The sequence below is a fragment of the Lentzea sp. HUAS12 genome, from assembly GCF_024125735.1.
Taxonomy (GTDB): Bacteria; Actinomycetota; Actinomycetes; order Mycobacteriales; family Pseudonocardiaceae; genus Lentzea; species Lentzea albida.
In genome coordinates this window covers 971,687-1,029,357 of sequence record NZ_CP099738.1, presented here as the reverse complement: position 1 = coordinate 1,029,357, position 57,671 = coordinate 971,687, and the positions used below count along the sequence as shown (strand labels likewise).

Annotated in this window: 44 protein-coding genes and 1 pseudogene (1 of these 45 cut by a window edge); 7 read left to right on the top strand and 38 right to left on the bottom strand. The window is 71.9% G+C overall.

Going from position 1 to position 57,671, the window contains the following annotated elements:
- Positions 1-164: 164 nt before the first annotated feature.
- The 4 genes and pseudogenes from ND450_RS04790 to ND450_RS04775 form a co-directional block, all read right to left on the bottom strand.
- Positions 165-578: pseudogene (locus tag ND450_RS04790) on the bottom strand (M15 family metallopeptidase); the annotation flags it as partial.
- On the bottom strand, positions 575-1,573 hold the full coding sequence (locus ND450_RS04785) for a D-alanine--D-alanine ligase family protein (protein WP_253324935.1): 999 nt from the start codon (positions 1,571-1,573) through the stop codon (positions 575-577). The gene ND450_RS04785 and the pseudogene ND450_RS04790, both read right to left, overlap by 4 nt.
- Positions 1,570-2,532, bottom strand: coding sequence for a D-isomer specific 2-hydroxyacid dehydrogenase family protein (locus ND450_RS04780; protein WP_253324934.1), 963 nt, complete (start codon positions 2,530-2,532; stop codon positions 1,570-1,572). Before ND450_RS04780 ends, ND450_RS04785 begins: the two co-directional genes overlap by 4 nt.
- A gap of 69 nt (positions 2,533-2,601) precedes the next feature.
- On the bottom strand, positions 2,602-3,240 hold the full coding sequence (locus ND450_RS04775; RefSeq protein WP_253324933.1) for a TetR/AcrR family transcriptional regulator: 639 nt from the start codon (positions 3,238-3,240) through the stop codon (positions 2,602-2,604).
- Positions 3,241-3,374: 134 nt separating this feature from the next.
- Between ND450_RS04775 and ND450_RS04770 the strand changes: the two genes are divergently transcribed.
- The 3 genes from ND450_RS04770 to ND450_RS04760 are packed head-to-tail and all read left to right on the top strand — an operon-like array spanning position 3,375 to position 6,843.
- Entirely contained in the window at positions 3,375-4,178 is an 804-nt protein-coding gene (locus tag ND450_RS04770; RefSeq protein WP_089924655.1) for an SDR family NAD(P)-dependent oxidoreductase, read from the top strand.
- Positions 4,179-4,180: 2 nt separating this feature from the next.
- Positions 4,181-5,308 (top strand): DUF5938 domain-containing protein, encoded by a 1,128-nt coding sequence (locus ND450_RS04765; RefSeq protein ID WP_253324932.1) that lies wholly within the window; start codon positions 4,181-4,183, stop codon positions 5,306-5,308.
- On the top strand, positions 5,308-6,843 hold the full coding sequence (locus tag ND450_RS04760; RefSeq protein WP_253324931.1) for a long-chain fatty acid--CoA ligase: 1,536 nt from the start codon (positions 5,308-5,310) through the stop codon (positions 6,841-6,843). The genes ND450_RS04765 and ND450_RS04760 overlap by 1 nt, the downstream gene beginning before the upstream one ends.
- A 35-nt stretch (positions 6,844-6,878) precedes the next feature.
- On the opposite strand, the gene ND450_RS04755 is transcribed toward ND450_RS04760, so the two are convergent.
- A complete protein-coding gene (locus ND450_RS04755; RefSeq protein WP_253324930.1) occupies positions 6,879-7,652 on the bottom strand; it encodes an SDR family oxidoreductase in 774 nt (257 codons plus the stop codon).
- An 82-nt stretch (positions 7,653-7,734) separates the two neighbouring features.
- Here ND450_RS04755 and ND450_RS04750 point away from each other — a divergent pair, with 82 nt between their 5' ends.
- Positions 7,735-8,343 carry a TetR/AcrR family transcriptional regulator gene (locus tag ND450_RS04750; protein WP_253324929.1) on the top strand — a complete coding sequence of 203 codons (609 nt, stop codon included), beginning with the start codon at positions 7,735-7,737 and terminating at the stop codon, positions 8,341-8,343.
- On the opposite strand, the gene ND450_RS04745 is transcribed toward ND450_RS04750, so the two are convergent.
- The 15 genes from ND450_RS04745 to ND450_RS04675 form a co-directional block, all read right to left on the bottom strand.
- Entirely contained in the window at positions 8,340-11,348 is a 3,009-nt protein-coding gene (locus tag ND450_RS04745) for a discoidin domain-containing protein (protein ID WP_253324928.1), read from the bottom strand. The genes ND450_RS04750 and ND450_RS04745 overlap by 4 nt on opposite strands.
- A gap of 24 nt (positions 11,349-11,372) precedes the next feature.
- On the bottom strand, positions 11,373-12,530 hold the full coding sequence (locus tag ND450_RS04740; RefSeq protein ID WP_253324927.1) for a glycosyltransferase: 1,158 nt from the start codon (positions 12,528-12,530) through the stop codon (positions 11,373-11,375).
- Between the two features lie 391 nt (positions 12,531-12,921).
- A complete protein-coding gene (locus ND450_RS04735; protein ID WP_253324926.1) occupies positions 12,922-13,689 on the bottom strand; it encodes a DinB family protein in 768 nt (255 codons plus the stop codon).
- A 127-nt stretch (positions 13,690-13,816) separates the two neighbouring features.
- Positions 13,817-14,896 carry an MSMEG_0565 family glycosyltransferase gene (locus ND450_RS04730; protein ID WP_253324925.1) on the bottom strand — a complete coding sequence of 360 codons (1,080 nt, stop codon included), beginning with the start codon at positions 14,894-14,896 and terminating at the stop codon, positions 13,817-13,819.
- Positions 14,893-15,726 (bottom strand): carbon-nitrogen hydrolase family protein, encoded by an 834-nt coding sequence (locus ND450_RS04725; protein ID WP_253324924.1) that lies wholly within the window; start codon positions 15,724-15,726, stop codon positions 14,893-14,895. The genes ND450_RS04730 and ND450_RS04725 overlap by 4 nt, the downstream gene beginning before the upstream one ends.
- A 4-nt stretch (positions 15,727-15,730) precedes the next feature.
- Positions 15,731-16,570 (bottom strand): carbon-nitrogen hydrolase family protein, encoded by an 840-nt coding sequence (locus tag ND450_RS04720; protein WP_253324923.1) that lies wholly within the window; start codon positions 16,568-16,570, stop codon positions 15,731-15,733.
- Positions 16,567-17,946, bottom strand: a complete 1,380-nt coding sequence (locus tag ND450_RS04715; RefSeq protein WP_253324922.1) for an MSMEG_0567/sll0787 family protein — start codon at positions 17,944-17,946, stop codon at positions 16,567-16,569. Before ND450_RS04715 ends, ND450_RS04720 begins: the two co-directional genes overlap by 4 nt.
- A gap of 2 nt (positions 17,947-17,948) precedes the next feature.
- Entirely contained in the window at positions 17,949-19,037 is a 1,089-nt protein-coding gene (locus ND450_RS04710; RefSeq protein WP_253324921.1) for an MSMEG_0568 family radical SAM protein, read from the bottom strand.
- Between the two features lie 82 nt (positions 19,038-19,119).
- Positions 19,120-19,632, bottom strand: a complete 513-nt coding sequence (locus tag ND450_RS04705) for an MSMEG_0572/Sll0783 family nitrogen starvation response protein (protein ID WP_253324920.1) — start codon at positions 19,630-19,632, stop codon at positions 19,120-19,122.
- Between the two features lie 43 nt (positions 19,633-19,675).
- Positions 19,676-20,503 carry an amidohydrolase family protein gene (locus ND450_RS04700; RefSeq protein WP_253324919.1) on the bottom strand — a complete coding sequence of 276 codons (828 nt, stop codon included), beginning with the start codon at positions 20,501-20,503 and terminating at the stop codon, positions 19,676-19,678.
- A 21-nt stretch (positions 20,504-20,524) separates the two neighbouring features.
- Positions 20,525-21,856, bottom strand: a complete 1,332-nt coding sequence (locus tag ND450_RS04695; protein ID WP_253324918.1) for an MSMEG_0569 family flavin-dependent oxidoreductase — start codon at positions 21,854-21,856, stop codon at positions 20,525-20,527.
- On the bottom strand, positions 21,853-22,137 hold the full coding sequence (locus tag ND450_RS04690; protein ID WP_253324917.1) for an MSMEG_0570 family nitrogen starvation response protein: 285 nt from the start codon (positions 22,135-22,137) through the stop codon (positions 21,853-21,855). The genes ND450_RS04695 and ND450_RS04690 overlap by 4 nt, the downstream gene beginning before the upstream one ends.
- Positions 22,138-22,157: 20 nt before the next feature.
- The gene (locus ND450_RS04685; RefSeq protein ID WP_253324916.1) at positions 22,158-22,583 is read right to left on the bottom strand and encodes a hypothetical protein; all 426 of its coding nucleotides are present in this window, start codon (positions 22,581-22,583) and stop codon (positions 22,158-22,160) included.
- 302 nt (positions 22,584-22,885) lie between these two features.
- Positions 22,886-24,031, bottom strand: coding sequence for a hypothetical protein (locus tag ND450_RS04680; RefSeq protein ID WP_253327860.1), 1,146 nt, complete (start codon positions 24,029-24,031; stop codon positions 22,886-22,888).
- Positions 24,031-24,711: a response regulator transcription factor gene (locus ND450_RS04675; RefSeq protein WP_253324915.1), complete on the bottom strand. Its 681-nt coding sequence runs from the start codon at positions 24,709-24,711 to the stop codon at positions 24,031-24,033. The genes ND450_RS04680 and ND450_RS04675 overlap by 1 nt, the downstream gene beginning before the upstream one ends.
- Before the next feature lie 223 nt (positions 24,712-24,934).
- Here ND450_RS04675 and ND450_RS04670 point away from each other — a divergent pair, with 223 nt between their 5' ends.
- The 3 genes from ND450_RS04670 (at position 24,935) to ND450_RS04660 (ending at position 37,088) form a co-directional block, all read left to right on the top strand.
- The gene (locus tag ND450_RS04670) at positions 24,935-26,104 is read left to right on the top strand and encodes an MFS transporter (protein ID WP_253324914.1); all 1,170 of its coding nucleotides are present in this window, start codon (positions 24,935-24,937) and stop codon (positions 26,102-26,104) included.
- Between the two features lie 2 nt (positions 26,105-26,106).
- Positions 26,107-36,063: a non-ribosomal peptide synthetase/type I polyketide synthase gene (locus ND450_RS04665; protein WP_253324913.1), complete on the top strand. Its 9,957-nt coding sequence runs from the start codon at positions 26,107-26,109 to the stop codon at positions 36,061-36,063.
- Positions 36,064-36,275: 212 nt separating this feature from the next.
- Positions 36,276-37,088, top strand: a complete 813-nt coding sequence (locus ND450_RS04660; RefSeq protein ID WP_253324912.1) for an AfsR/SARP family transcriptional regulator — start codon at positions 36,276-36,278, stop codon at positions 37,086-37,088.
- A gap of 40 nt (positions 37,089-37,128) precedes the next feature.
- On the opposite strand, the gene ND450_RS04655 is transcribed toward ND450_RS04660, so the two are convergent.
- The 18 genes in view from ND450_RS04655 to ND450_RS04570 are tightly spaced (at most 50 nt apart) and all read right to left on the bottom strand, a layout consistent with a single transcriptional unit that may run on beyond the window.
- On the bottom strand, positions 37,129-38,424 hold the full coding sequence (locus ND450_RS04655; RefSeq protein ID WP_253324911.1) for a UDP-glucose/GDP-mannose dehydrogenase family protein: 1,296 nt from the start codon (positions 38,422-38,424) through the stop codon (positions 37,129-37,131).
- A 50-nt stretch (positions 38,425-38,474) separates the two neighbouring features.
- Entirely contained in the window at positions 38,475-39,719 is a 1,245-nt protein-coding gene (locus ND450_RS04650) for an ATP-grasp domain-containing protein (protein ID WP_253324910.1), read from the bottom strand.
- A gap of 11 nt (positions 39,720-39,730) precedes the next feature.
- A complete protein-coding gene (locus ND450_RS04645; protein WP_253324909.1) occupies positions 39,731-40,966 on the bottom strand; it encodes an MFS transporter in 1,236 nt (411 codons plus the stop codon).
- Positions 40,963-41,559, bottom strand: a complete 597-nt coding sequence (locus ND450_RS04640; protein WP_253324908.1) for a TIGR00730 family Rossman fold protein — start codon at positions 41,557-41,559, stop codon at positions 40,963-40,965. The genes ND450_RS04645 and ND450_RS04640 overlap by 4 nt, the downstream gene beginning before the upstream one ends.
- Positions 41,546-42,280 carry an SDR family NAD(P)-dependent oxidoreductase gene (locus ND450_RS04635; protein WP_253324907.1) on the bottom strand — a complete coding sequence of 245 codons (735 nt, stop codon included), beginning with the start codon at positions 42,278-42,280 and terminating at the stop codon, positions 41,546-41,548. Before ND450_RS04635 ends, ND450_RS04640 begins: the two co-directional genes overlap by 14 nt.
- Positions 42,280-42,903: a class I SAM-dependent methyltransferase gene (locus ND450_RS04630; RefSeq protein WP_253324906.1), complete on the bottom strand. Its 624-nt coding sequence runs from the start codon at positions 42,901-42,903 to the stop codon at positions 42,280-42,282. Before ND450_RS04630 ends, ND450_RS04635 begins: the two co-directional genes overlap by 1 nt.
- Entirely contained in the window at positions 42,900-43,985 is a 1,086-nt protein-coding gene (locus ND450_RS04625) for an HAD family hydrolase (protein ID WP_253324905.1), read from the bottom strand. The genes ND450_RS04630 and ND450_RS04625 overlap by 4 nt, the downstream gene beginning before the upstream one ends.
- Complete coding sequence (locus ND450_RS04620; protein ID WP_253324904.1) at positions 43,985-45,121, bottom strand: acyl-CoA dehydrogenase family protein; 1,137 nt, start codon at positions 45,119-45,121, stop codon at positions 43,985-43,987. Before ND450_RS04620 ends, ND450_RS04625 begins: the two co-directional genes overlap by 1 nt.
- Positions 45,118-45,372 (bottom strand): acyl carrier protein, encoded by a 255-nt coding sequence (locus ND450_RS04615; protein ID WP_253324903.1) that lies wholly within the window; start codon positions 45,370-45,372, stop codon positions 45,118-45,120. The genes ND450_RS04620 and ND450_RS04615 overlap by 4 nt, the downstream gene beginning before the upstream one ends.
- A gap of 4 nt (positions 45,373-45,376) precedes the next feature.
- Positions 45,377-46,219: a 3-hydroxyacyl-CoA dehydrogenase family protein gene (locus tag ND450_RS04610; protein WP_253324902.1), complete on the bottom strand. Its 843-nt coding sequence runs from the start codon at positions 46,217-46,219 to the stop codon at positions 45,377-45,379.
- Complete coding sequence (locus ND450_RS04605) at positions 46,216-49,197, bottom strand: type I polyketide synthase (protein ID WP_253324901.1); 2,982 nt, start codon at positions 49,195-49,197, stop codon at positions 46,216-46,218. Before ND450_RS04605 ends, ND450_RS04610 begins: the two co-directional genes overlap by 4 nt.
- Before the next feature lie 5 nt (positions 49,198-49,202).
- A complete protein-coding gene (locus ND450_RS04600) occupies positions 49,203-51,554 on the bottom strand; it encodes a non-ribosomal peptide synthetase (protein ID WP_253324900.1) in 2,352 nt (783 codons plus the stop codon).
- The gene (locus ND450_RS04595; protein ID WP_253324899.1) at positions 51,551-53,038 is read right to left on the bottom strand and encodes an FAD-binding protein; all 1,488 of its coding nucleotides are present in this window, start codon (positions 53,036-53,038) and stop codon (positions 51,551-51,553) included. Before ND450_RS04595 ends, ND450_RS04600 begins: the two co-directional genes overlap by 4 nt.
- Complete coding sequence (locus tag ND450_RS04590; protein ID WP_253324898.1) at positions 53,031-54,020, bottom strand: phosphotransferase; 990 nt, start codon at positions 54,018-54,020, stop codon at positions 53,031-53,033. The genes ND450_RS04595 and ND450_RS04590 overlap by 8 nt, the downstream gene beginning before the upstream one ends.
- Positions 54,017-55,273: a hypothetical protein gene (locus ND450_RS04585; protein ID WP_253324897.1), complete on the bottom strand. Its 1,257-nt coding sequence runs from the start codon at positions 55,271-55,273 to the stop codon at positions 54,017-54,019. The genes ND450_RS04590 and ND450_RS04585 overlap by 4 nt, the downstream gene beginning before the upstream one ends.
- A 2-nt stretch (positions 55,274-55,275) precedes the next feature.
- A complete protein-coding gene (locus tag ND450_RS04580; RefSeq protein ID WP_253324896.1) occupies positions 55,276-56,250 on the bottom strand; it encodes a transketolase family protein in 975 nt (324 codons plus the stop codon).
- A 10-nt stretch (positions 56,251-56,260) separates the two neighbouring features.
- Positions 56,261-57,040, bottom strand: coding sequence for a transketolase (locus ND450_RS04575; RefSeq protein WP_253324895.1), 780 nt, complete (start codon positions 57,038-57,040; stop codon positions 56,261-56,263).
- 47 nt (positions 57,041-57,087) lie between these two features.
- A protein-coding gene (locus ND450_RS04570; RefSeq protein ID WP_253324894.1) for a hypothetical protein crosses the window boundary here: on the bottom strand, positions 57,088-57,671 show its 3' portion. The gene runs 160 nt beyond the window's last position; the window shows 584 of its 744 coding nt (coding positions 161-744); the start codon falls outside the window, past its right edge; its stop codon occupies positions 57,088-57,090.

The window sequence follows — 57,671 nt, the reverse complement described above, 5'->3', positions numbered from 1 at the left end:
GCGCAGGCGCTCACCCTCGCCACCCGCCGGCAGGGCGAGCACGGCGCGACCGCCCTGTTCTTCAAGGAGATGCCCGACCCGGGCCTGCCCGTCGAGCAGACGCGGCCGACGCCCACGAGGGTCGAGCTGGTCTGGTCGACGGCGGACGGCGCGGTGCTCGCGTGGCCGCCGCCCATCGGCACGAGCTCGTCAGTCGCCGAACAGTAGAGCGTGAGGTCGACGGTGCTGCCGCGGCTGTGCCCGGACCTGGCCGCCACGTACCCCAGGGAGAACATCTCGGCCCTGCTGATGCGCGGGTGGAACCGGGCCTTGGTCCGGGCGTCGTCGGGTTGCGCGGCCCAGCGCACGAAGCGGTCGACGGCGCGTTGCGGGCGGTAGCCGTCCCACAGCAGCAGGCCGAAGCCGAGCGACTCGGCCTTCTCCTGCGCCATTTCGAGGGCGTTCACCAGCGCGCGAGTGCCGGCGACGCGGTTGACCAGGTAGCCGTCGACGGGCTTGCCGGTGAAGTTGTCCCACGTGGCGTACTTGGCGTCCCAGCGGATCCCCGGCACGTCCACGAAAGCGAAGTCGGCGTTCACCTGAGCTTTCCCGTCAGCGCCAACGACACCAGCCGGTCGATCACGTCGGTCAAGGACAGCCCGGCGGCCGCCATCATCCTCGGGTAGCGGCTGTACGAGGTGAGACCCGGCATGGTGTTCACCTCGTTCAGCACCACCTCCCCCCGCGGTGTCAGGAACAGGTCGACCCGCGCCAGGCCCGAGCACCCCAGCGCCCGGTAGACGGTCTTCGCGGTCTCCCGGACGAGGTCGCGCGACTCCGCCGGAATGTCCGCGGGCACGATGAACGCCGAGTTCTCCGAACCGGTTTCGGGCGTCGCCTCCTGGTGGATCCGGAAGAACCCGTGGGTCAGCGCGACCCTGTCCAGTTCGCCGACGACGAGGTCGTCACCGTTGCCGAGCACCGCACAACCGATTTCGCTGCCCACCACGGCTTCCTCTACGAGGACCTTCGAGTCGTACTGGCGGGCCACCTCCAGGGCGACGCCGAGCTCGCCCTCCGCGGACACCTTCGTCACGCCGAACGACGACCCCGACCGGGCCGGTTTCACGAAGACCGGGTAAGCCGGGTCCGCCGGCGCTTCGGTCCAGAAGTTCGGTGTCGCGACCCCGGCACCGCGCGCGACGACGTAGGTGAGTGCCTTGTCCATGCACACCGCCGAACTCTGCACGTCGCAACCGATGTACGGGATGCCGCACAGCTCCAGCAGTCCCTGCACCGCGCCGTCCTCACCGAGCCTGCCGTGCAGCACGGGGAACACGACGTCCAGCTCGACCACCTCGAACCGGCCGCCTTCCAGGACGAGCAGCCCCTCCGGCGACAGCACGACCGGGCGGCCGTCCCCGGCGTCGGGCCCCGTGCACAGCCTCCAGTCGCCGCCGCGGGTGATCTTGATCCAGTACGGGTCGTACCTCGCGGTGTCGAGGTGCCGCGCGACCTCCCGCGCGGACTTCACCGACACGGGGTGTTCCTCGAAAGCCCCGCCGAAGATGATCCCGATCCTCACCTCGGTCATGCCGTCCCCCGGTTCTCGAAGCTCAAGCAGTTGATGAGCGTGTTCTCGACGACGTCGCTCAGCGCGTGGTCGGTGTAGTAGGCGGTGTGCGGGCTGACGACCACGTTCGGCATCTCCTGCAGCCGCCGCACGGGTTCGTCGTCGAATTTCCTTGCGCGGCAATCGGTGTAGAAGATCCCTTCCTCACCTTCGAGCACGTCCAGCGCCGCGCCGCCGAGCCTGCCGCTGTCCAGCGCCTCGACGAGTGCCTTGGTGTCGATGAGCGCACCGCGGCCGGTGTTGACGACGATCGCACCGCTCTTCATCGACCCGATGCGGTCGCGGTCGAGGAGGTGGTGCGTTCCCGCGTTCAACGGCGTGTGCAGCGTGACGACGTCGCTGACCCGCAGCAGTTCGTCCAGCGGCACGTAGTCGGCGGAGTTGCGCGGCCGGTTGTCGAACGCCAGCACGCCGCACCCGAAGCCGCGCAACCGGTCCAGGACCGCGACGCCGATCCGGCCGGTTCCGACCACGCCGATCGTCAGGTCGCGCAACTCCCTGCCGCGCACCGGGTTCAGCCGGTAGTCGTGCCGGTCGGCCCGCCGCAGCAACGACTTCATGCCGCGCACGGCCATGAGGATCAACATGACGGTGTAGTCGGCGACGCCGTCCGGCGAGTAGGCCGTGGTGCCGACGGTGATGCCGAGGCTCTCGGCGCACTCGACGTCGACGTGGTCGAAGCCCGCACTGCGGGTCGAGAGGTACCGCACGCCGACCTGGCTGAGCGCGACGAGCGCCGAGGCGGTCACAGGGGTTCCGTGGGCGACGCTGACGCACCGGTTGCCGGACGCCAGCCGGACGTTCGCCTCGGACACCGCCGCGCCGGTGATCGTCGGCGTCACCCCGCAGCGGGGCGCCCTGTCCCGGAACAGGGCGGCCTCGTCCTGCCCGCACCCGTAGATCGTGATGCCTGTTGCCATGCGCCCAGTCAAGGGAACACGGCGTTGCCGTCCCGTATCCGCTTTCGGATACGGGAACGACAGGGGCTCTTACCCGGCGACGGTGACCATGAGGCTGATCGCCTCGGGCAGCTCGGCTCGCAGCCGCGCCACGGTCTCGGCGTTGCCCGAGAGGTGGTGCAGCAGGGCGCGCTGGAAGATGCCGTCGAGCGTCACGTAGATCATGGACGCCGAGGCCGCGGGCGTGCCGCCGAGCAGTTCGGCGTAGCGGTGGACCACGCGCCACACCATGGCCTCGCGGTGGCCGTCGATCTCCAGCACGGCGGCGCGGAACGACGCGTCGAACAGGCTCTGGTTGCGCAGGTCGTACCAGAGGCGGTGCAGCGTCGCGTCCTGCTCCAGGGTCTCGAAGAACATCGCGACGAACTCGTCGCGCAGCTGCTCGGCGGACTTCGCACGGGCCACGACCTCGTCGTAGCGCGTCACGCAGACCACCTCGTACTGGCGGACCGCCTCGGTGATCAGGTCGCGCTTGTCCTCGAAGTAGTAGTGCAGGACTCCGTGGGAGAACTCGGAGTTCTGCGCGATCTCCCGCAGGCTCGTCCGCGCGTACCCGAGCTCGGCCAGCGTGTGCAGCGTCGCCACGGCGAGCTCGGTCCGCCGGGCGTCGAACTTGTCGACCTGCCGGCGGGCGATGCGGTCCTGCTTGCGCGAAGCGACTTCTGTCACGCCTCGCAGCCTACCGCTCACTGCGACAAAGCTTGACCACCCGTCCAAAAAATCTTGGACAGTCGTCAAGGAAAAACTTGACGACTGTCAAGGAATAGCTAGTGTGTGAGCCATCTCACCGAGGAGGCGACTCAATGACGAGTTATCAGCTGACAGGCCGGAAAGCGCTGGTCACCGGGGGTGCGCGAGGTCTGGGCGCGGGCATGGCCGCGGCTCTCGCGGCCGCCGGGGCGTCGGTTCTGATCGGTGACGTCCTGGAGGACGAGGGCAAGCAGACCGCCCAAGCCCTGCGCGACTCGGGTGCCACAGCGGAGTTCGTGCCGCTGGACGTCACCGACGACGAGAGCTGGGCCTCCGCGGTGAGCACGGCGGTCGACGCGATCGGCGGGCTCGACATCCTCGTGAACAACGCGGGCATCGAGATCACCAGCCTGATCACCGAGCTCGTCCCCGCCGACGTCCGCAAGATGCTCGACGTCAACGTGCTGGGCACCGCGCTCGGCCTGAAGCACGGCCTGCGGGCGATGCGTCCCGGCGGTGCGGCGGGCAACGGCGGCTCGATCATCAGCATCGCGTCGGTCGCGGCGACCATCGCCTTCCCCGGGATCAGCGTCTACTCGGCGACCAAGTCCGCCATCGACCGGCTGACCAGGGTCGCGGCGGCGGAGTCGGGCAAGCTCGGCTACGGCGTGCGCGTCAACTGCATCTACCCCGGCCTCACGCCCACCACGATGGGCAACCAGCTGGCCGTCGACTGCGCCGAGCTGGGCCTGTTCCCCTCGGTCGAGGCCGCCGTCGGCGCGGTCGTGGAGCTCACGCCGCTCGGCCGGCTCGGGCAGGTCGACGACATGGCGGACGCGGTGGTGTTCCTCGCGTCGGACGCCTCGAAGTTCATCTCCGGAGCGGGGCTTCCGGTCGACGGCGGAATGGGGATGTGACAGTGCCTACGGACAAGCCTGTTGTCGTATACGGAGCCTCCGGCTACACCGGCCGCCTGATCTGCGAGTACCTGCGCGAGTACGGGATCCCGTTCCTCGCCGTCGGCCGTGACGGCAAGAGGGTCAAGGAAGCCGTCGACGCGGTGCCCGGCATCGAGACGGTCTCCTACGACGTCGTGGAGGTCGAGCACTCGGAGGAGGCGCTCACCGAGGCGTTCACCGGCGCCAGGGTCGTGCTCAACACCGTGGGCCCGTTCTCCCGCTACGGCCACGAGGCGGTGAAGGCGAGCCTGAACGTCGGCGCGCACTACACCGACACCAACGGCGAGCAGGACTGGATGATCGACGCCGACGCGCGGTACGGCGCCGCGTTCGCGAAGGAAGGCCTGCTGCTCTCCCCCGGCATCGCGCAGATGTACACGGTCGGCGAGATCGCCGCGCAGATCTGCCTGGAGCAGCCCGGACTGGACACACTGGACATCGGGGTGTTCTGGAAGGGCTATCCGACGGTCGCCTCCACGAACACGATCCTCACGAACGCGGCGTTCGCGAAGGCCTACTACCTGGAGCAGAACGAGTACGTGGAATGGCCGCCGGACGCGGGCCTCTACGAGCTCGTCGTGCCCGGCCAGCACGAGCTGGGCCTCGCGCTGCCGTGGGGCGGGACGGCGCACCCCGTGTGGTTCAAGAAGGATCCGCGCGTCGCGTCGGTGCGGGCGCTCGGCGGCGTGTTCAACCGGCCGTTGATGCTCGGCGTGCCACAGATCGTCACGGCCGCGCTCGCCGAGATGGAGGGCAAGACGGACGAGGAGAAGTACCAGATCGTCGACGCGTTCTCGGCCCAGGTGCGCAGCGAGATGCCGCCGCGCGAGAACCCGCGGATCAACATCTCCCTCGACTCCGTGCACGCGTCGGGCCCGCTGGGCCGTGCGTCCTGCGTGATCCACGGCAACTGCAACTACAAGCAGACGGCGTTGCTGAACGTGCACGCCGCCGTGCACCTGTTGCAGGACGCGCCCCGCCGCGTCGGGTTCGCCTCGGGCTGCCAGGCGTTCGGGCACCGGGAGCTGCTGGGCGCGCTGCGCTCGTTCGGTCTGGTCCTCGACCCGATCGTAGAAGTGCACCGCTGATGCGTCTCAGCGACTACCTCGACAAGGGCGCGTCGCTCGGCGGCGACGCGCCCTGTCTCACCTTCGACGGCGTCTCCCACAGCTACGCCGAGGTCCAGCGGCGCTCCTCGCTCGTCGCGGGGGCGTTGCAGGACAGCGGGATCGCCGTGGGAGACCGGGTCGCGGTGCTGTCCGCGAACGACCCGCTGGCGCTCACCTGCGTGTTCGCCATCTCCCGCGCCGGGGCGGTGTGGTGCCCGGTCAACCCCCGCAACGAGGCGGCGGAGAACCGGGAGCTGCTCGACCTGTTCGGGTGCCGGTGCCTGTTCTTCCAGGCGAAGTTCGCGCCGCTGGTCGAGCGCATCCGCGGCGACCTGCCCGCGCTCACCACGCTGGTGTGCCTGGACGGCGAGGTGGAGGGCGCCGTCACCTTCACCGACTGGCTGTCGCGGCACGGACGCGAGCCGGAGCCGGTCGAGGTGTCCGACGACGACCTCTGCGTGCTGGCGGGCACGGGCGGCACGACCGGGCGCCCCAAGGGCGTGCGACTGACCGGGCACAACCTGGAGACCGCGACCGCCCTGACCCTGATGGGGTACCCGATCGGCCACCGGCCCCGCTACCTGGCGCTGGCGCCGCTCACGCACACGGCGGGCGTGCTCACGTTCCCGATCATGTCGCGGGGCGGCGAGACGGTGATCATGCCGGCACCGGACCTCGGCGAGTTCCTGCGGCTGATCGAGCACCACCGGATCACGCACGCGTTCCTGCCGCCGACCGTGATCTACGGCCTGCTCGACCACCCCGCACTCGACTCGACGGACCTGAGTTCGCTGCAATGCCTCTGGTACGGCGCGGCGCCGATGTCCCCGGTGCGGCTGACGGAGGCGTTGCAGCGGATCGGGCCGGTGATGGGCCAGCTGTTCGGGCAGACCGAGGCCCCGAACATGATCGCCACCCTGTCCCCCGCCGACCACTTCCGGCCCGACGGCTCGATCGCGACCGAACGCCTGTCCTCGGCGGGGCGGCCGACGCCGTTCACGCAGGTCGCGATCATGGGTCCGGACGGGGAGCTGATGCCGGTGGGCGAACGCGGCGAGATCGTCGTGCGCGGGCCACTGGTGATGGCCGGCTACCACGAGAACCCGGCGGCCACGGCCGAGGTGAGCGCGCACGGCTGGCACCACACCGGCGACATCGGGTACCTCGACGCGGACAACTTCCTGTTCATCGTCGACCGCGCCAAGGACATGATCATCACGGGCGGCTTCAACGTGTACTCGGCCGAGGTCGAGCAGGCGTTGCAGGCGCACCCGGCGGTGCAGGACAGCGCGGTGGTCGGCCGGCCCGACCCGAAGTGGGGAGAGCGGGTGACCGCCGTGGTGCAGCTGCGGGCCGCCGGGCACACCGACCCGGCCGCGCTGATCGCGTTCGTCAAGGAGAGGCTGGGTGGGGTGAAGGCGCCGAAGCAGGTGGAGATCTGGCCGGACCTGCCCCGGTCCAAGGTGGGCAAGGTGTTGAAGGCGGAGATCCGGGAGCGGCTCAACGCCGGCTGAGGCGGGAGTGCCGGGGCTGAGCTCGTGACAACGGCTCAGCCCTGACGCTCGCTCACCCCCCCGGAACCGACGCGGGCCTCCAGGTCGGCGAGGTGCTCCTCGAACGTGCGAGGCGCCTCGGTGAACGGCCCCTCCGGCAGCAGAGCCCCGCCGGTCATCGCCCTGCCGACCCGCCCGGGCAGCTTCACCGGGATCAGCACCTTCCGGTCTCCCCGAGCCCGCGCGACGAGCTTCGCCATCTCCTCCATCCGCCACTCCGCGGGTCCGGCGATCGGCCGCACCAGCCCGCCGGGCCGCCGCGCCAGTTCGACGAGCCTCGCCGCCACGTCGACGGTCGCGACCGGGCGGCACAGCATCTTCGGCACCACGACGAACGGCCCGCGCCCGTCGAGCAACGGCTCGGCGAACTCGTGGAACTGGGTGGCGCGCAGGATCGTCCACGGCAGCGGACCGCCGCCGACCAGCTCCTCCTGCTTCCGCTTGCCCTTGTAGTAGCCCGTGTCGACCTTGTCTAGGCCCACGATCGACAAGGCGACGAGGTGGCCGACGCCGGCCCGCACGCCCGCGTCCAGCAGGTTCCGCGTGACCGTGCCGAAGAACTCGACCGCGGCCTTCTCCCGCAACGCCACGCGGTTGCTGACGTCGATGATCGCGTCGCACCCCTTCAGCCGCTCCACGAGACCGGCCCCGGTGGTGAGGTCCACCCCGGCCGACCGGGACAGGACCACGGCGTCCTGACCGGTCCGTTCCAGCTCCGCCACCACGTGCCTGCCGACGGCACCCGTTCCTCCGGCCACTGCCACGCGCATCGCCGCTCTCCTCTCCTGACGTCGTCATCAGGTGGACGAGGGAGCGCTGCGCTTTGTGACAGGCCCGGTAGCGTTCGGAGTCGTGGAACCTGTCGCGCTGCCGCTGGGCCGTCCTCGCGAGGAGCGGGCCGACGCCGCGCGCAACCGCGCCCACCTGATCGAGGTCGCGCGGGAGATGGTCGCGGAGCTCGGCGCCGACAAGGTCACGATGGACGGCCTCGCCGAACGCGCCGGGCTCGGCAAGGGCACCGTGTTCCGGCGGTTCCGCACCCGTGCGGGCATCTTCCTCGCGTTGCTCGACGAGGAGGAGACGCGTTTCCAGGAGCTGTTGCTGAGCGGGCCGCCGCCACTCGGGCCGGGGGCGCCCGCGGCCGAGCGGCTGGTCGCGTTCGGACGGGCGCGGATCGAGTTCCTCGTCCGGCACACCGTGCTGGCCCGTGCGTCCTTCGACCCCGGCCAGCCGGTTCCCGCCGGGGACAGCCCTTCGCGGTTCCACGTGCAGATGCTGCTGAGCGAGGCCTGCCCCGCCGACGCGGCGAGCGGCGCGCTGGCGGTGCAGCTGGTGGCGGCGCTGGAGGGTCCGATCCTGTTCTACCTGCGCGGCCAGGACGAGAACGCGCTCGACCAGAGGTCCGTGGTGACAGATCTGATCACCGGCTGGACCGTGCTGGTCGAGCGCGTCTGCGGTTAGTTCCTGGCGCGCACCGTGAAGCGGTCGATCGTCAGCGCGCCCGCGTCCAGGCGCAGGCCGAGACCCGGTTCCCAGCCCGCGACCACCGCCGGGTCCACGACGGCACCGATCGGCGCGGAGCGCAGCAACGTCCACCTGGTGCCGTGCTGCTGCCAGCTGGTCAGCTGACCGCCCTCGAGCACGACGGCGAGCCGGTCGCCCGCCGCCCAGTTCAGGGTCGCGCAGCAGCCGCCGGTGGCCTCGTCGCCGCGCCGGACGCCGCCCACCGTCACGTCGACCCCCGAGGCCTTGCCCGCGTTGTTGAACCAGGCCAGGGCGAAGTCCCGGTTGCCGGCGGTCTGCCCGAGAAACAGGCTGTCCTCGGGCGCCGACCCCGCGAACGACCGGGGTTCGACGACCACGGCGGTCCCGCGCGCGTCCCCGGCCACCGGCGCGGCCAGCACCGCGCCGGCGCGCGACCCGGCGCTCGCCGTCAGCACCCCGTTCGCCACCCTCAACGCCGGTGCCGGCTCACCGAACGGGCCGTCCACCCGGTAGCCGCGGTCGGTGTCGAACGTGTCGTCCCACAGCACCCTGCCGTAGTCGGCGGGATCGAACACGGTCTGCGCCGACCCGACCGCGGAGCTCGTACCGCTTTCACCGGAAGCCGTTGCCAGCACCCGGATCGGCGCCCGCTCACCCAGCCGCAGTCCGGGTGCCGTGACGCGCCACCGGGTCACCAGGCTCTGGCCCGAGGCGAGCTGTGCCGTGTACGCCGGCGTGAGCGGCGTGGCCGTCCAGCCCGGCGGCACGGCGAGCGCGGCCTGGACCCCGCGCAGGAGTCGTTGTGCCGTCAGGGTCGTGGTCGTCTCGACCGCGCCGCCGCGGATCGCGAGGTCGTCCGGCACGACGGCGGTCAATCCAGCGACCGGTGACCGCCACGACGAGATCGCGGTGATGCCCACGGCCCCGCCGTCCGCCCGGCGCGGCAGGATCCGCACGCGGGACGTGGTCAGCGCCGGCTGCACCAGGACGCGGTTCACCTGGCGGGCCACCGGTTGCGCGGGACTTCGTTGCTGACCGGGCATGTCACGCCATTGGCCGTCCCAGTACTGGAGGTCGAACGCCGTCGGCACGCGCACACCTCCGCCGTCGTCGTAGAACGCCACCCGCAGATCGGAGATCGTCGTCGGCGCGCCGAGGTCGACCTCCAGCCAGTCGGCCGCGTTCGGGCTGCCGTACGACGTCCAGCGCGTGCCGGGCACGTCGAGGTGGAAGTCCTGGCCGTCGATCGCCTTGGTGGGCGGGTCGGCGCTGTAGCTGTACGAGGCGCGGGCCGTGGGGAAACCGGCGCGGCTGACGTTCGCGAAGTCGTCGACCTGCTCCTGCAGGTCCGCACCGGTCCGCGCGGGGATCGCCAGGTTCACGGCCGTGAGCCCGGTCTGGGTGTGCTTGAGCGTGCCGTCGACCCAGACGCGCAGGCCGGCGCCCTTGCCGTACTTGCTGCCGTCCCTGTCCCACAGCACCGTGAGGTTGTGGCCGTGGTACGGCACGTTCTCGGCGGCGAAGTGGCTCCAGGAGCTCGGGGCCAGCGGCGCGATCCGCACGGTGTCGCCGAGCTGTGGCCGGATGCCGAGCAGTCCGGACAGGACGTTGTCGTTGAACGTCGAGTGGTTGTAGTCCTCGCTGTGGCCCTTGCCGTCGTAGATCCAGCGGTTCTCGTCGGGGTGGTGGGCCTCCGCGACGTACGGCTGGCCGTTCTTGCGCTGGGTCAGCGCGTAGCCGCGCAGCACGGACAGGTAGTCGTCGCGGTCGACGTAGGGCTGGGCCGGGTAGTCGATCAGCAGGTTCGCGAGCGCCGTCAGCGTCTGGCTGGTGGCGTACGGCCAGCTGGGACCGTTCCAGCGGCAGCACCCGTTGAGCGCGTCCTTCATGAACCACGGGCTGCGGCGTTCCGCGGTGGTCGGGCCGTACGCGGCCGCGAACCCCTGCGGGTCGGTGAGCTGCGCCCACGCCGCGCTGTTCGCCGCCGGGGGCATGTGGAAGTACCACGGCACGAAGCCGATCGACTCGCGGTCGGCGAGCTTCGCGCGGTTCGGGTTGTCGTCGCGCATGACGTGCTTGTAGAACTTGCCGGCGTCGTCCCAGAGCCACTTCTCCTGGTTGGCCTTGAGCGCGTCGGCGGCCTGGTCGTACTGACGTGCCGTGGTGGCGTCACCACGTGCCCGGTAGAGCTCGGCGATGGCCCGTGCGTCGCCGTACTGGTAGGCGTTCAGGGTCGGCCGGAAGCCGTCGCCGCCGTGGTAGGGGTCCGGGCTCTGGTAGGAGCTGGCCGTGTACTCCATCGCGTCCCACACCGGCGTCTGCCAGTACAGGCCGAGGTCCTGGTCGAACTGCGGCGACCAGCGCTGCCACTGCCGCACGAGCTCGGGCAGCCGATCGGTGGCGAAACCCTGGCGACCGTCGACCGCGGCGCGCGCGGCCACGGCGTCGGCGGCCCAGAACGAGTACTGGTGCGCCCAGTCCGTGGTGTTCTCGTTGAGGAAGTCGGTCGCGGGCTTCGGACCGGCGCCCGAGCCGCGCAGCCAGTAGTCGACGTAGTCGTCGAGGTAGCGGTGGTCGCGCAGCCAGCGGCCCTCGTAGACGTGGTGGCCCGCCGCGGCGACGATGCCACCGTTCGGTGCCGAGTAGCCGACCGGGCCGAGGAACTCGGACACGATCCAGCCGTCCTTCGGGCCGGTGTACTTGAGCGCCTCGCGGTAGGTGCGCCAGCGGTAGTAGTAGGTGTCGCGGATCTCGCGGTCGGGGAGGTCCACGAACGGGACGTTGGCCTCGTACCAGGCCGGCTCCGGGACGTTTCCCAGCAGCTCGGCGTGGTTGAGGAAGTTCGTGCCCGCGCCGACGGACGGGTAGAGGTCCGCCGCGAGCGCCTCCCGCTCCGTGACCGGGTCGAGGCCCGCCATCGCAGGCAGGGTCGTTGAGATCGTCAACGCCGCCACCACGAGCATCGTCATTGACACGCGCATGTGCTCATTGAACTGAGAGCGCTCTCAACGCGCAATACCCAACAAAGTCCGACACACCTCGACAGGACATCGAACATCCGCGATCGTCGCCGCCGCCCGAGCCGCCGAACGGGCGAACCCCGGCTCGTCGAGCACCCGCGTCACGGCGTCCCGCAGACCCTCCACAGTGGACGGACGGACCACGAGGCCGCTCCCCTGCCGCGCGACCCGGCAGGCCATCTCCCACTGGTCCCCACCGCCGGGCACCACCACGACGGGAACGGCGGCGCGCAACGCCTTGACGAGCATCCCGTGCCCGCCGCCGCACACCAGCACGGACGCCTGGCCGAGCAGCTCGTCCTGCTTGCCCGGCCCCGACCGCGCCCACCCGGGCAGCCCGGCCGGCGCGGGCGCGAAGGTCGACACCACGGCACGCAAATCCCGACCCTGCAACGCTTCCAGCGTCATCTCGGCCATCCCCCGCGCGCCGGTCCACGCCGTCGACGGAGCGATCACCACCAGCGGGGCGTCACCGGGCGGCGGCTCCAGCGTCTCCCGGCTCGCCTCCCACAGCAGCGGCCCGACGACGTGCGCGGCGCGCGGCCAGTCCGGACGCGGCACCTCCAGCGCGGGCAACGTGGCGATCAGCCGCGCCGCCGGGCCGGGCTCCTCGCCGGGAAGCCCGATCCGCCGCCGCACAACGTCGCGCTGCCGTGCGCCCTGCCGCAACGACCGCGCCGTCAACGCCCGCAGCACCGCGTCCCGCAGCCTGCCGCGCACGCCGGTTCCGGGCTCCAGCCCGCTGCCCATCGGCGGCAGCCACCTCGACGGCTCGTAGAGCGGGTGCGGCGACAGCTGAACCCAAGGCACCCCAACGAGTTCGGCGGCCATGCCCGCCCCCAGCGCGAGGACGTCGCACACCACCAGGTCGGGTTCCAGCGCGGTGAGGTGCGGGACGAGCGCCAACGCCAGCTCACCGGCCTGCTCGTGCAACGCGAGCCCGAGATCCGGCGCGTCCTTCAGGTCCCCCAGCGACAGACCGGTGACGCGCGAGGCCGCGATCCCCTCGGACCGGGCCGCCCCGACCCAGCGGTCGCCGGTCAGCAGGACCGGCGTGTCCCCGGCCTCCGCGAACCGCAGGCACAACGCGATGGCCGGCACCACATGGCCGGGATCTCCCCCGGAGACAACGACGACTCGCACGCACCAGATCCTCGCGCACGGCCTGATGATCCGCGTGCTGCAACTGGGCGTGGCCCGCGACTTCCGCCGCCTGCCAGCCGATCAGCCAGGGCTGATCAAGGACGGACGCGGTCCGTCGCGCAGCCGACGATGAGCATCGCCAGGACGGCTGCGAGCGCGTGGTCACCGCTCAGCGCACACGCGCCGGCGATTGTGATCCAGAGCACAAGCCTCATGGGTCGAGGTTAGGGACCGTACGACGATCGCCGCATCTCATTTGGGGAAGGCTTGATGGTCGCTTAAGCGAAACTGGAAGGACCGGCACCGGCCTGCCGCCCGTACGGTTCGACAGGCCGGTGCCGAGCCATCCGCATCTGCCGATGAGCGTGCGGTCATTCGCGGCTGCACCGAACTACTGCCGTGCAGGCACACCTGCCTCGAGCACCGCGAGGTCGCGCACCGCGTACCGGTGGTGCTCGGCTTCTTCCTTCAGCACAACCTTGAGGCAGCGGCGCACGACGTACTCCTGCTCGGGATACATGTCCGCTGGTTTGCGGCCGCACACCCGGTCGAGTTCGTCCGCGGTGAGCCCGTCGACGACACGCCGCATCGTGGCCATGCGGGCGAGCCGCGGCGCCAGCACCTCCTCCAGCGTCGGGGTGGCTTCGAGGGTGAGGCCCAGCTTCGCCGCCTCCTCCGGCGGTGTCCCCCCGGCGGGGAGGCCCAACGGGTGGTAGGGCGCTTCCTCCTCGAGCACGGCGTTGCCGAACCAGGCATCGCTGGCGAACAGCAGATGCCGTTGCGTCTCGACGAACGACCACTCGCCGTCGACTTGCTCGTGCAGCGCGGCCTCGGGCAACTGCCTCGCCCGGTCGAGCGTCGCGTCCCACAGGGTCTCGATGGCGTCCCACGCAGCCCGGTAGTCCTCGGGGGAAGCCGCCTCCCGCGCCAGCACCCGGGCGGGGTGCCGGCGGTCGAGCTCGGCCTCGACGTAGGCGGTCACGTCGACGTCGTTGACGACGAGGCGCTCGAAGAAGCCACCGAGGTAGACGTCGCTGCCGTAGCAGTCGACGATCTTCAGACCAGTCACCTCGCAATCGCGGATCTCGAGACCGTCGAGGTTGCTCAGGTGGATGCGAGCGCCGCGGAACTGGTCGCTCTGGACGTATTCGGAAACCATCGAGGCAGTCTCGCTCAGTCATCACGCCCGCACCAGGTTCGGCAGTGATCTGTTGCGGGCCCGCCGCGGAAGGTGCGGTGGCGCTGAGCGGTCGACCACGTGGCCGCGTCAGGCCACGCGAGCGGCTCTACCCGAGCAGGCCGCGGTAGAGGCGCACGTGGCTGGCGGCCGCCCTTTCCCAGCTGTAGCCGGCGGCGAGGGCACGTCCTGCTGCGGCGAGAGAACCGGGTTCGTCGAGCGCGGCGCGCAGCTGGGCGGCGAACCCGGCTGGGTCCGCGGCGAACCGGGCGGCATCGCCGAAGACCTCGCGCAGCACGGGCAGGTCGCGGGTGACCACGGGCACCCCGGCGGCGAGGGCTTCCATCGCGGCCAGGCCGAAGCCCTCCTTGGTGGACGGGAAGGCGAACACGCTTGCGGCGGCGACGAGGGACGGCAGTTCGTCGTGCTGGATCGGGCCGAGCACGACGGGTTCGACCTCGAGTTCGGCGGCGCGTGCGTCGAAGCGGGCCCGGTAGTCGCGGTAGTCGAACAAGGTCTCGCCGCCGGCCAGCACGAGACGGAGGTCCGGGTCGGATTCCCGCAGCAGCGCGTAGGCCTCCAGGAGGTCCAGCGTGCCCTTGCGCGGCTCGATGCCGCCGACGGCGAGCACGTAGCGGCCCAGGCGCGCACGCCATCGGCGCTGTCCGGAGGCGTCGTCGGCCGCGAGCGCGAACCGTTGCGAGTCCACGCCGTTGGGGATGACGTCGGCCTGGATTCCCCAGCCCTGCCTGAGTTCCTCTGCCACCGCCGCGGAGACGCAGACGTGGGCGAACGGTTCCCTGATCGCACGTTCGTGGCAGGCGATGAGCTCGGGAGTGGTGAAGTGGTCGATGTGGTGGACCGTGCGGACGCACCGCGACGTGGCGTTGGCGCTGATGCAGTCCTGGGCGTGGACGATGTCGTAGCCGGAGAGATCGAAGGCGGCGCGCAGGGTCTCGATGGAACGCAGGATGCGCGGACCGACGCCTTCTCCCTCAACATCGGGGAACGGCACGATCTCCTGCCGCACAGCGGGGTCGACAGGGCGGAAGAAGCCGCTGTCGCCGCCGCGGCCGAGCGTCCACACCGTCACGTCCTCGCCCGCCGCCGCCAGCGCTTCGGCGAGGGCGAGGGTGTGCACGACGCCGCCGCGGGGTTTGGTCGAGTAGCTCAGCAGCGCGATCTTCACGGGGTTCTCCGGTAGGCGGCCGGGTTGAGCTCGCCCAGGTGGTGCAGGACCCGGCGGGCGGTGGCGATCTCCGCGGCCACGTCGAGCTCCGCGACGGCGATGCCGGCCTTGCTCCAGGTGCGGGCGAGGACGTCGCCGCCGGGTCCGACGACCTTGGCCTGCCCCAGGAAGCGCATTCCGCCCATGGCGCCGGTCTGGTTCGACGAGACGAGCACGACCTGGTTCTCTGCGGCACGGGCCTGGTCGTAGAGGTCGAACAGGCGGGACTGGCGGTCCTGGGCCATGCGCGGCGCGCGGTTGGTGATGCTCGTCGGCCACGCGGACAGGCACGCCACGATCTCGGCGCCGTCGAGCGCCAGCGACCGCGCCGACTCCGGGAACGTCTTGTCGTAGTCGATCAACATGCCGAGCCGGCCGACCGGCGTGTCGAAGGCGGCGAACGTGTCCCCCGGCGAGTAGGCGATGGTCTCCCCCGGCGGCTGGTGCACCTTGCGGTGGTGCCCGAGCACCCCGTCCCCGGTCACGCACACCGCGGCGTTGTACCTGTCGCCGTCGGCCGCCTCGCAGTACCCGACGCAGACGACCATCTCGGCCGCCAGCGTCGCGATCTGCTTCACCAGCGGGCTGTCGCGTTCGAGAGCGGGCGGCAGCGCGTGCGGGTCCGGGTGGCGCAGGTCCGCGAGGTAGCCGCCGAGCGCCGCGTCCGGCAGCACCAGAAGGGAGACTCCCGAAGCGCGCGCGTGGTCGATGAGCGTGGTGATGCGCTGCAGGGCGAAGTCGAGGTCCCGCCCGAAATGCGCGGCAACGGCACCAATGCGGATCGCTCCCATCGGGTCAGTATCTCGCTGCCACGAGATCCTCGTACGCCTCGGGTCGCCGGTCTCGCAGATGGCCCATGGACCGCCGGGCCGTGTCCAGGGCCTGCCGGACGTCGAGCTCGGCGACCGCGACGCCCTCAGCCACACCCGTGTCGGCCACGATCTCGCCACCGGGGTCGACGACCTTGGCACTGGCCACGAACCGCAGGTCGCCGAACGTGCCGGACTGGTTGGCCGACAGCCACACGATCTGGTTCTCCAGCGCCCGCGCCCGGTCGAACAGGTCGAACCGGCGTTTCCACCGGTCCTGCGCGAGATCCGCGGCGGGGCTCGTCCGGCTGCCGGGCCAGGCCGACACGCACACCACGATCTCGGCACCGTCCAGCGCGAGCGACCGCGCCGACTCGGGGAAGGCCTTGTCGTAGCAGATCATCATGCCCAGCCGGCCGACCGGCGTGTCGAACGCGGCGAAGCCGTCGCCCGCCCGGTAGGTGGCGTCCTCGGACAACGGCTGGTGCACCTTGCGGTGGTTGCCGAGCACGCCGTCACCGTGGACGCACACCGCGCTGTTGTACCGGAACCCGTCCGCTTCCTCGCAGTACCCGGCGGTGACCACCATGTCGCCGGCGAGCGCGGCGAGCCTGCGGATCTCGGGCCCGTCGAGCGCGAGCGCCGGTGGTCCGTCCGCGTCCCCGTCGAGGTTGGCCAGGTATCCGCCCAGGCAGGCCTCGGGCAGCGCGAGCAGCCCGACCCCGTCGGCACGGGCGCGGTCGATCAGCCGCGAGATCCGCGCGAAGGCGGCTTCCAGGTCGCGGTCGAACGGCGCGGCCACCGCGGCCATGCGCAGCTTGCTCATGACGTCCCCAATCCCGTGACCCCGGCCGCGATGGCCGAGGTCTGTTCACCGTCGGGCCAGCGCAGCGTCACGCCGCCGCCTGCCACCAGCTCCCCGCACTCGGCACTCACCGCCGGGCTCTCCAGCGGGGCGCCACCGGGTTCGTCCGCCGTGAGCATCGCGAAGCCCGGGAAGCAGGTGAGCCAGTCCCCCACCGTCGCGCCGGACGGCCGGGGCACGTCGGCGACGGTGAGCACCGCCCCGCAGCCGCTCGACTCGGCGAGCATGCCGAGCGTTCCCACGACGCCCGCCATGGACACGTCCTTCGCGGCCGCGGGACGGGCCGTCGCGACCGATCCCAGCATCGTCCGCAGCTCGGGTGTGCGCCGCGAGGTCGTGGAGTCCCATTGCCTGCCCGCGTATCCCGGCCGCCAGCCGCCCGCGAGGTCCGCCGTGAGCCGCACCCGGTGGCCTGGCCGTCCGCCACCGCCGGGCACCGGCCGCGCCGTGCGGCCGAGCGCGGTGACCGACAGGGCGGCGGGCACGCCGAGCTGGGTGTGCCCGCCGAGCACCGGCACGTCGTAGGCCTGACTCGCCCGCCGCAACCCCGCCAGCACACGTGCCGCGAACGAGCGGTCGCGCGCTCCCAGTGCGTCCAGCAGGCCCACCGGTTCCGCGCCCATCGCGGCGAGGTCGTTGACGTTGACCAGCACCGAGCACCAGCCCGCCCAGTCGGGGTCGCGTTCGACCATCGACGGCAGGATCGCGTCGCACGCCGCGACCAGGTCGCTGCCCGGCACCGGCACGCCGTCGTCGCCGACGAAGCCGGGCACACCGGTGAGTCCGCCCAGCAGCGGCCCAAGATCGCTCTTGGTGGCCTGGGCCAGTGCGGCGATCCGGCCGATCGGCCACCGCATCAGCACGTGCGGGGTGCCGGCCACGGACACCGGCCGCACGGTCGTCCAGCCCAGGCGGGTGAACAGGGGCTCGTTGCGGGTCTGGACGGTGGCCTCGAAGCGGAGCACCCCGGCGTTCTCCGCGTACGCGCACGCCGCCCTGATCAGCGCCGCTCCGACCAGCCCGCGGCTCGCCGGAGCGACCACGAGCCTGCCGCCGAGCCACCAGCCGAGGTCGGTTCCCCCGGTCGCCGGGCAGAGCCGCACCCCGCCCAGGACCTCTCCCGCACCGTCACGGGCGACCAGCACGACGGTCCGCGGGTCGTCGTCACGATCGTCGCGGTCGTGTCCGGTGAACAGGCCTTGCTCGCGCACGAACACTTCGGTCCGCAACGCGTGGTAGGCCGCCGTGGTCACCGCGTCGCCGGCCCGCTCGATGCGGAACGCGGGCTGACGCGCGATGGTGGCCTGGTCGCCCAGGACCGCGAGGACGTCGATCATCGTCAGCCTCCCGCCGCGCTCAGTGCACCGCACGCCCCGCAGGCCGCGCATCCGGCGCCCTGGTCGGCGCCCTTCATCCCGGCGGCGCGCAGCACCGCGGCCACCCGTTCGGTGACGTCGCGGACCAGGGCGGGCGCGGGTGCCACGGCGCCGTCACGGCGGGCGAGCGTGCCCAGCATCGGCCGCATCGGCACCACGAACGGGTACACGCCGCGCTCGACGAGCCGCGCCGCGCCCGCCACCAGGTCGTCGGGGTCCTCGCCGAGGCCGATGAGCAGGTACGTCGAGACGCGGTTGCGGCCGAACACCCGCACCGCCTCGTCCCACGCGGCCTCGTACTCGCGCAGCGGCACGGTGGCCTTGCCCGGCATCCACCGCCGCCGCACCTCGTCGTCGAGCGACTCGACGTGGATGCCGATCGAGGTCGCGCCCGCCTCCCGCAGTTCGGTCAGCACGGCGAGGTCGGCCGGCGGTTCGATCTGCACCTGGATCGGCAGGCCGGGCACCGCTTCCAGCACCTCGCGCACGCACCGCACCAGGTGCCGGGCACCGCGGTCGGGGCCGTTCGTGGTGCCGGTGGTCATCACCATCTGCCGGATGCCGTCGAGCCGCACCGCGGCTTCGGCCACCTCGGCGAGTTGCGTCGGGGTCTTCGCCGCGACCGTCGCCCCGGACCGCAGGGACTCCTCGATCGCGCAGAACCGGCAGCGTTGCTCCTCGGCGTACCGGATGCAGGTCTGCACGACGGTCGTGGCGAGCACGTCACGTCCGTGCAGCAGCGCGATCTTCCGATATGGCACGCCTTCTGCCGTGGTCAGGTCGTAGAAGTGTGGCCGCGCAACGGGTTCGACGGACAGGCCGAGGTCTATCGTCCCTTCGAACACCCGCCCGTCCCGGACGGTGTAGGGACTTTCGGGGTTCAACGGCAGTGCCGCGTTGGCGCCGTCGACGACCAGGTGGCCGTCGTCGCTCGGGCCCGCGCCCTTGCTGCGCCGCACCGGCGCGTCCACCCGCACGCCCCGCACGGCCAGGTCGATCCTCGTGGCGAGCTTCCGCTCCGCCTGCTCATCTGTGTCAACGCGCACGGTCACACCCCTGACTCTGCAAGGACTTCGGACGGTGGCCGCCGGACGGCAGCCACCGTTCGGGAGGAACGCGGATGGGCCGGTGTGGCTACCACATGTACGTGGAGTTGATGATCGCGCCCTTGCGGGCGTAGTGGATCAACGCGTCCTGCACGTCGAGCGGGTGCGTCGGGATGACGCCCTCGATCAGGTCCTCCTCGCGCAGGCCGTGCAGCGACAGGCCGAAGCGGCAGCAGTAGACCTTGCCGCCCTCCTTGATGAACGTCTTCAGCTGGTCGTTGATGTTGTGCTCGCCGGGGAACGCGGAGTTGCCGGTGGTCGGGAACCCGCGGGTGGCCATCGCGTTCATCGAGCCCGGTCCGTAGAAGTAGATCGCGGCCTCGAAACCCTTCCGCAGCGCGCGGGTGGCCTGCAGGATCGCCACGAAGCTCACCGACGACTCGTGCGCGATGCCGTGGACCAGGGTGAAGTAGGACTGACCGGGCTCGGCCTGGTAGTCGGGGAAGACCTTCGTCCCGCCGTAGATGTTGGAGCCCTCCGGCAACGAGGGGTGCGGGATCTCCGCGAGGCTCTGCTTCTCGGTCTCGGTCAGCTCGGACACGCGATCTCCTTGGTTGTTCGGTGGGACGTTCACCACGGGGCTGCTACCCGTAGAGCTTTTCGAAGGTGCCGCGGAAGACCAGGCCGGCCAGCTCGCCGTCACCCGTGGCGGCGCGCAGGCGGGCGTACTCGCCCTCGTGGTCTCCCCAGGGCTGGTCGCTGGCGAAGAGGATCCGGTCGTGCCCGATCCCGCGCCGGTCGATCTCGTGGGCGAGCCAGCGCGGCGCGAAGCCGATCGCCCACGAAAGGTCGGTGTAGACCTGTTTGCCCGCCTCGATCCAGTCGAAGAACCGGTGCGAGACCAGCTTGATGTGACCGCTCATGCCACCGCCGAAGTGCACGAGGTGCACGGCCACGTCGTCGCCGTACCACTCGACGAGGTTTCCGACCTGGTCGATGTCGGACGCCGCACCGGGCGAGGTGTGCACGTGGACGACGAGCCCGTGCGCACGGGCGACGGCGAAGATCCGGTCGAGACCGGGGCGGCACGCCGGGTCGTCCGGCCTGCCGCCGAGCAGGAAGCTGAGCTTCAGCGCCCGCACACCGCGTTCGCCTGCCAGCGCGAGCGCGGCCTCGGTTCGTTGCGCGTCCCGCTCCAGCGGGGACACCCACAGGCAGGCCCGGATCCGGTCGTCGCGGATCGCCGCCTCCACGCACAACTCGTTGAAGGAGAAGGCGATGTCCGGATCGGGCACGCCGTAGTTGGGCAGCACCAGAGCTCGTTCGGTGCCCTCGGCGTCGAGGTCGGCGATCAGCTCGTCGATCGTGGCCCTGGCGGTGACGTCGGGCCGCACCGCCGGGCCGCCGTAGAACGGATAGGCGGGCATGACACCGATGTGCCGGTGCGCGTCGTGGACAGTTCGCTCAGGCATGGCACCCACTTCGTCGGTCGCCTAGGCCACGGTGCGGGTGGCCGTCCAGTACTCGTCGCTGGGGAAGGTGTTCTCGGGTGTCCCCGCGATCCACGGCACCCCGTTCGCGATGCCGCCGCGGCGTTCCGACGCGATGCGGGACACCAGGTACCGGGCGTCGTCCGCGACGCCGCAGAACCGGCCCGAGCCCCAGGTGTGCTGCCAGGGCAGTCCGATGAAGTAGAGCCCGGGGCAACTGGTGACACCACGCTCGTGCGTGGGGTACCCGCGCCCGTCGAACACGGGGACGTCGATCCAGCGGTGGTCACGGCCGAAACCCGTTCTCCACACCATCGAGGTGATCCCGGACAGGTCCAGTTCGGACGGTTGTGCGTCCGGCGTCCACACCGGCACGTACCTGTCCTCGGCGGGCGCATCGATACCGCGAGCGAGGACGTGGGCGTCGATCGAGTCCTTGATCCCCTCCGACACCGCGTCGGCGTGGTCGAGGTTCTTCGTCAGGTCCGGAGCGAACCGCGCGAGGCCGTCACGGATGTCCGTGAGCCTTCCGTAGAGCCGCATCCCGTCCCGGGCGAACGCCCGCAGATCGATGTCGCGGCCACCGTCGCGACCGGTGACGTAGTGGTTCGCCCGCAACCGCATCGCGTCGGCGTCCTCGAACTCCTCGATGCCACGCCGGTAGTACCCCATGTCCTCCAGCCACGCCACCACGTCGCGCCCCCGGTAGGACCGCGCGACGCGCGGTGCGCTGCCCACCGCCAGATGCACCTGCCGACCGGCCAGGTGCAGGTCCTCGGCGATCTGGCAGCCGGACTGCCCCGTACCGACGACGAGCACCTCACCCGGTGGCAACCCGTCGGCGTTGCGGTACTCGGAGGAGTGCAGCTGCACCACGTCCGCGGGCACGCGCTCGGCGATCCGCGGCTTGAGCGGCACCTGGTACGGCCCGGTGGCCAGCACGACGTGATCAGCGGTGAGTTCACCGTGGGTCGTGGACACCCGGAAGCCACCACCCGCACGGTGCCGCAACCGGACCGCCGTCACGCCTTCGACGAGCGGGCAGTCGAAGGACTTCACGTAGTCCTCGAGGTAGCGCACGATCTCGTCGCGGACCATGAACCCGTCGGGATCGGCCCCCTGGTAGGGGAAACCGGGCAACTGGCACTGCCAGTTGGGGGTCACCAGGCAGAAGGAGTCCCACCGCCGGTCGCGCCACTCGCCACCGGGACGATCGCGCTCCAGCACGACGTGGTCGAGGCCCGCTCGGTCCAGGCAGTAGCTGGTGGACAGCCCGGCCTGCCCTCCGCCCACGACGACCACCGTGCGGTGGACCCCGTCCAGGTCGGTGCTCATCGCTCGAACCCCTCGACCACGATCCTGGCCTGCTGGTCGGCGAACTCGGCCGCCTTCAGCTCGATGTCGCAGAGCTGCGCCTCCGCCTGAGCACACCCGAATCCGTAGATCTCGCGCACCCGTCGCGATGCCTCCGTCAGCGCCTTCCTGCTCAACGCGACGAATTCCGTCAATGAGTAGGAGCCGCCCGCGCGGAAGTAATCCTCGACAACGGTCGAAGGCGAATAGCATCGATTAGTCGAATCGTCGGGCCAGCGCACGCGGAACAACACTTCAGGCACGGTTGCCTCCCGCAGTCCGTTCATGACACGAACAAGTTCAACCGTGAATCATTTCCTTTTCGTTTCATCCGGAACAGCGAAAGGTTACGCGTCCTGGGCTTTGTTACAGATTGCCCCGATCCCGCTACGGCATGTGGGTGATCCAGAGCAGGTCCGGTACAGGTTCTCGCGACCCTGCCCCGACAAGCCTCGATCGCCAGCGGCATCTTGATCTCGCGGCCGCACCGGTTCACGCAGTCGAAGTGGTCGATGTCCAGCGGGGTACCGTTCTTCGTCTGGCCCTGCAGGTTCAGCGCGGGCGTCTTCTGGTCTCGCCCGACCTCCATCATCGCCTCGAACTTCCCGCCCTCGCTGCCGCGCGGTGAATGTCCTTTCACCGAGGTGAGGAACGGCGCGGTCAACGGGTCCGGGTTGCGCACGCCGGAGTAGCCGAGCGCCTTGTTCATGCCTCGGTGGGGTTCAGCGCCGCTTCCTCGATGAGTGTGCGGATGTCCGCCGGGTAGCTCTTGCGGTTCTTCTGGAAGTAGGACACGAAGCTGTCCAGCGTCGCGGCCGACGGATTCTTGCCGATGCCTTCTGGCGGAATCGGCGGCTCTTGGGGTCGCGGCGGCCTTCGTGGGTCGTGGGGCCCGAGGTCGGGAGCGGTCTCTTCGAAGGAAGGTGATCGGCCGGGACAGCACGCCACCGCGTGGCGGCGGCTCACCTCGCACGTCCGGGCTGGGAGAGTGCCCCACGTCATCCCCTTCGTTCACCAGGCACCTTCGACCACCACCCGCGCCTTTTCGTGCACGGAGCAGGCTCGCGCGCGTGCCTCGGCGACCGTCGCTCCCTCAACGAGGAAGAAGCCCGTGTCCTCGGAGGTCAAGACATCTCCCGGCACGAACGGGAGCCGCACCTGGCGAACTCCGGGGAGGGCGCTCAGCTCGGCCTGTCCGGCGATGGACACCAGGTGGCCCGGGCCCGGCCGCAGGTACCGCACGGCGGCGCAGCGGCTGGCCGACGGGCTCGAGATCCGCCCGTCGGTGAGCCACCTGACCAGTTCTGCCTCCACGTCGAGCCCGGTGCACAACTCGAGCAACGACAGCAGCGCCTCGTGGCCGAACCAGGTGTGCACGCTGTCGATTCGCGGGCCTCGCACCGTGAGGACGACCGTCGTGTGGGCCGGGCCGCGTTCGTACCCCGCCAGGTCCAGCAGGGACGTGACCACCGCGCGGATCGCCGCCTCGTCCTGGTCGGGGAGCTCTGCCGGGTGGGTCAGGCACTCAGGTGTCCTGGCCGTCACTCCCACGACGTGGTGCATGCCCTCGAAGGTCAGGGTGGTGACCACGAACTGGGGGCCGGTGAGGGGTTCTCCGATCAGGTACGGGCCGTCGGGGTGGTGCCGTGCCCACTTCTCGACGTCGTCCGGCCCTGTCAGCGTCAGCACCGCACTCCTGCCGCGGACCACCGCCGGGTAGCCGAGGTCGGCGAGCACGGCGCGGATCTCCGCGATCGAGTCCGCGACACCGGGTCTGCCCGGTGCGCCTGCCCTGCCGAGTGTCCGGCGCATGTCGAACGGGTCGTTGAGGAGCCGGACGGCACTGTGCGGGCCAGGCAGCACCATCGTCTTGCGGCGCAGGCCGTGGTCTCTCCCGCAGGGGCACACCACGTGCTCGATCTGGTTGCGCCGCACGGTTCTCACCACGAGCACGTCCAGGGCGGCCTCGTCGTCGGCGGGCACCGCCAGCAGGTGCGTGGCGTCGGACCCGAGTTGGCGGAGGTGGTCCGGCTCGTACAGCTCCGGGTCGACGACCGCCCACACGTCGAACCCCTGCCGCACCGCCGCGGCGACGAGCCGCGGGCGCGGGCGGACCATGAGCATGCGGATCGGGCGCATCGCGTCCGCGCCGAACATCACGACGCCACCGGGGAACGTCCCGGCGCGACGGACGTGCCCGGCCTGTCGACGTAGCCGGACTCCATCGCGTTGATCACCATCTCGACCTTGTTGGCGGCGTTGAGCTTCTCCCTGATCCGGCGGGCATAGGTGCCGACCGTGGCCTCGGACAGCCCCATCCGCCGGGCGACCTGGCGGTAGGTGAGGCCGTCGCCGATGTGCCTCATCGTCTCGATCTCGCGGCGGCTGAGCGGCGAGCGCCCTCCGGACGGCGCCGGCTCGCGTGCGGCCCTGACCTGTCCTGCCAGCCGGTGCATCGCCGCGACGAGGTCCATGACCTCGGTGTCGTGCTCGACGACGGCGTGAACGCCCGTGTCGGCCGCGAACGCCCGTGTCGCGGGGTCGTCCGAGGACGCCAGCAACACCACCTTGCTCACCCCGGTGAGAGCGGTGATCCTCGCGGCGCAGGGAGGCCTGCCCAGCGAGTCGGTCTCGACGACGGTCAGATCAGCGGGCGTCGCGACCGCCAGGGCCTCCACCGACTCGACGGACTCGACCACGCGGAACGACTGCTCCGCGGTCGCCGCCCACACCGCGCCGGCCCGCACCAGGGGATGTCCCAACGCGAAGGCGACGGTGCACCATCGGCCGTCCGGGTCCCGCGGTCCCGGCACGACCGGACCGGTCGGTTGAGTCATCTGGTCGTCCTCCTCTGCGGCGCCGGAGGTGCGCTCGGCCAGCACTCTGCACCGGCGCGTTCCCCGTCCGATCCCCATCCGTGCCCGTTCGCGCGGGATAGCCCCGTTCGCGCCGTTGCGGCGAATTGTCAAGTCATGGTTCGTGCGACTTCCTTCCGGCGCGAAGGGCGGGGTCCACTGGTCCGCGTGGCGCGGTGGCGTCCACCGGCCGAGGAGAAAACCCTTGTTGCACACAGATCAGCGCAGGATCAGGTTGTTCGCGGTGCTCGTCGCCGGCTGCTCGGTGTCCGCCTTCGGCACGTACCTCAACCTGGTGGCGTTGAGCCTCTTCACCTGGCACCTCACCGGCGACGCGTCGACCACGGGCGCCGTCATGGCGCTTCGGCTCGCCAGCGGATTCCTGAGTGGACAGATCGTCGGGCGGATCCCGCCGGCACGCCGGACGATCATGATCGGCTCGGACGTCGCCCAGGCCTGCGCCATGGTGGTGCTCGCGCTCCGGCCGGGTCTCGCCGTGCTGTGCGCGGTGGCGGTGGTCATGGGAGCGGGCAACACCTTCTTCACCGTCGCCCTGCGCACGGCCATCCCCGACATGGTCGGGCCGCACCAGCGCACCAGGGCCAACGGGCACCTCGTCACGGGACGATCCGCCGGCACCGTCCTCGGGTTCGCCTCCGCCGGTGTCCTCGTCCCCGCGGCGGGCTACGACGTGGCCTTCCTCGTCAACGCCGCGTCCTTCCTGGTGTGCGCCGGCACGCTGGCGATGCTCCCGCTGGACACCGGCGGACCGGTGCGGCCCCCGACGCGTGCGGCACCAGGCGGCAGGACGTCGCTGGTGCGACTGCTTCCCAGCGCGGTGGTGGGCATGCTCGTCGTGCGTGGGGCCGACGCGCTGGGATCGGCCTCCCACAACGTCGCGCTGCCGATCCACGCCCCCACCCCCGCGTTCGTGAGCACCTTCTGGACGGCGTGGGCGGTGGGCACGTTCTCCGCGCACCACGTCGCGTCGCGCTGGGCGAAGCGGGGCGGTGGCTCGACCGGTGAACGCGCGTTCGCGGCGGGCACCTGCGTGATGGCCCTGGCGTTCGTCACCGCGTTCACCGGCCTGCCGACCCCGGGACTGGTCCTCGTGACGTTCGTGGCGGGCCTCGCCGACGGGCTCACGGAGATCGGGTACGTGTCCCGGTTGCAAGCGCTGCCGGACCACCTCCGCGCCCGCGCCTTCGGCCTGTCCGCGAGCGTCGAGGCGGGTGGCTTCGCCGTCGGGATGCTCGTGGCCGCGGTCGCGCTAGAGGTCTTCGCTCCCCTGACCGTCGTCGGTCTGTTCCACGGCACCGCGCTCGTCACCGCCGGAGCCTTCCTGCTGATGTCCCAGACGCTGAGGAGAACCTGACCATGGAACCAACGTCTTCGGTGAGCCACGGCGGTGACCTCCACCTGGGCGAGGACGACCCGCGCGACGCGGTGAGCGCCGTGCTGCGCGCCGCCGGGGAGTTCCCGCTCTCGGGTGTGGGCACGCCCTGCGGTCTGCAGACCTACCCGGACCTCGTCGCGCAGGCCCGCCGGATCCTCACCGGCCTGCGCCGGTCGGGCGTGCGCGCGGGAGATCACGCCGTCGTGGCCGGCCTGCCCCTGCCGCGGTTCTTCCCCGTGTTCTGGGCGTGTCTGCTCGGTGGGGTCAAGCCGGTGGTCATCGCCGACCCACCGGTTCCCGGTCCCGCACGCGACCGGCTGATGCACGTCTGGGACCTCCTCGACCGGCCGGCCGTGATCACGGACACCGCCGGTCTCGGCATCGCGACCATCGACCCCGGTCAGTGCGAAGACGACGAGGAGGCCGAGGACGTCCACCGCCCGGCGGAGGACGACGTCGCACTGCTGATGTTGTCCTCCGGCAGCACCGGCGCCGCGAAGGCCGCTCAGCTGACGCACCGGGCGCTCGCCGAACTGGCCGCCGGCAGCGGAGGGGTGCTCGGCATCGCTCCCGAGTCGGTCTCGCTGAACTGGCTGCCGGTCGACCACAGCGGCGCGCTGTTGCTCTTCCACGTGACCGAGGTGTTCCGCGGCTGCACGAACCACCACCTGCCGACCGAGGACGTGCTGGCAGACCCGCTCACCTGGCTCGACGCGATGGCCGCGCACCGGGTGACCCACGCCTGGGCGCCCACGTTCGGCTTCCAGCTCGCCGCTCACGCCGTCGAGAGCGCGCCCGGCCGGAGCTGGGACCTGAACTCCGTCCGTTCGCTGACGTGCGGCGGTGAACAGATCCACCTCGCCGTCGTGGAGCGGTTCTTCACCGCGACGGCGCCCTTCGGCCTGGAGCGCGACATGTTCGTGCCCACGTGGGGCATGGCCGAGACGACGACAGGGATCACGCACGGGCCGTTGCAGGTGCGGCACGCGCTCAAGTCGAGCCTGGGCGGGGCACTGCGGTGGACGGACGGCCCCGGCCAGGAGACGTCGACCTTCGTGATGGCCGGATCGCCCGCTCCGGGCGCGGCCATCCGGATCGTCGACGGCGACGGCGCCGTTCTCCCCGAGGGCAGGATCGGCCGCCTGCAGGTGTCCGGCGGCCGGATGACCACCGGGTACGTCAACAACGCCGAGGCCACCCGGGCGGTCCTGCCGGGGGACGGCACCTGGCTGAACACCGGCGACCTCGCGTTCGTGGCCGGCGGCGCCCTCGCGATCACCGGACGCGAGAAGGACGTGATCATCCTCAACGGGCACAACGTGATGTGCCACGAGGTCGAGGAGGTCGCCGGTTCCGTCGACGGCGTCCCCGCCGGCGGTGTCGGCGCGTGCGGCGTGCCCAACCCCGCGACGGGCACCGACGACCTGGTGGTCTTCTTCGACGACGACGGGACCGACACGGCCAGGATCCAGCGAGAGGTCAAGGCCGCCGTCTTCACGCGGCTGCGGTTGACCGCCGCGCGGGTGGTCCCGGTGCCGTCCGCCGACTTCCCCCGCACGGGCAGCGGCAAGGTGCGGCGCAGCGCGTTGCGCGACCGGGACCGTGACCGGCCGGACGTGCGCGCGGTGGCGGCCGAACTGCTGGGCCGCGAGGTCGACGAGCACACGCCGTTCTACGACCTCGGGCTGAACTCCGTCGCACTCGTGCGGCTCAAGGCGGGTCTCGAGGAGCGGCTCGGCGTGAGCATCGAGACCACCGCCCTGTTCGAGCATCCGACGCTGGCGGCGCTGACCACCCACCTGGCGGACGGGCCGCGCACCCCGGCCGCCACGACCGGGGACAGCCGGGCGGACACCAGGATCGCGATCATCGGGATGGCGGCCAGGTTCCCCGGCGCGCCGACGATCGAGCAGTTCTGGCGGAACCTCCGCGACGGCGTCGACAGCGTCGGCGTGTTCGCGGACGCCGGTCCCGGCGTCGTGCCCGCCGGAGGAGTCCTGTCCGATGTGGACGCCTTCGACGCCGGGTTCTTCGGCGTCTCCCCCGCCGAGGCGCGGCTCACCGAACCGGCCCACCGGCTCTTCCTGGAATGTGCCTACCAGGCGCTGGAACACGGCGGACACGCCTCCCCCGGCGCCGGTGTGCGGGTCGGTGTCTACGCCGGTTCGGGCATGAACCTGTACGGCCACCAGGACCGGCTCGAACCCGCGCACGCCGTGGCGTCCGACGTCCCCTCCGCGATGCAGGCCACGATCGGCGCGGAGCCCGACTTCCTGGCGTCCCGCGTGGCGTACCGGCTCGGGCTGACCGGCCCCGCGATCGGCGTGCAGACCGCGTGCTCGACGTCGCTGGTCGCCGTGCACCTCGCCGTGCAGGGTCTGCTGAGCGGAGACGCGGACATGGCCCTCGCCGGAGCCGCCGCGGTCCGCATCCCGCAGGAGTCCGGATACGTGCACTTCCCGGGCTCCGTCCTCTCCCCCAGCGGGCGGTGCCGGGCGTTCAGCGCGGAGTCGGACGGGACGGTGGGCGGCAACGGGGTCGCCGCGGTGCTGCTCAAGCGGCTCGACCGGGCCATCGCCGACGGTGACACGGTGCACGCGGTGATCCTCGGATCGGCGGTGAACAACGACGGCACGAGCAAGGTCGGCTTCGCCGCGCCGAGCGTGCGGGGTCAGGTGGACGTGGTCCGCGAGGCGCTGCGCCGCGCCGGGGTGCCGGGCGGGACGATCTCGTACGTCGAGGCGCACGGAACGGGTACCGCCCTGGGCGACCCGATCGAGTTCGAGGCGCTGTCCCGGGCGCTGCGCGAGGACACCGACCGGACCGGCTTCTGCACGCTCGGCTCGGTGAAGCCCAGCATCGGTCACCTGGACACGTGCGCCGGCCTGGCAGGTCTGATCAAGACCGTGCTGATGCTGCGGAACCGGGAACTGGTGCCGATGATCGGCGTGGGCAGGCCGAACCCCGAACTGCGCCTCGACGACAGCCCGTTCGTCCTCGGCACGCGGCACCAGCCGTGGACCACGTCCGGAGGACCGCGCCGCGCCGGGGTCAGCGCGCTCGGGGTCGGCGGCACCAACGCCCACGTGGTGCTGGAGGAGGCCCCGGAGGCGGTGCCCGCCCAGGAGACCGGACCCGTGGTGCTGCCGCTGTCCGCGCACACACCGGAGGCGCTCTCCCAGCTGACGCGGGACCTGCGCGAGCACCTGGTGGACCACCCCGGCCTGGCACCGGCCGACGTCGCGAGCACTCTCGCCCTCGGCCGGCGGCACCTCCCCCACCGGACGGCGGTCGTCGGCAGGACGACCGCGGACCTGGCCGCGGCACTGGCCTCACCGCCCGAGCCCGCCGAGCCGGGACCGGTCGTGTTCGCGTTCTCGGGCCAGGACGTCGTTCCCGAGCTCGACGCGGCGGACTTCGCGGGCTTTCCCCGTTCCCAGGCCCTGATCGCCGCCTGCGACAGCCCGCTGGCGCAGCCGCGGCTCTTCGCCTTCCAGGCCGCTCTGGTGGAGCAGTGGCGGGCGCTCGGCGTGGAGCCGGACGTCGTGGTGGGACACAGCCTGGGCGAGTTCGCGGCGCTGTACGCCGCCGGAGCGCTGACCTTCGAGGACGGACTGCGGCTCACCACGGCCCGCGGTGAGCTGATGTCCGCGACGGAACCCGGTGGCATGGTCGCGGTCGTCGGTGACCTGGCCGTCGCGCGGCGGGTGGCCACGAGCAGCGGGACCGAGATCGCCGCGGTGAACGGGCCACAGGCCTGCGTGCTCTCCGGCTCCGCGGCCGCGATCGAGGCCGCGACCCGTGTGCTCGAAGACCAGGACCTGGTCTGCAGGCGGCTCGGCACCGACCGCGCGTTCCACTCCGCGCTGATCGAGCCCGTCCTGCCCGAGCTGCACGCGAGTGCGTCGGCCGTCGACTGGAAACCCTTGCGCACGAGGATGATCAGCGGACTCGACGGCACCGATCTGTCCGCTGTGGACGCGGACTGGGTTCGCCGCCACGCGAGGCTGCCGGTGCGGTTCGACCGCGTCCTGTCCTCGGTGGGCGACGCCGGGGTGTTCGTCGAGATCGGGCCGGGCCGAGTGCTCTCGGGCATCGGCCGCAGGGCCCTGCCCGGCAGCCGCTGGGTGCCGAGCCGCGGCGACGACCTCGCGCTGCCCACCGCTCTCGCCGAGCTCCACCGGTCCGGTGCGACCATCGCCTGGAGCGCGGTCGTCAGCGGCCGCCGCGTCCCGGTGCCCGGGGTTTCGTTGCGGCGCACGCCGATCGCCGGTCCCGTGCGCCGGGAGACCGCCGGTGCGGACGGGCTCGACCTGGTGAGCCGGTTGCTCTCGGGTCAGCTGGACCTCGCCGAGGTGGATCCGGACAGGACGTTCGTCGAACTGGGCGCCGACTCGCTGGCGCTGATGAGCGTCGTCCGCGAGCTGCAGCGGAAAGCGGGCGTGCGGGTGCCGATGCGGGATCTCTTCGCCGAGACCGACACGCCCCGCAAGCTCGCCGCGCGAGTCGGTCCGATGGCGCTCGAGGCCGTGCCCGAACCCGGTCCGCGCCCGGCCGAGCCCCGCGAACCCGTGCGGGTCCCGGACGAACCGGTGAGCGGTGGCACGAACGCGCTCATCAAGGAACAGCTGCGCATCACCGAGCAGGTCGCCCAGCTCATGGCACGCCAGCTGGACCTGCTGGGAGAGAACGACAAGACGCCCGCACCCGCGAAGCAGGTCCTCGAACCCGTCACCCCCGACGCCGTGCTGCCCGCCCCCGCGACGCCGTGGACCTCGCGGGCCGGATGCGACTTCAGCCTGTACTTCTTCGGCGACTACCCCGACGACGCCGAGCAGGACAGGTACCGGCTGGTCACGGAGGCCGCGAAGTTCGCCGACGAGCACGACTTCCACGCGGTGTGGCTGCCCGAGCGGCACTTCCACTCGTTCGGCGCGTTGTTCCCCAACCCGTCGGTGCTCGCCGCCGCGCTGGCGGGCCAGACCAGCCGCGTCCGGCTGCACGCGGGCTCGGTCGTGCTCCCGCTGCACCACCCGCTGCGGGTCGCCGAGGAGTGGTCGGTCGTGGACAACCTGTCCGGTGGCCGGGCCGGTCTGTGCGTCGCGAGCGGCTGGCACGCCCAGGACTTCGTGCTCGCGCCGGAGAACTACGGCACGCACCGGGAGGAGCTGTACTCGCGGCTGGACACCGTGCGGCGGCTGTGGGCCGGCGAGGCGGTCCGGGCCACAGCGGGCAACGGCGACGTGGTCGAGGTGCGGTCGCACCCGCGCCCGGTGCAGGAACAACCGCCGCTGTACGTGGCCGTGGTCGGCAACCCGGACAGCTACCGGAAGGCCGCCGAGGAGAACCTCGGTGTCGTCACGAACCTGATGTCCCAGACGGTCGACGAGCTCGCCGCGAACATCGCGCTGTACCGGCGGACCCGTGCCGAGCACGGCCTGGACCCGGCGGCCGGGCGGGTGGTGGTCCTCGTCCACACCTACCTGGACGACGAGCACGACGCGGCGCGCGCTGAGGCGTTCGAGCCGTTCTGCGCCTACCTGCGGTCGTCGCTGTCGTTGTTCGACCAGGTCACGAACAGCCTCGGCGTGGACATCGACCTGGACGAGACCGACGAGGACGACGTCACGTTCCTGCTCGAACAGGCCTATCAGCGCTACTGCGACTCCCGTGCGCTGATCGGCAGTCCCGCCGGCTGCGGCAAGGTGGTGGACGGCCTGCTCGCCGCGGGCGCCGACGAGATCGCCTGCTTCGTCGACTTCGGCGTCACGACCGGCAAAGTGCTCGCCGGCCTGCCCGCGCTGGACCGGCTCCGGCGGACCTGCTCGCGGCAGAGCCGGCCCGCGACGCCCGCGGAGCGCCGGATCTGGTTCCTCGAGCAGCTGCACCCCGGGCAGCGCGGCTACCACGAGCCGAAGGCGATCCGGTTCGACGGACCGCTCGACGAGGCCGCCCTGCGCGGCTCGCTGAGCAGGGTGATCGCCCGGCATCCCGCACTGCGCAGCGTCTTCCACGAGATCGACGGGGTCCCGCACCGCGTCGTCCAGTCCGATGTGGACGTCGACTGCGGGGTCGTCGACTGCACGGGACGCTCCGAGGAGGAGGCCCTGCGGGAGGTGCTGCGCACCGCCGGGCAGGAGCTGTTCGACCTGACCACCGGACCGCTGCTGTCCGCGCGACTGCTGCGGTTCTCCCCCGAGCGCCACGTCCTGTTCCTGCTGGCGCACCACATCGTGTTCGACTCGGCCTCCACGGCCGTGTTCCTGCGCGACCTCGCGGCGTTCTACCGGTCCTGGCCCGCGCCCGCTGTCCTGCCCGCGCTCGGGGAGACGGCAGACGAGGAGCGCGACTCCGGCGAGGACGTCGCGTTCTGGCGGGACAGGCTCGCGGCCGCACCGGAACTGTGCCTGCCGACGGACCGCCCGAGGCCCGCCGTGCGCACCGGAGAGGGCGCGTACCTCACCCACGAGCTGGGCGGTGAGCTGGCCGCGTGGATCCGCCGGTTCTCCGTGCGGGAGCGGGTGACGCCGTTCAGCACGCTGCTGACCGCGTTCGCCACGGTGCTGTCCCGGTTCAGCGGACAGGACGACCTCGTCATCGGCACCGCGGTGTCGGGGCGGTCCGACGAGGACGCGATCGGCATGTTCGTCGACACCCTCCCGCTGAGGATGGATCTCACCGGAGACCTGCCCTTCCCCGCGCTCGCCAGGCGGCTCAACGGATCCTTGATGGACAGTTACGAGCACCGCAGCGTGTCGTTCGACCGCCTGGTGGAGGAGCTGAACCCGGAACGCGATCCGGGGCGCAACCCGTTGTTCCAGATCCTCGTCGAGTACGAGAACGCCAGTGCGGTGGACTTCGACCCGCCGGGGCTGACCGCCGTGGCGGTGGACGTGCCCAGCGACCGGGCACCGATGGACCTGATGCTCTACCTCACCAGCACGGCCGACGACGTGCGGTGCGTGGTCGAGTACGACTCCGCCCTGTTCTACGAGAGCACCGTGCGCAGGATGTTCACCTGCTTCGAACACGTGCTGCGAGCCGCGATGCACGGTCTCCCGCCCGGTCTCACCGACGAGGACGCGGACCTGCTCGGCCGGTGGGAGGGAGAGCGGACCGAGCTCTCCAGCGCCTGTCTGCACGACCTCGTCGACCGTGCGAACCCCGACGCGCCCGCCGTCCTCGGTCCCCTGGGCTCCCTGACCTACCGGGAACTCGACGAACGCTCCAACCAGGTCGCCCACAGCCTGATCGGCCTCGGCGCGGCGCCGGGAACGCTGGTCGGCGTCCACCTGCGCCGCAGTCCCGAGCAGGTCGTCGCCCTGCTCGGGATCCTCAAGAGCGGTGCCGCGTTCCTGCCGCTCGACCCGTCGTTGCCGGCGGAACGCCTGCGGTTCCTGGCGGAGGACTCCAGCGCCTCGATCCTGCTCACGAGCCGGGATCTCCCGCCGATCACCGACGTACCCGTGTTGTTCGTCGAGGACCTGGGATCGACCGCCGACGGGCCGCCGCGCACCGCCGGGCCGGACGACCTGGCCTACTGCATCTACACCTCCGGTTCCACGGGACGACCGAAGGGCGTGCTCGTGCCGCACCGAGGTCCGGTGAACCTGGTGCGCGGTCACGGCCGGAACCACCCGCCGACCCGCACCCTGCAGTGGGTCTCGCTCTCGTTCGACGTGAGCGTGTACGACATCTTCACCACACTGGCCTCCGGAGCGGCGCTCGTGCTCGTGGACGAGGAGACCCGCTTCGACCCGGCCGCCGTCGCGGAGCTGATGCGCGCCCACTCGGTCGAGCGCGTGTGCCTGCCGTTCACCCCGTTGCTGCACCTGCTCGAGTCGAACCCCTCACTCCCGTCGTTGCGCGAGATCGTGTCCGTCGGCGAACCGACCCTTCCGACGCCGGCGGTGCACGACTTCCTCGCCTCGCACCCGGATTGCGTGCTGTACAACGCGTACGGCCCGACGGAGGCGTCCGTGCTCGCCACGATTCACCCAGTGGCGCGCGGCGAGGACCGGCCGCCCATCGGCAGGCCACTCGACGGCGTCCGCGTCAAGTTGCTCGACGACGCGGGCGAACGCGTCCCGGTCGGGGCGATCGGGGAGATCTGCCTCGAAGGCGTGTGCGTCGCCGACGGCTACCTGAACCGGCCGGACGAGACCGCGGCCGCCTTCGTCGCGCCTGAGCTGTACCGCACGGGTGACCGCGGGCGCTGGCGGGCGGACGGCCTACTGGAGTTCCACGGCAGGACCGACGACCAGGTCAAGATCCGCGGCAGCCGGGTCGAGCCGGGCGAGACGCGGCACGCCCTGCTGCGGCTGGCCGGCGTCCGCGACGCCGCGGTCGTGGTCAGGGACGGGGAGCTCGTGGCCTACGTGGTCACCGACGAGGACCACGGCGGTCTCGAGTCGTCGTTGTCGGGACTGCTGCCGCCGGCCCAGGTTCCGCGCCGGTGGGTGCGGGTGGAGCGGCTTCCGCTGTCCCCCAACGGCAAGCTGGCGACGTCCGCGCTTCCTGAACCGGCACTCGCGCGGGCCACGCCGCCCGCGTCGGAGCTGGAGCGAACCCTGCTCTCCGTGTGGCGGGCCGTGCTCGACCGCGACGACATCGGCGTCGACCAGTCGTTCTTCTCGGTCGGCGGGCACTCCCTGACGATGATCAGGCTGCTCAGCGAGATCCGTGCGCGGACCGGCGCCGAGGTGTCGATGGCCGAGTTCCTGCTGAGCCCGACGATCCGCGGCCTGGCCGGCAAGATCGTCGACCGGGCACCGTTGACGTACGGCCAGCAACGGCTCTGGCAGCGCCATCACGCGCGTGGGAACCCGTCCGTCTACAACATCCCGTTCCGCGTGGACGTCGACGGACCGCTCGACCTCGAGGCGGTGCGCCGGGCGCTCCGCGAACTGACGCGGCGGCACGCGGCGCTGCGCACCCGGTTCTCGGCCTCGCACCAGGAGGTCCTGCCGCACCTGGCGCTCGCGGTCGAGGTGGACGCCCTGCCCGGCGACGAGGCCGGGATCGACCGCTGGTTCCTGCGTCAGGCCGCTGAGGAGTTCGACCTGACCACCGCTCCCCTGTTCCGCGTCCGGGTGGGGAGGATCGCGGACGACCGCTGGGTGCTGGCGCTGGTCTTCCACCACATGATCTTCGACGGCTGGTCCGCGGGAGTCTTCTGGCAGGAGCTCCAGGCCCTGTACGAGGGCACACCGCTGCCGCCGCCCTCCGCACAGCACCCCGACCACGCCAGGCGCGAACGAGCCGCGGCGGACGACGGCGAGCTGACAGCGTTCTGGCGCGGAGAACTCGCGGGAGCCACGCTGCACCCGGACCTGCCGTGCGACGAGCCGCGGCCGGAGCGGCTGTCCGGTGCCGGTGCCCTCGTGCGGCGCACCTTCGGGGCGGCAGCGGTCCACGCGGCGGCCTCGGCGTCGGGGACCACCCCGAACGTGGTGATCACCGAGGTGTTCGCGCGGTGGCTCGCGGAGGTGACCGGCCGGCGGGACGTGGTGCTCGCGGTGTCCAGCTCGCGCCGGACGCTGCCGGAGCACTCCACCATGATCGGCTACGTCGGTGAGGCCGTGCTCGTCAGGATCGGCCCGGGAGAGGACGTCGCCACCCGCCTGTACTCGGCGCTCGACCACCAGGCGTTGCCCTTGAGCGAGGTCGTGCGCACCGCGATCCCGCACGAGGCCGGCACGCCGTACCCGGCGGTGCTGTTCACGGTCGTCACCACCCCGCCGCCCGCGATGACCTTGGGCACCGCGCGCACCACTATCCGCGGGACCGGAGTGCCGGGACAGGCCCGTACCGAGCTCTACGTGGTGTTCACCCTGGCGGAGGAGGAGATCACCGTGGAGGTCGAGTACTCCACCGACCTCTTCCACGCGTCGACGGTGGGCGACTGGGTCGACCTGATCGTGTCGCGGTTGTCCTGACCCGCGCCGGCCCGGGTGGCGCCCGTCCACCCGGGCCGGCGAGTCCCGTTCCCCTCACGGGTGCAGGGACCGAGACGGTGCCGCCGCAGGAACGCGGGTCAGCAGACTCGGTCCGGGTGTGGTCAGAGCACCCGTCAGGACCTGCAGACCCGAGGAGACCTCATGCCGGAACGCACCACCCGGTCCTGCACCGATCCCGGAGAAGCGTGACCATGAACCCAGAACTGCGCTTCGAGATCCTCGGTCCGCCGCGCCTGGTCGCCGGTGGCCGTCCCCGTGCGATCCGGTCCCGCAACCTGTCGGTGATCCTGACCGCCCTGCTGGTGCGGGGTGGCCGCGTGGTCAGCGTCGAGGAGCTGATCGACGAGGTGTGGCACCAGCCGCCACGGCGGGCCAGGGACGCGATCTACGTGTACATCTCCAAGCTGCGCGACCAGATCGGCGACGGGTTCGTCGACAGCCAGTTCCCCGGCTACGCCCTGCACCTGCGCGGCCGGCAACTGGACGTGCAGCAGTTCGGCAGGTACCGCGCCGACGGCCACCTCAGCATGGCGGGCGGCGACCACGAAGGGGCGGCGCGGGCGTGGCGCAACGCGCTGGCCCTGCACCGGGGCGGCGTCGTGAGCGGCGCGCACTCGGGGCCGATCCTCAGCTCGTTCGACTCGTGGCTGCGGCAGTCCCGCGTGGAGTGCGTCGAGCTCGCCGCGTGGGCACAGCTCAGCGCCGGCCTGCACCACGAGGCCATCGGCTTCCTCACGCACCAGCTGCCGCAGAACCCGCTCAACGAGATCCTGCACCAGCAGCTGATGCTGGCGTTCCTGCTGGCCCGGCACCGGGCCCAGGCGTTGCGGGTGTTCGGCAACGCCTGCCGGACGTTCTCGGACCGGCTCGGTCTGGAGCCCGGCGGTGACCTGGTCGAGGTCCACGAGATCGTGCTCGCCGACGACGTCGGCCGCGCCAAGCGGGTGATCTCCGCCGCCGTCGCGTCGCGGATCAGCTCGCACCGGTCATCACTGGCGTCCTGACGGGAACGGGTGGGGAGCGCGCCGCGCTCCCCACCCGTCCTCAGCACTGCCGGGCGGTGGCCCTGCCAACGCTCATGTACGTGAACCCGTGCCCTGCCTGGTCGGCCGGGTCGAGCAGGTTGCGGCCGTCGAACAGCAGCGGGGTGCTCATCACCTCGGCGGCCTTGCCCCAGTCCACGTCGTGCAGCTCCGGCCACTCCGTGACGATCACCGCGGCGTCGCAGTCCGCGACCGCCGCGAGCACGTCGTCCTTGCGTTCCACCTGGTTCCACGGCGTGTCGGTCAGCTCGGGCGCCATCGGGTCCCAGGCGGTGACGACCGCTCCCTCGGACAGCAGCCGCGCCGCGATCACCGCGCTGGGCGCCTGCCGCATGTCGTCGGTGCCGGGTTTGAAGGTCAGCCCGAGCAGGGCGACCTGACGGCCGCGCAGACCCCCGAGCTCGGACCTCACCCTGGCGACCGCACGCCGGGCCTGGAGGTCGTTCACCTCGATGACGGCGCCGAGCAGCGGCAGCGGCAGCCCGCAGTTGGAGGCGATCGCCCGCAGCGCCCTCGAGTCCTTGGGGAAGCAGGACCCGCCGTAGCCGAGTCCTGCCTTCAGGAAGTGCGGGCCCAGCCGGTGGTCCCGGCCGACGACCGCCGCCACCTCCTCCACGTCCGCCCCCGTCGCCTCGCACACGGCGGCGATCTCGTTGATGAACGTGATCTTCGTGGCGAGCAGGGCGTTCGCCGCCATCTTGGCCATCTCCGCGGACGCCACGGACACCTCCTGCACCGGCGCGTCGATGCCCCTGTGCAGACGGGCGACCAGAGCGGCCACCTCCTGGTCGGCCGCGCCGACGACGATGCGGTCCGGGTTCAGGAAGTCCCGGACCGCGGTGCCCTCCGCGGTGAACTCGGGGTTGGAGGCGTACCCGACGTGACCCATGCCGGCGGCGTCCAGGGCGACGCGCACCCGGTCGCCGGTCCCGACCGGAACGGTCGACTTCATGACCACGGTCGTCAGCCGCGGCGCACCCCTCAGGTCCTCGACGACGGACCAGACCCGGGACAGGTCGGCGTCGCCGGACGCGCTGGGCGGCGTGTCCACGCAGACGAACGCCACCTCGGCGGTCCTCAACGCCTCCTCGGCGTCGAGGGTGAACCGGAGCCGTTCCGCGTTCCCGGCGATCAGGTCGCCCAGGCCCGGCTCGTGAATCGGCACCTCGCCGCGGCGCAGGGCGTCGACGCGGTCCGGCCGGATGTCGCGCACGGTGACCCGGTGGCCCAGCTGCGCCAGGCAGGCACCGGTGACCAGGCCGATGTAACCGGCCCCGAACACCGCGATGTCGTGCATGCGTCCCACCTCATTCCTCCTGCACCTCACCAGGCGAGGGCGGTCACCGCTCAGACGTAGGGGCCCTCGACGGCGAGCCGGCGGCCCGCCTCCGCCAGCCGCTCGCGGACCTCGTCGGCGTGCGTGCCGGTGACGATCACCCAGCCCGCCCGGCCCCAGAAGTCGATCGGCGGGGGCTCGATCACCGTGCCGCGCGGCCGCAGTTCCCCGACCTGGTGCACCCACGGCTGGGCGCGGAGGTCGGGTGCCTCGGCCAGCCCCTCGAACAGCTGGGGGCGCTGCGGGTAGAGGAACTTCAGCCCGGCGGCCAGATCAGGCACGATCTCCGCCTCCAGTTCCTCGCCGAGGGCGGCGGACACCAGCAGCGAGCCGATGCTCAGGCCGAAGGCCATGTGGACCATCTTCGACAGCATGTCCCCGCCCGGACGGCCGTTGAGCTCGATGATGCGAGGTCCCTTGGAGGTCATCTTCACCTCGACGTGGGACAGCGTCCGGTCGATGCCGACGGCCAGCACGGCGGCACACGCCAGGGCGAAGCCCTCCGCGAGCGGCTCGATGTCGAGCGCGCCCTCGCCGCACACGTAGCCGATCTCGATCGGGTGCGGGTCGAAGTCGAACGACTTGGGGCACCAGTAGAGGACCTCGGCCTTGCCGCCGCTGCTCCACACGTCGACGTCGAACTCGACTCCGTCGAGGAACTCCTCGATGAGGATGCCGTCGCTGACCATGCCCTTCTTGTCGATGTCGGCCGCGAGCCGGAAGTACCGGACGAAGTCCTCGGGGTCGTCGATGCGGCAGACCCCGGCGCTGCCGGACAGCGCGCGCGGTTTGACGATGAGCGGGTAGCCGATCTGCTCGGCCACCTCCAGCCCCTCCTCGACGTCGTGCACCAGCACGGAGACAGTCGGCGACAGCTCCGCGAGGACCTCGCGCTGGCGCAGCTTGTCGCGGCAGATCTCCGCCGCCCTCACCGGCAGACCGGGAATCCCCAGGGCCTCGGCGAGCTGGGCGGCCAGCAGGACGTCCGGTTCGTTGTAGGTGATGACGGCCTTCACGTCGTGGCGCTCCACGAGCTTGCGCGCCTGCTCCAGCGGGAACGGGTGCGCGTCGGGGTCGTAGGTCTCGAAGTCCGTGACCCACGGCTTCTGCCAGGTCGGTTCCACGACGTCCAGCAGGACCACGTCGGCCGCGGTGCCCAGGTGCGACAGCAGGTGTTCGTGGCCGATCTGGTAACCGGAACCGACCAGCAGCAAGGTCTTCGGTGAGGCCGGACGCGCCGGCAGCGGAAGTTCCACGTGAGGGCTCCTCAGTGCGAAGTGGGTTCCAGACGCCGTGTCGTGCGGCGCCGGAACGAGAACAGGGCGTACAGGGCCAGACCGAACCCGCCGAACTGGAGCACGAAGTAGGCGCCGACTCCGGCGACCTCGATGGCCGGCAGGAGGATCAGCGGAGCGATGAACGTGCCCAGACCGTGCGCCAGGGACGTGGCCGCGGCGTAGGACTCCAGCGAGTGCGGCGGTGCCGTCCTGGTGACCAGGGGCTGGACGCTCGGCGCGATCAGGCACTCGCCCACGGCGAACAGGACGCCGAAGGCCGCACCCAGCGCCAGCTTGGACAGCGTGCCGGACGCCAGCAGCGCGCACCCGAGCACGGCGGCCGCGACCGTCCACGACACGATCGCGGCGGCGAGTGCCGCGACGTAGCCGATGCGCTCGACGACGCGCAGGGCGAGGCCCTGCAGGACGATGACGCCGCCGGTGTTGCAGGCGATGACGATGCTGATCGCCGTCACCGACAGCTGGGCGTTGCCGAGGATCGCCGGGACGACCGAGTCGAACTGGCCGAGTCCGAAGATGACCGCGCAGAACTGGAACACGAGCAGACACAGGAAGACCGGGTCGCGCAGAGCCGCTCCGCGCACCCGCCGTGAGGCGTCCTGCGGCAGGTGCACGGGGACCTCTCCGCGCTTGCGCACCAGGCTGACCAGCACCGCGCCGTGGACCAGGTAGCTCACGGCGTTGACGACGAGACAGGCGGTGTAGCCGCCGGTGCCGAAGTGCAGGACGGCTTGACCGGCCAGCAGGGTTCCCGCGGTCATCGTCACCGCGGTGACGCGGTTCTGTCCCGCGAGGACCCTGCTGAGCGCGTCGTCGCCGAAGACGCGGTTCAGGACCGGCGTCTGCACGGCGTAGTACATGCCGGTTCCCGCGCCGGACAGCGCGGCGGCCACCACGACCAGCGGAACGGAGTCCGCCACGGCGAACAGGCCCCAGCCGACGGCCTGCAGGAGCGCGGCCGCCGCCACCGACGTGCCGGGTCCGTGCACCCGGCCGATCCGGATGGCCAGCGGGTTCACCACCAGGCCGCCCAGCGAGAACACGGCGAAGTAGAGCGAGACGCCCGACAACGGCAGGTGCAGCACCTCCCGCAGGTAGATCACCGTGATCGGGAGCATCAGGCCGCTGCCGAACGTGGTGACACCCCAGCCGGCCAGGAACGCGCCGTAACCGGGCAGGGGTGCTCGGGAGGTCCTCGCACTCACGACATCACCCGCCCTCCGGGCGCGGCTCCGGCGAGAGCACCGGCGGGGGCGACCATGTCGAGGGCCTGCTCCGGGGTCGCGGCGAGGCGCAGGATGCTCGCGTCGCGCACGAAACCCCGGCGCCCCAACTCTTCCACGTACTCGATCAGCGACCGCCAGTCGTCGTCCACGTCGAGCAGGACGATGGGACCGACGTCCTGGCCGAGCGCGGCCATGGACACCACCTCGAGCACCTCGTCGAGCGTGCCGTAGCCGCCTGGCAGCGCGATGAAGGCGTCCGAGCGGTCGATCATCACGCGCTTGCGTTCCAGGAGGTCGTCCGTGAGCACGATCTCCTGGGGTGGCAGGTCGTCGCCCATCTCCTTGGCGCGCAGGAACTCCGGGATGACGCCGAGGATCGGCGCGCCCCCCGCGGACGCCCCGCGCGCCACCGCGCCCATCAGGCCGACACCGCCGGCGCCGTAGACGAGCCGGTGACCGCGAGCGGCCAGGCCGGCGCCGAGCGCGGTGGCGGCCTCCGCGTACCGGGCCGACGGCCCGGACGCGAAGCCGCAGAAGACGCCGAGCGACAGCGGGCGTTCAGAGATATCCATAGCTGAGCCAGCCTCCGTCGACGACCAGGGTCTGGCCGTTGATGTAGTCGGCCTCCGGTGAGGCCAGGAACAGGACGGGTCCGACGATGTCCGCCGGCCGGCCGCGCCGGCCGGACGGGATGCGACCGACGATGGCGTCCTCGTCGAGCGCCGCCGGGTGCGGGGTCTCGATGCGGATCATGCCGGGGGCGACCGCGTTGACGTTGACGTTGTGCGGTGCCCACTCCACGCCCAGGCTGCGGGTCAGCTGGAGCACGCCGCCCTTGCTCGCCGCGTACAACGCCCGTTCGGGAAACGCGGTGTAGGACAACAGGGACGCGAAGTTGACGACCTTGCCGTGGCCCTGCTCGACGAGGTGGGCGCCGAACGTCTTGCAGGCCAGGAAGGTGCCGAGGACGTTGGTGTCCATCAGGGTCCTGGCGGAGTCGAGCGGGAACCCGGTCGTGGGGCCGAGGTCGAAGACGCCGGCGGCGTTGACGAGGACGTCCAGGCCGCCGAACCGGCCGACCACCTGGTCGGCCGCCTCGCCCATCGCCTGCTCGTCCGCGACGTCGACCGCCACGGCCACGGCCTCGGCGCCGAGTTCCTCGATCTCGGCGGCCACGGACTTCACCTGGGACTCGGTGCGGGCCAGCACCGCGACCTGGTCACCGCGGGCGGCGAAGCCGAGGGCGACGGCACGCCCGATCCCCCGGCCTCCCCCGGTGACGACGACCCGCATCAGAGGGCCCGGAACTCGCCGAACCAGTGCAGCTGGTCGGGCTTCGCCTGCGTGGGAACGTTGCGGTAGATGTAGAGGCCCACGCACTCGAAGCGGTCGGCGGTGAACGTCGACAGGATGTCCTCGCTGGTGATGCGGCGCGGCCCGGTGCCCGGGACCATCTTGTCGGAGAACGAGTTCAGCAGGAACAGGCCGCCGGGCTTGAGCAGGCGGTGCACCTCGTCGGCGTAGCGGGAGCGGACGTCGTCGCGCATGTTGTGGAACACGAACGAGTCGGTGACGACGTCGGCCGACGAATCCGGCAGCGGCACGTCGAGAACGTCGCCCTGGATGAACTCCGCACCGGCGCCGGCGAGCGCGGCCCAGCGGCTCGCCCTCGCGACGGCGTCCGGGGAGAGGTCGACGCCGGTGACGTCCAGTCCCTGCACCGAGAGGAACACGGCGTCGACACCGGGGCCGCTGCCGAGGTCGATCAGGCGCTGCCCCGGCTTGAGCGTGCCGTCGATGACGCGCTTGATCAGTTCCAGGCCGGGGGAAGCGTTGAACCAGGAGAGCTTGGCCAGCGGCTCCTCGCCGTAGACGGTGGAAAAGGTGTCGGTCCAGCTCTGCCTGAAGGCGGTCATCGGGTGATCTCCTCGGTCGTACCGCTGTCCTCAGCGGTGGTGGTGTCATCGGTCAGAAGGCGGACGTATCCGGGGACGGCCGGGATCCGGTCGTCCGGGAGTGCGAGGACCACGTTGTCCCCCGAGCGGGATTCGACGACGAACCCCGCGAAGCGGTAGGTGACGAGCATCTGGCGGTTGCGGTCCGTCTGCCGGAAGTGGGCGACGGTGCGGGCATCGTGCGCGGCGGCCGTGCGCGCGATCGCCGCGATGAGAGCGCTGCCGACGTTGCGGCCCATGACCCTGCAGGACATGAGAAGCAGCCGGATCGTCCATTCAGGACCGGTGGACAGCACGGCGAGGCCGATGGTGCCGTAGGTGCCGAAGCAGTCGTCGAGCTCGGCGACGAGCACCCGGTGGCCGGGGTCCCGCACGAGAGCGGCGAGCTCCTCCTGGTCGAAGGTGATGCCGGTGGTGTTGAGCTGGTGGGTGCGCTGGGTCAGCTCCGCCGCGCGGTCCAGATCGGCCTCGGTGGCCTCGCGCACCCGCAGCGTCATCTCCAGCGAGGCCAGGAACTCCTCGTTCGGGCCCTGGAAGGTCTCCTCGTGTGAACGACGGCGGTCCTCCGCCCGGTACATCTCCCGGCGGCGGGCGGCGTCGGCGGTCACCTGCCTCGGCAGGACGTGGCCGGCTTCGACGAGGTCGTGCAGCTCCTGCCGGGTCATGCAACGGACCTCGGGCAGCTCCCGCGCCACCTCGGCCCGTTCGAACTCCGAGTCGTCGACGAACAGCACGCTGTCGGCGGCGATGTTCAGAGCCCGCACCAGGTTCCGCAGCGAGGAGGACTTGGCCGACCAGCCGACCTGCGGGTGCAGGAAGTACTCGTCGAGCCCGAACTCGCGCAGCCGGTCCTCGACGGGTCCGGGTTCGTTGCGGCTGGCGACGGACTGGAGGATGCCGTGCTCGTCGAGGACGCGCACGAGCTCGCGGTTGGCGTCGGGGACGAGGAGGTCGTCGCCCTCCAGGAGGGTTCCGTCCCAGAGGGTGTCGTCCAGGTCCCAGACCACGCACTTGACGGTCTTCACCGTCGTGGCCGGTGTCATCACTGCCGTCCTTTCCACGCGGCGCCGGGATCGCGCAGCAGCGCGGTGGCCACGACGTCCTGGAGCACCTCGGTCGGTCCCTCGATCACCTCGTGCACCCGCGCCGCGGCGACGAGCCGGGCCAGGGGGTGGTCCTCGGTCTGGCCTTCCGCGCCCAGCAGGCGCGAGGCGGTGGCGGTCACGGTGCTCGCCGCACGGGAGGCCAGGAGCTTGGCGCGGGCCGCGGTCACCGCCGCCGTCGGCGCACGGTCCTCGACCTCCCGTGCGGCCACGCGCACGTAGTGGGCCGCCGAATCGGCTGCCAGCGCGGCGTCGGCGAGCAGACCGCGCACGAGCTGCTGGTCGCCGAGCACCCGGTCGCCCTTCGCACGGCTGGCGGCGTGGGCGACGACCAGGTCCAGCGCCGCCTGGGCGACGCCCACCGCGCCGGCGGCGACGTGGAGCCGCCCCAGGGTGAGACAGGACGTCGCGACGAAGGGGATGCCCGTGCCCGGCCGCCCCACGGCGTGGCCGGCGGGCGCGGTCGCACCGTCGAACGTGACCCTGGCGAGCCGCGCGGCCCGCAGCCCCGCCGTGCGGGGTTCCGGCTCGGCCCGCACACCGCTTCCCGCCTCCACGAACGCGCAGCTGTCCAGCTCGTTCGTGAGCCCGAAGACGAGGTGGGCGTCGGCGATCTGCCCGAACGACAGCCAGCGCTTCACGCCGGTGACGCGCAGGACGTCGCCGTCGCGGTCGATCCTGGTGGCGAGCGCCCCGGCGTCGGCGCCTCCGCCGGTCTCGGTGAGGGCGAAGGACGCGATGATCCGGCCGGTGGCCAGTTCGGGCAGGTAGCGGTCGCGCACCTCCGCGGAGGCGAAGCGGCGCAGGGCGTGGCACACCATGGCGTGGACCACGAGCAGGCTGTGCAGGCTGGGCGAGGCGGCGGCCACCCGCCGGTGCACCTCGACCACGTCCTCCAGCGGGAGGTCGCTGCCGTGGTACGCGGTGCCGACGGTGATGCCGAGCAGTCCCTGCCGGGCCAGCTCGTCGACGTCCTCGCGGGGGACGGCACCCGCGCGTTCCCACGCCGTGGCGTTGTCGGCGAACCGCTTGTCGCACAGCACGTCCAGCACGACCGGCGGTGCCGCGGTGCTCACGCCGCCACCCTGCGCGCGACCAGGTCGGCCAAGCCCCGCACGGAGTCGAAGTTGACCAGCTCGAGGTCCTCGTCGCTCACCTCGACGCCGAAGGTGCGCTCGACGAAGTCGACCATCTGGACCGCGGCGATCGAGTCCAGCACGCCACCGGAGATCAGCGGCCGGTCGTCCTCGATGCCGGAGGTGCCGCTGAGCCGGATGATGAACTCCCGCACCACGGCGGTGATGTCGGTCGTGCTCTGAGCAGTCATCGTTTCAGTTCCCGTCGTAGGAGTAGAAGCCCTGGCCGCTCTTGGCGCCGGTCCGGCCCTCGTCGACCATCCGGCGCAGGTGCGCGTGGGTGGCGAACTCGTCGGTCCCGTAGTGCTCGTGCAGGACCTCGAGGGTGCGCACCACCGTGTCGACACCGATCAGGTCGGCCGTGCGCAACGGGCCGGAGGTGTGGCCGAGGCAGCCCTTGAACAGGTCGTCGACCTGGCTCGGCGTGGCGACACCGTCCGCGACGACGGCGGCGGCGAGGTTGACCACCGGCATCAGGATCCGGTTGATGACGAAGCCGGGGGCGTCGTTGACGACGACGGACCTCTTGCCCATGCGCCCCAGCAGGCCGTCCACATCGGCCAGCGCCTTGTCCGAAGTGGACGGTGCGCAGACGACCTCCACCATGTCGATGCGGTCGACCGGGTTCATGAAGTGCGCGCCGACGACGCGGCCGGGGTCGGTCAGGCACTGCGCCAGGCTCGCGATGGGCACGGCCGAGGTGTTGGCGGCGATGGTGACGTCCGGCGCCAGAACTTTGTCCAGCAACGGGTACAACTCGCGCTTGCCCTGCTCGGACTCGGTCGTGTTCTCCACGACGAAGCCGGCGTCGGCCACGTCGGACAGGTCGGTGGTGGGACGGACGTCCAGCTGCCGCCGTCCCGTCCCGCCGAGCAGGGCGGCCAGCCTCTCGTGCCGCCGGATCGCCGCGCGGGCCGCGTCCAGGGCGGCCGGGTCGGTGTCGACGAGGACGACGGCGTAGCCCGCCGCGGCGGCGGCGTGCGCGACGCTGGAGCCGATGACGCCGGCCCCGATCACTCCGAGGGTGGGTGCGGTCATGACGCGGGACTCCCGTGGTCGAGGGGTTCGGGGGCGGCGAGCCAGGCCTCCACCTCGCGCGTCATGCCGCCGAGGGTCGCGGAGGCGAAGACGACGGAGGACGGGACGGCCCGTCCGGTGAGCTCCTGGAGGCCGGCGATCAGGTGCACGCCCATCAGGGAGTCGCCGCCGAGGTGGAAGAAGTGGTCGTCGGGGTGCACCTCGCGCAGACCGAGCAGGATCCGGAAGCGGTGGGCCAGGAACTGCCCGACCGGCGTGCCGGGTGCCTCGTCCTGCTGCTGTGGCACCGGTGTGTCCTGTACAGACTCGTTGTGCCGCAACGGGGTCACGGTCGACCACGGATCGGCGGGTGGCTCGGTGTCCGGCAGGTACCTGCGGCGCACCAGGGCCCGCGGGGGCAGGGTGGTGCGGCGCCGCGGCCCGGTGTGCAGGCGTGGCCAGTCGGACTCGACGCCGTGGGTCCACAGTTCGCCCAGCGCCTCCAGCAGGATCTGCCGGTCGCCCGCGTTCTCGTAGGACTGCCGGACCGTGCGGACGCACACGGCGTCCGGGTCGGTCTGGGCGATCCACGGCCGGGCGGTGCCGGGCCCGACCTCGACGAGGACGCGGTGCCGGGCGAGGACCAGTTCGCTCGCCTCGCGGAACCGCACCCGGCTGACCATGTGGTCGTGCCAGTAGCCGGACTCGGGAGTCTCCCCGTCCAGCCAGGCGCCGAGCACGCTCGACGCGATGGGGATGCGGGCGGGCTTGAGGTCCACCGCGCGCAGGTCCTCACCGAGCAGCGCGGCGGCGCCGGCCAGCTGCGGCGTGTGGAACGGGTGCGCGGCGTCCACGGGCAGTGCGGTGAACCCCTCCGCGCGCAGGCGCTCGGCCAGTGCCTCCACGGCGTCCGGACGGCCGGAGAACACGCAGTGCCCCGGCCCGTTCTCGGCCGCGATCCAGGTGTCCTCGACCGCGTGCTTCTCGACCTCCTCGGCGGCGGCGAGCACGCTGAGCATCGCGCCGGGCCCGGCGGTCTTGACCAGGTCGGCGCGGCGGGCGACGGCGGCCATCGCGTCCTCGACGCCGATGACCCCGGCCAGCACGGCCGCCACCCACTCCCCCAGGCTGTGGCCCAGCAGCGCGGCCGGGCGGATGCCGAGGTCCATGAGCGTGCGGGCCATCGCGTGTTCCATGCAGAACAGCGAGAGGTGCACCTCGCGGAGCTCGCGAGGAGCGGGAGTGCCACCGCCGCGGCGCAGCAGGGCGCGCAGGTCCACGCGGTCGCCCTGGCGGTCAGGACGTGCGGGTTCGGTCGCGAACGAGCGGCCCACGGCACCACGGGTCAGCGCGTCGGCGACTTCGGCGACCTCGTGGAGGTGACGGGCGAAGAGAGGGTCCGTGCGGGCCAGCTCGGCGCCCATTCCCGGGTAGTGGCTGCCGATCCCCGGCAGCACGAACACCACCTCGGGGGCGTCGCCGGTGGTGTGGCCGCGCTGGATCCGCAGCCGGTCGCCGGCGAACGCACCGGCGACCTCCGTCCCGGAGCGCACGACCGCGTAGGCGCGGTGCGGGTAGCGGTGCCGTGAGGTCTGGGTCGTCCAGGCGACGTCCGCGACCCGCGCGGGGTTCTCGCCCAGGTCGTCGCGCAGGCGGTCCAGGTCGGCGTCCAGGGCCTCCGGGTGGTGGCTGGAGACCAGCACCAGGTCGCTGCCGCCGGACTCCGGCGTCACCGGGACCTCCGGCGCCTCCTCCAGCACGACGTGGCAGTTCGTGCCGCCCAGCCCGAAGGCGCTCACCCCGGCCCGCCGGGGCCTGCCCGGCGTGGCGGGCCAGTCCAGGGCCTCGGCCAGGGGGCGCAGCACGCCGGACCGGGCGGCGAGGTCGGCGGGCAGCCGTTCGAAGTGCGGGGTGGCGACGAGCCGCCGGTTCCGCAGGGACAGCACGGCCTTCGCGAAACCCGCGAGCCCGGCCGCCTCCCGCAGGTGTCCGAGACCGCCCTTCACCGCCCCGACGTGGACGGGATGACCGGCGTCGGCGAACACCTCGGCCAGCGCCGACCACTCGGTGGAGTCACCGATGCGGGTTCCGCTGCCGTGCGCCTCCACGTAGTCGACGTCCCCGGGAGCGAGGCCCGCCACGTCCAGCGCGGCCCGGACCACCTCGACCTGGGCTGCGGCGTCGACACCCGCGAACCCCGACTTGCCGGAGCCGTCGTTGTTCATGGCGGTGCCGCGCACGACGGCCCAGACCTCGTCGCCGTCGCGCACCGCGTCGGCCAGCCGCTTGAAGACCACCGCTCCGGCACCGTCACCGGGGACGGAGCCGCCCGCGACCGCGTCGAACGGACGGCACACACCGTCCGCGGAGCCGATGCCGCCGAGCGGAGCGTCGTAGCCGCCGGGAGCGGGAACCCGGACCGACGACACCGCGGCCACGGCCAGGTCGCTGCCGTGGTTCAGCAGGTCCTGCACCGCCAGGTGCACGGCGGTCAGCGCGGTGGAGCAGGCCGACTGCACGGTGACGGCGGCGCCCTGCAGGCCGAGCCGGTAGGCGATGCGGGTGGCGGCGTAGTCGCCGCGGTTGGTCACCTCGAGCGACTGGGCGTCGACTCCCGGACGGCCTGCCAGCGCGCTGCCGACCCACCGCTCGTAGTCGCTGTGCCCGACCCCGGCGTAGACGCTGACGGCCGGCGTGGCGGCACGGTCCACGTTCGCGGTGGTGAGGGCCTCGTCGGCGGCCTCCAGCAGCAGTCGTTGCTGGGGATCGGTCAGCAGGGCCTCGGACGGGGCGATCCCGAACCGGGCCGGGTCGAAGTGGCCGGGGCTCGGCACGGATCCGTACGCGGGCACGAACGTGCCGCCGGGCGTGTCCCGTCGCGTGATGGCGTCCTCACCGGCGTCGAGGATCGACCAGTACCGGTCGACGCTGTCACAACCGGGCAGCCGCACGGACAGGCCGACGACCGCGACGGCGTCCTCGTGGTCGAGTTCGTTCACGTCGGTCACCTCCTTCGGCGTGAGGGGCGGCGCTCGGACGGCCGCCGTGCGGGCGTGCGAGCGGGTTCGTCCTCGTCCAGCAGCCGGGCGCACCCGCGCGGGGTGCCGGCGGCGAACACGTCGGCCAGCGCGAACTGCCTGCCGCTCGCGGCTTCGAGCGCGCCGCGCAGCAACATCAGGCGCAGCGAGTCGCCGCCGAGCGCGAAGAAGTCGTCGTCGACGCCGACCTGGTCCAGGCCCAGGACACGGGCGACGAGCTCGGCGGCCCTGCGCTGCCCCTCGGTGGCCGGCTCGGCGTACGGCACGTCGATCTCGGGGCGGGTGCGGGACGAGACGCGCAGCGCCTTGCGGTCGACCTTGCCGCTGCCCAGCAACGGCAGCGCGGGCACCGAGGCCATCCGCGCCGGGACCATGAAGTCCGGCAGGCGTTCCGCGAGGTACTCGCGCAGTCGCTGCACGGGCACCTCCTCGCCCTCGGGCACGACGTAGGCGACGAGTGCGGCGCCCTGGTCGGGATCGGGCGCGCTGACGACGGCGGCGTTGGCCACGCCGGGGTGACCCCGCAGCACGATCTCGACCTCGGCCGGTTCCACCCTTTGGCCGCGCACCTTGACCTGGTCGTCGGCCCGGCCCAGGTACCGCACCTCGCCGCCGGGCAGGTACCGGGCGACGTCACCGGTCCTGAACAGGAGCGGGGGCGCGGAATCGTGCCGGTTGGGCAGGAACCGCTCCTCGGTCAGGTCCGGCCGGCCGAGGTATCCGTCGGAGAGCCCTGGACCGCCGGTGTGGATCTCGCCGGGGATGCCGGGCGGCACCAGGCGGCCGACCGGGTCGCACAGGTAGATCCGCATGTCGAGCGGGACGCCGACGTTGGTGCCGGGCCCGTCTTCTCCTGCTGCTGCCGGGGCCGCGGTGCGGTGGCAGACGTAGTCGGCCTCGCTGAGGGTGTAGGTGTTGTGGACCTCGAAGCCCAGGGAGCGCAGTTCCCCTTCGAGGTCCTCGCCCAGCGCCTCTCCCCCGACGAACACGTGCCGCAGCGCGGGTGCCGTGCGGAACGCGGGCTGGGTGAGCAGCAGCCGCAGCATCGACGGCACGAAGCTCACGGTCGTGATGCGTTCGTCGTGGATCAGCTCGGCGAGGTAGCGGTCGTCGCGGTCGCGACCCGGCTCGGCCAGCACCGCGGTGCCACCACCGGCCAGCGGCCAGACGAACTCGCGGAAGCTGATCGGGGACTTCAGCAGGTGCCGGTCCTCGGGGCCGAGGCGGTAGAGACCCTGTTCCAGCCGGATGCGCGAGGTGTGCATGCGGTGCGGGCGCACGACTCCCTTGGGCGTGCCGCTGCTGCCGGAGGTGAACAGCACGTACGCCGTGGTGTCCGGCCGTGCGGTGTCCGGCGGCGGGCCGGCCGGCTGGTCGAGGGCGAGCAGGGCGTCGACCTTCAGGGCGTCGTCGCCGACAGCGGTGTGCCCGCTGGCCGTGGTGAGCACCGCCACCGGTTCGGAGAGAGCGAGGAGGTCCGCGGCGCGCGGTGCGGGCAGGGCCGGGTCGAGGTAGACGAACCCGCCGCCCGCCTTCCAGATGCCGAGGATCGCGGTGAACAGGTCGAGGTCCCGTTCGCCGGTCAGCACGACGAGGTCGCCGGGAGCGCCGACGTGCGGGAGCAGGGCGTGCGCGAACCGGTCGGACGCGCCGTCCAGTTCTCCGTAGGTGAGGTCGGTGTCGCCGTGGCGCAGGGCGACCGCGTCGGGCGTGCGGGCGCTCTGCTCGCGGAAGAGCTGGTGCAGCGTGACGTCGGCGTGCGGGGTGTGCGGGGCGTTCCAGGTCTCGAGCAGGAGCTCGCGTTCCTCCGGCAGCAGCAGGTCGACGTCGCCGGCGGCCCTGTCCTGGCCGACGGCGAGCTCATCGGCGAGCAGCGCCAGGTGCCGGGCGACGCGGTCCGCGCTGCCGGCGTCGAGCACGGTGGTGTCGTGCAGCAGGGTGAGCCCCCCGCCGTCGGCCACCACCGTCCACACGGGACGGCCGACCTCGGCGCGGGCGGACAGCACCGCGACGTAGGGCTCACCGTCGCCGGGAAGCGGGGCGGGTCGCGGCCGGACGGCGCCGGCGAGTGCGCCCAGCGGCGTGGTCTCCTGGTCCGCCCCGGTCTCGTGGCGCACGACGGTGTGACCGTCCTCGGCGAGTCCGACGACCTCCCAGCCGGTGCCGTAGCGGTGCAACAGCAGCCGGGTCAGCGCGGCCAGGACTGCGGGCGCCCCGGATCGCGACAGCAGGGCGGACGCGGACGCGGTCAGCGGTGCGGTGGCGTGCCGGAGCACCGGCTCGCCGTGCTCGGGAACGCGCTGCGGAAGGGTGATCATCGGCGTTCCCCGCCCGCCGCGGTCGCGAGTCCGGCCCGGCGCCGCAGCACCGAGCGGGCCGCCGCCATGCCGGTCGCGGCGCCGTAGGTGATGCCGATGATCTTCGAGGAGCTGTCGCCGACGAAGTACAGGCCGGGGATCGACGACTCGAGGTCGTCGGAGAGGTCGAGGTCCGGGAAGAGCCGCTCGACGACGGGGGCGGCGACGGTGGAGGTGCCGGGCACCATCCCGGGGTGCAGGGCGTTGAGGCGGTCGACCATCGCCAGCACGTCGCGCACCAGCGACGCGGGCAGGCACTCGCGCAGGTCGCCGTGGTGGTAGTTGATCAGACTGGTGGTCAGGGGGCCTTCGGGGACGGGCCGCCCCGCCAGCTGGTCCACAGTGGACACCACCGGCCTGCCTCCGCCGTAGGCGGAGACCTTCGCGGCGAACGCGGCGGCGTGCTCGGTGCCGTCGACGCCCTCCGGCAGGTCGACGGTGGTGAGGACCCCCATGTTCGACTTGCTGGTGGGCTGGTTGAGGCAGTGCTGGCCGTCGAGCGCGACGGCGTCGAGGAACCCGTACTGCATGACCCGTCCGCCGCCGCAGACGCAGAACGTCCGCACGGAGTGGCCCTCCTCGTTGAGGAACGACAGCTTCGGGTTGTGGCAGCCGTTCAGCAGGTGGTCCAGGTCTTCCCGCCGCGTCTCCAGGCGCACGCCGAGGTCGACGCGGCCGCTCGACCGGTGCGCCACGCCGATGCGGCCGATGAGGTCGCGCACCCACGGCAGGCCGAGCTTGCCCACGCCCACCACGACGTCGTCGGCGTGGAACACGGCCGGTCCGCCGGGAGTCACCGCGCGCACTTCGAACGTGCCGTCGTCGAGCGGCTCGACGTCCTCGACGCGGTGGTGCAGCAGGACGCTGCCGCCGTTCGCCTCCAGTTCCGCCTTGAGGCGGGCGATCACGACCAGCGAGTCGTCGACCGTGACGCTCTGGGAGTACGCGGTGTCGACGTGCTGGAACATCGAGCCGAAGGAGTCGTCGTGTGCGGACTCCTCGGGCTCGGCCGGCGGCAGGCCCAGCTCGTAGAAGATCCGGTACGCCTCGGCGATCAGCTCCTGGGCGCGGTCGAACGACCCGAGCGCGCGCTCCAGGCCGCTGTAGGAGCGGACCGTGCCGTCCGGCGCCGACTCGATCTTCGAGCGGGTGAGCGACGAGATGTAGCCGAGGTTGGTGTCGAAGTGGAAGGCGGCGCCGCCCAGTCCGGTCAGGCAGGTGCAGCGCGGGCACTGCAGCCGGAACTTCTCGGCGTCCTTCACCGAACGGCCGTCCATCCTGGCCACCAGGCGGGAGCACAGGCTCTCCCTCATGTCGCCGCCGGCTTCCAGCAGGGCGACGCGGCGGCCGGCGCGCACCAGGGTCAGGGCCGCGAACAGACCGGCGGGGCCGCCGCCGATGACCACGGCGTCCGTCCGGACCGGCGTGGCGGAGGTGTCAGACATCGTTGCTCCCGAGGACCGAGGGGCGTCGTTCGAGGTAGCGCTCGAGGAAGGGGCGGTAGAAGAGCCGGCTGGTGTCGCGGCCCTCGGCCTCGATGCGTTCGATCAGCCACTGGCAGGTGAACGGCAGCAGGTCGAGCACGCGGCCGGGTTGCTGGCCGGTGTGCGTGGCGTAGTGGACGAGACCGCGGGCCAGGACGGAGCCGAACCAGTGCTCGCCGTCGAAGACCTTGTCGTAGAGCCAGTCGAAGTCGTGGTCCTGGTAGTCGGGGAAGACGGCGAGCGCCGTGGTGACGAGCAGGTTGACCACGTCCATGGCCGCGATGCCGGTGGAGCGGTAGTCCTCGAAGTCGAGCACCCTCGCGGTGCCACCCGCCGGGTCGCAGCGCACGTTCCACGGGCCGAGGTCGCCGTGCGTCGGCGCGAGCAGCGCGGTGCGCAGGGCGTCGTCGGCGTGCTTGACGCCGAACTCGGGCGTGCGGACGTAGTGGGCGGCCGTCTGAAGGGCGAGTTCCGGTGTGGTGGTGACCGCGGGACCGGCGGTGTGCAGCTCGACCACGCGGTCCACGGCCGGGCGGAGCACCCGCCACAGCAGCTCGGGGGTGTCCACGCCCGTCACGGCGGTGGGCAGGTCCACGCCGGGCAGGTAGGTCATGGTGAACCCGTCGCCCAGCGCGTCGAGCGGTGCCGGGCAGCCCAGCGGCGACGGTGGCTGGAACGAGCGCAGGACGTCGAACTCGTGGGCGAGCTTCGGGTCCGTCCGCGACAGCGGGATCTTGGCCACCGAGACCGGTTCGCCGTCCACGTCGAGGCGGACGAACGTGCGGCGGCGCACCTTGCGGGCGCTGGCCGGGGTCCAGGTGCTGGTGCTCACCCGGTCCGGCGACACCTCGCCCAGTCCGGTGCGGTCGCGGTGGGCGGCGAGCATGAGCCGGGCGATCTCGTCGGTGTCGACGGTGCGCTCGGCGAGGTCGGCGAGGGTCACGACGTCCTCCCGGCAGGGGTCAGGCGGTCACCGACGTGGGCCAGCAGGTCGGCGAGGGCGGGGCCGCCGAGCAGCCCGCCGAGCTCGTCGACGGCGGCGGCGCGTTCGGAGGCGGTCAGCCGCCGGTAACCGGCGAGCCGCTCGTTCAGGTAGTCGGCGAAGGAGCGGTACGCGGCCTCGTCCGAGACGAGTTCGCGGGTGAGGCGGTCGAGCGCCCGCGTGCCCTCCAGGTCGTCCTCCGGCACCTCGAACCGCGTGCCGAGGTCGACGAGGCTGGCCGCGTTGTCCCCGATCGCGGTGCCGCGCAGGGCCCGCAGGTTGGTGACGTGCCCGTAGTGCTGCTCGGGCAGCAGGAGCGGGAGCTTGCGCAGGATCACGGCCTCGTGCAACGAGGTGAGGCTGGGCGGCACCGCGTACAGCGGCGCGTGGGCGAGGTGCCGCAGGAAGTCCTCGTGCGGCAGCATCGTGTACTCGATCTCGACGTCGCCGCGGGTCTCGGTCACCGGCTCGCGGAACGCGCCGCCGCACACCATGATCCGTCGCAGCCCGGGTTGCGCCGCGGCGAGCTCGGTGACCCACCGGCTCAGCAGGTCGAGGTAGGCGTTGTGGGACTCGTAGTCCAGGAAGAAGTTCTGGAAGCCGCCGAGGTTGATCAGCAGATCGGGGACGCGTTCCGGTGGCGGGGCGGACAGGGCGGCCTCCAGCGAGCCGCGGTCCACGATGGGGCCGCACAGCTCGACGTGGCTCGCGCCCGCCTCGGTCAGGGCGGCGATGCGCTCCGCGACGCCGGGGAAGTTCTGCGCGTACGACCGGGTGGCCAGCAGGTGGGCCAGCAGGATGCGCTCGTGCGGCGTCAGCGTGTCGAAGACGAACCGCGCGGTCTCGTCGTCGGACCAGCGCACGAGCTGGGCGCGGGCGGCCAGCTCCTCGAATCCGCGCTCGGTGAGCCAGAAGCTCAGCAGGCTGTCGAAGAACAGCACCGGGACGTCGGCGCGCACCGCCCAGAACACGAGCTCCGCGTCCATGACGCTGACCACGACGTCGGCCTCGGCCAAGCCGGCCGCCACGTCCTCGTGGCGCTGTGTGTCCCCCTCGGTGATGCGGGTGAAGCGGTGCTCGTGGCGCCGCGCGAAGTCGAGCGCGACCTCACGACCGGTGAAGTCGATCGTGGCGTCCGCGAACAACGGCGATATGGCGGTCAGTTTGGAGATCGGTCCGAAGCCGCAGGCCTGGGCACTGGAGAAGATCCTCATCGTCACGTTTCCCTCGTGTTCCGGTTGCGGTGGCTCAGTACGGCGGACCGGATGCTGTGGCCGTCGACGCCGTAGAAGCGCAGGAGGTCCTGGTGGGCGGCGACCGGCGGGTACCGGTGGTCGGTGTGCAGGGTGATCACCGCCGGGCCGCGGCCGAGCGCCTGCGCGGTGGACGGGCCGAGACCGCCCGGCGCCAGGGACTCCGCCGCGGTCACGACGAGCGGCCTGCCGCAGGCGAGCTCCCTGATCTCCTCGGTGGGAAAGGGGTGGAGGGTGGTCACCGAGGCGACGGCCGCCGTCACCCCGTCCGCCTCCAGCGCCTCCGCGGCGTCGAGCGCCTCGCTCACGCACCGTCCGGTCGCCACGAGCAGGACGTCGTCGCCGTCCCGCAGCAGCCGGGGCGCTCGGGGGTCGCCCTCGGACGCCGCGGCCGGCAGCACGGGGTCAGGACGCGCGGAGAGCCGCACGTACGCGGGTCCCGAGGCGTCGGCCAGCAGCATCCGCACCACGGAGACGGCGTCGGCCGGGTCGGCCGGGCAGTACACCCTCATGCCGGGCATGGCGGACATCAGGGTGATGTCGTCCGTGGCGTGGTGGGTGGGACCGAGTGGGCCGTAGCCGAGGCCACCGCCCACGCCGAGCAGCAGGACCGGCAGGCCGGGCACGCACACGTCCAGCCGGATCTGTTCGTACGCGCGGCGGACCAGGAACGGCGCCATGGCGGCGGCCACCGGGCGCAGGCCGCCACGGGCGAGCCCCGCGGCGACGCCGACCAGGTTGGCCTCGGCGATGCCCGTGTCGACGTAGCGGTGCGGATCCCGTTCGAGGACCTGGGTGAACAGGGCGCGTCCGTCCGCGCCCAGGGCGATCAGCCCGGGGTCGGCGGCGACGGCGTCGGCGAGCACCGGGGCGAGCGCGGCCCGCATGCTCGGCGGTGCGGCGGAAGCGCGCACCGGCGGGATGGATGTGGTGGTCACGGTGTTCTCCTCACGCCCTCGCGGTCAGCGCGGCGACGGCGATCCGGTGCTGGACCTCGTCCAGCTCTCCCATGTGCCAGGCGGGATCGCCCTCGGCGAAGGGAACTCCCCTGCCCTTGGTGGTGTGGGCGATCAGCACCGCCGGCCCGTCGCCCGCCCGCAGCGCGGTGACGGCGTCACCGATGGCCGTGATGTCGTGGCCGTCGCACTCGCCGACCCGCCAGCCGAACGCACGCCACTTGTCCGCCAGGGGTTCCAGGGCGCAGACCTCCTCGGTGTCACCCTCCTGCTGCAGCCGGTTGCGGTCGACGACGGCGACGAGGTTGCCGAGGCGGTGGTGTGCCGCGAACTGCGCGGCCTCCCAGTTGCTGCCCTCGTCGAGCTCACCGTCGCCCGTGATCACGTAGACCCGGCGGTCCCTGCCCGCGAGCCGTGCGCCCAGCGCGAGTCCGCTCGCGAGCGACAGGCCGTGGCCCAGCGCCCCGGTGGCCGCCTCGATCCCGGGGATGCCGTCGGCGGGGTGCCCCGGCAGGTCGTCCAGGTCCGCGGTCAGCACGCCGAGCTCGGCGAGCACCGCGTAGAGGCCGTAGACGCCGTGCCCCTTGCTGAGGACGAGCAGGTCGCGGTCCGGCCAGTCGGGGCGGTCGGGGGCACGGCGCAGGATCCTGGTGTAGAGGGCGGCCAGCACGTCGACCAGCGACAACGCGGGGCCCAGGTGAATGGCCTTGCGCGCCGCGAGTTCGACGACGCGGAGCCGGGCTCGCCTGGCCAGTTCGTCCGCGTTCGACATAAGGAACACTCCTCGCGAGAACGAGTTCGGGATGAGGCGGAAAGGCGTCAAACGCGGAAAAGGTCTTCCATGGTTTCGTGCGAGATTTCCTTGTTCAGGTCCCGCTCGGCCGCGTAGGCCATGTTGATGATCGTGCGCTTGGCGCCTTCCTCGACCGGGTGCACGCGGTGCAACGTGGTGTCGGTGCGCAGCAGGTAGATGTCGCCGGGGCGCAGTTCGTACGAATAGATGGGGTTGTTCACGAGTTGTTTGAACACCTGCGGGTTCTTCTTGTCCCACGTGGTGTTCGGCACCGTCTGGACGAAACCGCCGTATTCGACGTCAGGGCAGTCGACGACGAAGATCACTCCGAAGCTGTAGTCGTCCCAATGCCAGCCGTGGGTGTCACCCGGTCGTTCGAGATGCGTGATGACGTAGTGCTCGGGCTCGTACGGGCACTCGCGCACCTGCTCGCCCGCGACGTTGCTCAGCGCCTTGATGAAGGCGGGGCTGGAGTACAGCTCGACAGTCGCCTTCCCGCGGGCGCGGATGTCGGCGGCGGTCACGTTGCGCATGTACCGCGGGCTGTTGCTGGTCTCCGCGAGGTGCAGGTCGCGCCGCACCGACTGGCCGGCCAGCAACTGGTTGACGT

Coding starts and splice junctions, on each gene's coding strand:
- ND450_RS04785 (WP_253324935.1), bottom strand. CDS start 1,573: ATGACCGAGGTGAGGATCGGGATCATCTTCGGCGGGGCTTTCGAGGAA.
- ND450_RS04780 (WP_253324934.1), bottom strand. CDS start 2,532: ATGGCAACAGGCATCACGATCTACGGGTGCGGGCAGGACGAGGCCGCC.
- ND450_RS04770 (WP_089924655.1), top strand. CDS start 3,375: ATGACGAGTTATCAGCTGACAGGCCGGAAAGCGCTGGTCACCGGGGGT.
- ND450_RS04760 (WP_253324931.1), top strand. CDS start 5,308: ATGCGTCTCAGCGACTACCTCGACAAGGGCGCGTCGCTCGGCGGCGAC.
- ND450_RS04755 (WP_253324930.1), bottom strand. CDS start 7,652: ATGCGCGTGGCAGTGGCCGGAGGAACGGGTGCCGTCGGCAGGCACGTG.
- ND450_RS04745 (WP_253324928.1), bottom strand. CDS start 11,348: ATGCGCGTGTCAATGACGATGCTCGTGGTGGCGGCGTTGACGATCTCA.
- ND450_RS04735 (WP_253324926.1), bottom strand. CDS start 13,689: ATGGTTTCCGAATACGTCCAGAGCGACCAGTTCCGCGGCGCTCGCATC.
- ND450_RS04725 (WP_253324924.1), bottom strand. CDS start 15,726: ATGGGAGCGATCCGCATTGGTGCCGTTGCCGCGCATTTCGGGCGGGAC.
- ND450_RS04720 (WP_253324923.1), bottom strand. CDS start 16,570: ATGAGCAAGCTGCGCATGGCCGCGGTGGCCGCGCCGTTCGACCGCGAC.
- ND450_RS04715 (WP_253324922.1), bottom strand. CDS start 17,946: ATGATCGACGTCCTCGCGGTCCTGGGCGACCAGGCCACCATCGCGCGT.
- ND450_RS04700 (WP_253324919.1), bottom strand. CDS start 20,503: ATGCCTGAGCGAACTGTCCACGACGCGCACCGGCACATCGGTGTCATG.
- ND450_RS04695 (WP_253324918.1), bottom strand. CDS start 21,856: ATGAGCACCGACCTGGACGGGGTCCACCGCACGGTGGTCGTCGTGGGC.
- ND450_RS04685 (WP_253324916.1), bottom strand. CDS start 22,583: ATGAACAAGGCGCTCGGCTACTCCGGCGTGCGCAACCCGGACCCGTTG.
- ND450_RS04680 (WP_253327860.1), bottom strand. CDS start 24,031: ATGTTCGGCGCGGACGCGATGCGCCCGATCCGCATGCTCATGGTCCGC.
- ND450_RS04675 (WP_253324915.1), bottom strand. CDS start 24,711: ATGACTCAACCGACCGGTCCGGTCGTGCCGGGACCGCGGGACCCGGAC.
- ND450_RS04665 (WP_253324913.1), top strand. CDS start 26,107: ATGGAACCAACGTCTTCGGTGAGCCACGGCGGTGACCTCCACCTGGGC.
- ND450_RS04660 (WP_253324912.1), top strand. CDS start 36,276: ATGAACCCAGAACTGCGCTTCGAGATCCTCGGTCCGCCGCGCCTGGTC.
- ND450_RS04655 (WP_253324911.1), bottom strand. CDS start 38,424: ATGCACGACATCGCGGTGTTCGGGGCCGGTTACATCGGCCTGGTCACC.
- ND450_RS04640 (WP_253324908.1), bottom strand. CDS start 41,559: ATGGATATCTCTGAACGCCCGCTGTCGCTCGGCGTCTTCTGCGGCTTC.
- ND450_RS04635 (WP_253324907.1), bottom strand. CDS start 42,280: ATGCGGGTCGTCGTCACCGGGGGAGGCCGGGGGATCGGGCGTGCCGTC.
- ND450_RS04630 (WP_253324906.1), bottom strand. CDS start 42,903: ATGACCGCCTTCAGGCAGAGCTGGACCGACACCTTTTCCACCGTCTAC.
- ND450_RS04625 (WP_253324905.1), bottom strand. CDS start 43,985: ATGACACCGGCCACGACGGTGAAGACCGTCAAGTGCGTGGTCTGGGAC.
- ND450_RS04615 (WP_253324903.1), bottom strand. CDS start 45,372: ATGACTGCTCAGAGCACGACCGACATCACCGCCGTGGTGCGGGAGTTC.
- ND450_RS04610 (WP_253324902.1), bottom strand. CDS start 46,219: ATGACCGCACCCACCCTCGGAGTGATCGGGGCCGGCGTCATCGGCTCC.
- ND450_RS04600 (WP_253324900.1), bottom strand. CDS start 51,554: ATGATCACCCTTCCGCAGCGCGTTCCCGAGCACGGCGAGCCGGTGCTC.
- ND450_RS04595 (WP_253324899.1), bottom strand. CDS start 53,038: ATGTCTGACACCTCCGCCACGCCGGTCCGGACGGACGCCGTGGTCATC.
- ND450_RS04585 (WP_253324897.1), bottom strand. CDS start 55,273: ATGAGGATCTTCTCCAGTGCCCAGGCCTGCGGCTTCGGACCGATCTCC.
- ND450_RS04575 (WP_253324895.1), bottom strand. CDS start 57,040: ATGTCGAACGCGGACGAACTGGCCAGGCGAGCCCGGCTCCGCGTCGTC.